Origin of the sequence: Burkholderia guangdongensis, from assembly GCF_013403875.1 — a bacterium.
In the GTDB taxonomy this organism is placed as follows: Bacteria; Pseudomonadota; Gammaproteobacteria; order Burkholderiales; family Burkholderiaceae; genus Burkholderia; species Burkholderia guangdongensis.
Window position 1 is genome coordinate 341708 of sequence record NZ_JACBNX010000001.1, and the last position, 57671, is coordinate 399378.

The window sequence follows — 57671 nt, forward strand, 5'->3', positions numbered from 1 at the left end:
CACCGCCGGGCCGCCGAGGCCGTCGCGGCCGGTCGCGAGCACGATGTGGCGCGCGTGGACGACGTGCTCGCCGTCGGGATTCGCGACCGACAGCGCGACGAGCCCGTCGTCGCGCGGCGCGATCGACGTGATCCGGTGCGCGTTGCGCACGTCGAGGCCGAGCACGTCGCGGTACCAGCGCAGATAGTCCATCCACTGCAGGCGCGGAATTTTGTCGAGCGCGTCCCACGCGGCGGCGCCGAACTGCGCTTCGTACCACGCGCGGAACGTCAGCGCGGGCAGGCCGAGCGCGGGGCCGGTCAGCTGCTTCGGCGAGCGCAGCGTCTCCATCCGCGCGGTGGTCGCCCACGGGCCTTCGAAGCCGCGCGGCGACTGGTCGTAGATCACCGCGTCGACGCCGAGATGCGTGAGCGACGCGGCGGCCGCGAGCCCCGCCATGCCGCCGCCGATGATCGCGACGGTGATGACAGGCCGCCCGTCGTGCGTGCGCGGCGGCACCCACGACTTGGCCGGCAGTTCGAGCCACGCGAGATCCTGGCGCAGGCGCGCTTCGAGCGCGGCGAGACCCGCGGGCGGGACGGGGGGCAGGGTGGTCACGTCTGGGTTTCCTTCGGAACGGGCAGATCGCCGTACAGCGACTGCAGGACTTGGGCGTGCTCGCCGGGCGCGTGCCGGACGAAGTCGGGCAGCAGCGCACGCGCGGCGTCGGCGAGTGCGTCGACGAATGCGAGCGCGGCTGGCGACAGCACCTTCGCGTCACGCGTGACGACGCCGAAGAAGAACGGGATCGACGCGTCGATCGGGCGCACGACGACGTCGGCGATCGGCATCCCGTATGCGGTCACCGGCTCGAGCACCGACAGCCCGAGCCCGGCGCGCACGGCGGTCAGCGCGTTCAGCGACGAGTTGGTTTCGATCAGCGCGTCCGGCGCGACGCCCGCGTGCGCGAACGCGTGGTCGAGCCGGCGGCGCAGCCGGTACGGGTTCTGCATCGTGACGATCCGGCGGCCCGCGCACGCGGCGAGCGGCAGGCGCGCGTGCGCGGCGAGCGGATCGTCGGCGCGCAGCGCGGCGACGCACGCGGCCTCGCCGATCCAGTGCACGACGACGCCGCGGTGCTCGAGCGGCAGGCTCGTCACGCCGATGTCGGCGGCGCCGGTCAGCACCGCGTGCACGACCTGCTCCGGCGACGCGCTGCGCACCTGGATCTGCCGTGTATCGTGCGCGGGGCCGGGCCGCGCGAGCGCGGCGGGCACGAGGCCGGCCGCGAGCGCGGACGTCGCCGCGATGTGCAGCGGCCGCGCGTCGCCGCGCGCGATCTCGACCGCGCGGGTGCGGATCTGCTGCAGCCCGACCAGCACGTGCTCGACGTCCTCGTACAGCAGGAAGCCCTGCTCGGTCGGCGTCACGCGCGGCCCGTTGCGCGTGAACAGCGCATAGCCGATCTCGGCCTCGAGCTCCTGGATCAGCCGCGTGATCGCGGGCTGCGAGCGCCCGAGCAGGCGGCCGGCCGCGGTGACGCTGCCGGTCGACATCACGGCGGCAAAGGCTTCCAGTTGGCGGAGTTCCATCGGATCGGACGTACGGGACGGATCGTTGTATGTGATTTCCGTATTCTTAAGCCGCCAGAATGCATAATGCAAATACTAAATACGCATATCGTCATATGACGCCGTGCAAAGCGGGCGGGGCAAGCACGCGATCTGTTCCTGCGAGGAACAGAAGTTATGTGAAAACCGGCGGCGATCGGCACGGCGCGCTCCGCTAAGCTAGGGCCGGCTCAGGCTGCGGCCGGCGTAGGTGAGGCCGGCGTAGGTGAGGCCGGCTCAGGCGCCGGCGTCGCCCGAGCCCACGCGGTTCCCGGCACGTGGCCGGCGCGCCGCGCCGCATGAAAGGCAAGCGGGGGAGCGTGCCGGAATCATCGTAGGGAGGAGGTGCAGATGTCGGTCGCGATGTCGTCTTTCAATGGCGAAGCGCCGCAGTTCAACATGCCGTTCAAGCCGCTCGGCGAAGTCGTCGACGCGGTCGGCACGCCGCGCTTCATCGATCGGCTCACGGTCTTTCTGAACAAGCTGGTTCCGCACGACGTCACGCATCTCGAGCGCACGCGCGTCGACCGCGGCACGCCCGACGGATGCCGGCACGAATGGCTCGGCAGCTTCGGGATGGACGGCGAGCCGCAACAGCTCGCCGAAGTGATGGATCTGTACTACGCGCGCTATCGCGCGACCGATCCGCTGTTCACCAGCGTGCACGGCGAACTCGGCACGCGGCTGTTGCTGCGCGACATGAGCCTGCTGCCGTCCGGCGAATTCCGGCGGCGCATTTTCGACGAGCGGCAGGTGACGAACGAATGCGTGATCGTGAAGGGCGCGCCGCACGTGCAGTACGGCGTCGCGCTGGTGCGCAAGAAGTGGTCGCCGCCGTTCTCGCTGACCGAGATGAGCCAGCTGAAGCGGCTCGGCGAATTCCTGTTTCCGCTCGTCGTGCTGCATGCGTCGACGACGGCCGCGCGCAAGATCGCGCATCTGCCGGTCGAGGCGAATCCGCTCGCGCTGTTCGACGCGCGGCTCGAGAGCGACGGGATCGGGCTGTCGAAGCGCGAATACGAACTTTGCCGGCACCTGATCGGCGGCAGGAGCGTCGCCGAGACGGCCGGCATGCTCGGCGTGCAGTTGACGTCGGCGCAGACGTACGTGAAGCGCGCGTTCGTGAAGCTTGGCGTTAGGACGAAGCGCGAGTTGATCGCGTGGGGATACGCGGGGGAGGACGCACGCGCGTCGTGCTGACGCGAGGCGCACGCGTGCGGCTTCAGACCATCCGCGCGTAGCCCTGGATCAGCGCGCGCATCATGCCCTCGACGGTCGCGTCGCGCAGGTCCTCCTCCTGCTCGACGTCCTCGACCAGTGCCGCGAATGCCGTGTTCAGCGTCACGCGGTCGATTTCGTGGCGCTGCTCCATGACGGTCACCATCCCGTCCTTCGACAGATGCGCGGAGAACGCGCGGTTGCCGATGTTCTGATATACGTCGATCATGACGGATCTCCCGGTAGTCCAGACCCTTATCCAGTTTAGTTGGCCGATCCGCCGGTCGCCATGGGGGGAAGCGGTGGGCTCAATCGTCCGACGATAAGCCGACGAAACGCCGGCGACAGGCGCGGCCGAGGTGACGGCCTGGACGCCGGCATGTGGAGCGCACCGCCGATGACTGCCCGACTTACACCCGCGATCGCGTCGACGTTCGCGAATCTCGCGCTCGCGCATCTGACCCGCGAGTATCCGAACCGGCTTGCGCACGCGCTCGCCGGCCCGCAGGACGTGCGCAGCCCGCGCGCGCTGCATCCGATCTTCTACGGCAGCTACGACTGGCATTCGTGCGTGCACGGCTACTGGCTCGTGCTGCATCTGCTCGAGCGCTTTCCGGATCTGCCGGAGGCCGCGCGCATCGTCGCGGTCGTCGATGCGCACTTCACCGACGCGAACGTCGCGCGCGAGTGCGCGTACGTCGATCTGCCGCACAACCGCGGGTTCGAGCGGCCGTACGGCTGGGCGTGGCTGCTCGCGCTCGCCGCACAGCTCGAACGGCTGACGCTGCCGCAGGCCGCGCGCTGGGCGGCGACGTTCGCGCCGCTCGCGGACGCGTTCGTCGCGCGCTTCGAAGCGTTTTTGCCGATGGCGACGTATCCGGTGCGCGTCGGCACGCATTTCAACACCGCGTTCGCGTTGTCGCTCGTGCTCGATTTCGCGCGCCACAAGCCCGTCGGTCAGCGGCGCGAGCGTCTTGCCGCGCTGATCGTCGAGACCGCGACGCGCTGGCATCGCGATGACGCCGGGTGCCAGGCCTGGGAGCCGTCGGGCGACGAGTTCCTGTCGCCGGCGCTGATGGAGGCGGAGCTGATGCGGCGCGTGCTCGCGCCGGACGCATTCGAGCGCTGGTTCGCGCGCTTTCTGCCGGATATCGCGCGCGGCGAGCCCGCGACGCTGTTCGAGCCGGCGACGGTCAGCGATCGCAGCGACGGCAAGATCGCGCATCTGGACGGACTGAATCTGAGTCGGGCGTGGTGCCAGCGGTCGATCGCACGGGCGCTGCCCGAGGGGGACGCGCGCCGCGCGCGGCTGCTCGATGCGGCGGACAAGCATATCGACAGCGCGCTCGCGCACGTCGCCGGGGACTATATGGGCGAGCACTGGCTCGCGACGTTCGCGACGCTGGCGCTCGAAGCGTAGGCGTGGCGCACCGCGTTGCGCTGTGCCGCGCCGCACTGCGTTGCGCCGGGTCACGCTGTGCCACGTGGCGGAGCATCGCGTTGCGTCGCGTTCACCCGGCCTTGCCGCCCGCGTCGGCTTGCTCCGCGTGCAGCAGCAGCGCGAGCCGCCCCGCCGTGTCCTTCATTTTCGGCACGGCTTCGAGCAGATCGTTGAGCGTCGCGCGCGCGGTCGGCGCGTGCACCGCGAGCGCCGCGAGCACGCGGCCGCTGCCGGCCTCCCGCACCGGCACCGCGATCGCGACCATCCCGCGCACGAACTCCTCGTTGTCGATCCCGATCCCGCGCACCGCGAGCCGGTCGAGCTCGGCCGCGAGCAGTTGCGGGTCGGTCAGCGTCCGGTACGTCATCTTCGTCAGCGCCATCCGCGCGAGCATCGCGTTGCGCTCGATCGCCGTCATCTGCGACAGGAACAGCTTGCCGCTCGCGGTGCAGTGCAGCGGCACGCGCATCCCGGGCCGCATCTCGAGCCGCAGCGGCTCGGCCGTCTCGACGCGCTCGACGTACAGCACGCGATCGCCGTCGAGCGCGGTGAGGTTGCAGGTCTCGCCGAGCGTATCGACGAGCGCGCGCAGCAGCGACCGGCACGAGCGCGTGAACGTGCTGTTCGCGAGCGTCGCGAGCGCGAGCTGCGCGGCGCGCGGGCCGAGCGCGATGCCGCGGTCGTGGCCGCGCGAGTCCGGCATGTGCACCACGTAGCCGCGCGCTTCCAGCGATTCGATCAACCGCAGCAGCGTCGCCTTCGGAATTCGCAGCCGCGCCGACAGCTGCGACAGCGTCGACGGCTGCCCGGCCGACGCGAGCTGCTCGAGCACGGAGAGCGCGCGCAGCACGCGCGCGTCGTCGGCGGGCGTGTCGTCGCGCGGCGCCGGGGCGCTGTCTCGCATCGGTGTCCTCCGTCGGGCGCGCCGGAGCGGCGTCGCCGGAAATTGAAACGAAAAGGTCTGATTTTGTACCACAATCGCGCCGCATCATGCGAATCGGCTTGAGTGCGTGCGCTCCGCTCAATAAATTTGGACGAAACATCCCGGATTTTTCTATATCAGCCTCCGCCGGGCCGCCCCAAGGAGGCTGAGCGCCCCCTCGGGGGCAGCGAACGTAGTGAGCGTGGGGGCTGTTTCATTTCAGAGCGGAGACAGGCATGACGCGCAGTTTCGACTATGTGGTCGTCGGCGCCGGTTCGGCCGGCTGCGTTCTCGCGAACCGGCTGTCCGAAGGCGGCCGCTACTCGGTGTGCCTGCTCGAAGCCGGGCCGCCCGACCGCTACATGTGGATCCACGTGCCGATCGGCTATGGGAAGACGATGTTCCATCCGGTCTACAACTGGGGATTCCAGACCGACCCCGATCCGAACATGCACAACCGGCGGCTCTACTGGCCGCGCGGCCGCACGCTCGGCGGCAGCAGTTCGATCAACGGGCTGATCTACGTGCGCGGCCAGCGGCAGGACTACGATCGCTGGGCCGCGCTCGGCAATCGCGGCTGGAGCTGGGACGACTGCCTGCCATACTTCCGCCGCCTCGAGCACAACACGCTCGGCGCGGGGCCGACGCGCGGCGTCGACGGGCCGCTGTGGGCATCGGCGATCCGCCAGCGGCACGAACTCGTCGATGCGTTCGTCGCCGCGTCGAACCGGCTCGGCGTGCGCTCCGTCGACGACTTCAACACCGGCGATCAGGAAGGCGTCGGCTACTACCAGTTGACGACGCGCCGCGGGTTGCGCTGCTCGACCGCGGTCGCGTATCTGAAGCCCGCGCGCTCGCGCGCGAACCTGCACGTCGAGACCGACGCGCTCGCGCAGCGGATCCTGTTCGACGATCCGGGCGACCGCACGCGCGCGACCGGCATCCGCTACGCGCAGCGCGGCGAACTGCGCGACGTGCGCGCGAACCGCGAAGTGATTCTTGCGGCCGGCGCGCTGCAGTCGCCGCAGTTGCTGCAACTGTCCGGCGTCGGGCCTGCCGCGCTGCTGAAGGGGCACGGGATCGAGGTCGTCGCGGATCGCGCGGGCGTCGGCGAGAACCTGCAGGACCATCTGCAGATCCGTCTGATCTATGAAGTGACGAAGCCGATCACGACGAACGACGCGCTGCGCTCGTTTGTCGGCCGCGCGAAGATGGGCCTGCAATGGGCGCTGTTCCGCGGCGGCCCGCTCGCGATCGGGATCAATCAGGGCGGCATGTTCTGCCGCGCGCTGCCCGACGAATCGCCGACGCCCGACATCCAGTTCCACTTCTCGACGCTGTCCGCCGATTCGGCCGGCGGCGCCGTGCATCCGTTTCCGGGCTGCACGTACTCGGTCTGCCAGCTGCGCCCCGAATCGCGCGGCGTGCTGAAGATCCGCTCGACCGACGCGCGCGACGCGCCGTCGATTCAGCCGAACTATCTCGCGACCGAATTCGACCGCCGCACCACGATTGCCGGCGTGCGCTTCGCGCGGCGCGTCGCGGCCACCGAGCCGATCGCGTCGCTGATGAAGCGCGAAGTGCGCCCCGGCGCCGATGCGCAGACCGACGACGAGCTGCTCGAGTTCTGCCGCGAATACGGGCAGACGATCTTTCATCCGTCGGGCACCGCGAAGATGGGCGTCGCGAGCGATCCGCTCGCGGTCGTCGACGCGCGGCTGCGCGTGTACGGCACGCGCGGGCTGCGCGTCGTCGACTGCTCGATCATGCCGACGCTCGTGTCCGGCAACACGAACGTGCCGATCGTGATGGTCGCCGAAAAGGCGGCGGACATGATCGTCGACGATGCGCGCGCAGCCGATCGCGCGGGCGGCATCGCGACGGCGGCCGCGACGGCCGTTTAGCGGCTGGTCCAAGCGAAACCGGCCGACTGGCCCTACCTGCGAGAAATCGGTCTGCCTACAATTTTTTCAACGGATCGCCAGACCAAAGCATCCGCGCAAGACGAAAGCAAACAGGCAAGGATCAGGCAGCTATGCATGGGACCCGAGTAAGCGCTGAAGCGCCAACTCGGGTCGACAGGAGACAGACATGACCCACAGGCAGTCGGCAATGCGCGTTCCTCGCGGACCAGGAACGGTCGAGGCACAACGTTTGACCCCGTCGGAGCACTGATCATGGGAACGAGTTCAATCCGGAGCGCGAGCGACTTCGCCGGCGGCCAGAAAGACGACACCCGCTACGACCCGACCTACGACCCGCTGGTGTCGCCCGGGCCCGGGCGCGGCAAGCAGTACGCGCCGACCTACTGGGTCGCGACGGCCGGCAGCCCGCCGCCCGACGACGGCCCGATCACGAAGGACATCGACGTCGACGTCGCGATCATCGGCGCCGGCTACACGGGCCTCGCGACCGCGCTGTGCCTCGCCCGCGAGCACGGGATCAAGGCGGTCGTGCTCGAGGCGAACCGCACCAGCTGGGGCTGCAGCAGCCGCAACGGCGGGCAGGGGCAGAACGCGTCCGGCCGCCTGTCGCGCTCGCAGTGGATCCAGCGCTGGGGCAAGGACGTCGCGCTGAAGATGCACGAAGAGATTCAGGAAGGCTTCAACCACTTCAAGGAATTCGTCGCCGAGATCGATTGCGATCCGCAGCCGGGCGGCCACTTCCTGATCGCGCATCGTCCGCGGATCATGGCGAAGCTCGCGGCCGAGGCGAAGGTCTGGAAGGACGTGTTCGGCTATCCGTCCGAGCTGCTCAGCGCCGAGACGTTCCGCCGCGAGTTCGTCAACGATCACGAGTCGGCCGGCGCGCTGCACGAGCCCGAAGGGATCGGCATCCACGCGCTGAAGCTCGCGTTCGGCTACCTGCGCCTCGCGCGCGAAGCGGGCGCGCGCGTGCACACGAGCAGCCCGGTGATCGGCTGGGAAACGATCAACGGCGTCCATCATCTGCGCACGCCGGGCGGGATCGTCCGCGCGCGGGCGGTCGGCATCGCGACCGGCGCGTATACCGCGCAGACGCTGCATCCGTCGCTGCGCAGCAAGGTGATGCCGATCCTGTCGAACTCGATGGTCACGCGGCCGCTGACCGATCAGGAAATCGAAGCGTGCAACTTCCGCACGACGCAGGTGCTGACCGATACGCGCACGCTGCGCTTCTACTATCGCTTCCTGCCGGACAAGCGCCTGCAGATCGGCAGCCGCAGCGCGATCACCGGCGCCGACGCGCCGAATCCGCGCCACTTCGAACTGCTGAAGGAAGGGATGGGACGCAAGTTCCCGGCGCTGCGCGGCGTGCAGATCGACTTCTCGTGGTGGGGCTGGGTCGACGTCAGCCACGACATGATGCCGCGCGTGTGCCAGCCGGATCCGAAGCAGGCGGTGTTCTACGCGCTCGGCTACGGCGGCAACGGCGTGTCGTATTCGCAGCAGGCGGGCCGCCGGATGGCCGAGCGGATCGCCGGCAAGGGCGCGCGCCAGACGCTGCCGATCTTCACGTCGCCGCTGCCCGGCCATCCGTTCGCGCCGTTCCGGCGCCTCGGGCAGCGGATGCTGTACGTCGGCTACTTCCACCGCGACGAAAAGCCTTGACCCTCCGCGCGGCCCGTGACCGGCCGCGCGTCACCCGATTACAAAACCGATAAATCGATCCATGCGGCGGGGCGCGCAGGCGCGCTCGCACGCTCAGTCATCGACGGCGTCTGTGCGCGCGCCTCGCGCACGGGGGATGCACATGCGTCGATCGACTCACAGGATATGGAGAAGACATGCAACCATCGATGGACCGAAGTGAACTGAAGTGCGGGCTCAAGCAGCGTCACATGACGATGATCGCGCTGGGCGGCGTGATTGGCGCGGGGCTCTTCGTCGGCAGCGGCGTGGTGATCCAGCAGACCGGGCCCGCCGCGATCCTGTCGTTCCTGATCACCGGCGTGCTCGTCGTGCTCGTGATGCGGATGCTCGGCGAGATGGCGTGCGCGATGCCCGCCGTCGGCTCGTTCTACGAATATGCGCGGCTCGCGTTCGGCAACTGGCGCGGGCCCGGCCGGCTCGCCGGCTTCCTGACCGGCTGGATGTACTGGTATTTCTGGGTGATCGTCGTCGCGCTCGAAGCGGTCGCGGGCGCGAAGCTCGTGCAGTTCTGGCTGCCCGACATGCCCGCGTGGATCATCAGCCTGACGCTGCTCGTCGTGCTGACCTTGACGAACCTGATCTCCGTCAGCAGCTACGGCGAGTTCGAGTTCTGGTTCTCGTCGATCAAGGTCGGCGCGATCGTCGTGTTCCTGTTCCTCGGCGGCCTGTACGTGTGCGGCTTGTGGCCGGCGGCGATGCATACGACGGCGGTGCTGCCGACGCTGCTCGGCCACGGCGGCTTCATGCCGCTCGGCATCGGGCCGGTGATGAGCGGCGCGGTGGCGGCGACCGGCTTCTACTTCGGCGCGGAGATCGTCACGATCGCGGCGGCCGAGGCGAAGGAGCCCGCGAAGGCCGTCGCGAAGGCAACCAACTCGGTGATCACGCGCGTGCTCGTGTTCTACGTCGGCTCGGTCGCGCTCGTCGTCGCGCTCGTGCCGTGGAATTCGCCGCAGATGGCGACGCCGTACGTCAGCGCGCTGCAAGTGATCGGCCTGCCTGCCGCCGCGAACGTGATGAACGCGATCGTGCTGACCGCCGTGCTGTCCGCGCTGAACTCGGGCCTCTATGCGGCATCGCGGATGCTGTTCGCGCTGACCCGCCACGGCGACGCGCCCGCGTCGCTCGCGAAGGTCAACAAGCGCGGCGTGCCGGTGCGCGCGATCCTGCTCGGCACGCTGTTCGGCTACGTGTCGGTCGTGATGTCGTACGTGTCGCCCGACACCGTGTTCGCGTTCCTCGTCGATTCGTACGGCACCGTCGCGATCTTCGTGTACGTGCTGATCGCGTGCTCGCAACTGCGCCTGCGCAGCCGCCTCGATGCCACGGCGACGAGCCAGCTGCGCGTGAAGATGTGGGGCTTCCCGTATCTGACCTGGCTGTCGATCATCGGGATGATCGGGATCCTCGTCGCGATGGCGTTCATCCCGGAGCAGCGCAAGCCGCTCTGGCTCGGCGTCGCGAGCCTCGCCGTGCTGCTCGTCGCCTACGAGCTGTTCATCCGCCGCCGTCAGCGCGGCGCGTATCTGGACGAGCACGAACTGGTCGCGTATCCGCCGCAGTGATGCGGTAGCGCGGCAATGCGGTAAGCAAAACGAAAGTTTTGGCGGCGCACAACAGCACCGGGTCCGGCGAACGGACCCGGTTCCCGTTGAGGGTTGACCCTCGAACTATCACGCCTGCCGATAGTTTCGATCCGAGGATACGACTTTTTATTGGCTTGCGCGGCACGTAGCATAGGTGAACCGGGTAGCTGGATCCTGCGTCGCGGACGCCCGGCCGCCGACATCGCTGACATTTGCGAACGAATTCGCGAACGAGGGAGACCATGGAGCACCAGGCCCGTACCCAGAACGAGAAGCTCGAGGTCAAGACGACGACGTGCTACATGTGCGCGTGCCGTTGCGGGATCCGTGTGCATCTTCGCGACGGCGAGGTGCGCTACATCGACGGCAATCCCGACCATCCGCTGAACCAGGGCGTGATCTGCGCGAAGGGTTCGTCGGGGATCATGAAGCAGTATTCGCCCGCGCGGCTCACGCAGCCGCTGCTGCGCAAGCAGGGCGCGGAGCGCGGCGACGCGCAGTTCGAGCCGGTGTCGTGGGACGTCGCGTTCTCGATGCTCGAAAAACGCCTCGGCCATCTGCGCGCGACCGATCCGAAGAAGTTCGCGCTGTTCACCGGCCGCGACCAGATGCAGGCGCTGACCGGCCTGTTCGCGAAGCAGTTCGGCACGCCGAACTATGCGGCGCACGGCGGCTTCTGCTCGTCGAACATGGCGGCCGGGATGATCTACACGATCGGCGGCTCGTTCTGGGAGTTCGGCGGCCCCGATCTCGACAACGCGAAGCTGTTCTTCATGATCGGCACCGCCGAGGATCACCACTCGAATCCGCTGAAGATCGCGCTGTCGAAGTTCAAGCGCGCGGGCGGGCGCTTCATCGCGATCAATCCGGTGCGCACCGGCTACGCGGCGATCGCCGACGAGTGGATTCCGATCCGCCCCGGTACCGACGGCGCGCTGTTCATGGCGCTGATCCGCGAGCTGATCGAGCAGGGCGCGTACGACCACGAGTTCGTCGCGCGCTACACGAACGCCGGCGAGCTCGTCGATCTGCGCGACGCGAGCGACACGTTCGGGCTGTTCGTCAGCGACCCGGACGCGCCCGAAGTGAACGCGCTGTATCCGCAGAATCATCTGTGGTGGGATGCGCGCACGAACCGCGCGGTGCTGCATCATGCCGACGGCGCCGAGCCCGTGCTCGACGGCCGCTACACGCTCGACGACGGCACGCCGGTCGCGCCGTCGTTCACGCTGCTGCGCGAGCAGGTCGCCGACTGCACGCCCGAATGGGCGGCCGACATCACCGGCATTGCCGCCGACACGATCCGCCGGATCGCGCTCGAGATGGCGACGGTTGCGCGCGAACAGCGGATCGTGCTGCCGGTGTCGTGGACCGATTCGTGGGGCGCCACGCACGACACGGTCGAAGGCACGCCGATCGCGTTTCATGCGATGCGCGGCCTCGCCGCGCATTCGAACGGCTTCCAGACGATCCGCGCATTGGCGGTGCTGATGTCGCTGCTCGGCACGATCGACCGGCCGGGCGGCTTCCGCCACAAGGCGCCGTATCCGCGCGCGGCCCCGCCGTCCGCGAAACCGCCGAACGACCCGGCGATGGTGAAGCCGAACACGCCGCTTTCGACCGGCCCGCTCGGCTGGCCCGCCGCGCCCGGCGACCTGTTCGTGCACGAGGACGGCACGCCCGCGCGGATCGACAAGGCATTCTCGTGGGAGTATCCGCTCGCGGTGCACGGGCTCATGCATTCGGTGATCACGAACGCATGGCGCGGCGATCCGTATCCGATCGACACGCTGCTGATCTTCATGGCGAACATGGCGTGGAATTCGTCGATGAACACGACGGAAGTCCGCAAGATGCTCGTCGACAAGCGAGACGACGGCGAATACAAGATTCCGTTCCTCGTCGTCTGCGACGCGTTCGAATCGGAGATGACCGCGTTCGCGGACCTGATCCTGCCGGACACGACGTATCTCGAGCGCCACGACGTGATGTCGGTGCTCGACCGGCCGATCTCCGAGTTCGACGGCCCTGTCGATTCGGTGCGCGTGCCGGTGGTGCCGCCGACCGGACAGTGCAAGCCGTTCCAGGAAGTGCTGATCGAGCTCGCGAGCCGCCTGAAATTCCCCGCGTTCACCACGCCGGACGGCAAGCGCAAGTTCCGCGACTACCCGGACTTCGTGATCAACTTCCAGACCGCGCCCGATTCCGGCACGGGCTTCCTGATCGGCTGGCGCGGCAAGGACGGCACGAAGGCCGTGATCGGCGAGCCGAATCCGAACCAGTGGGAGCAGTACGCGAAGAACAACTGCGTGTATCACCACGTGCTGCCGGAATCGCTGCAGTACATGCGCAACTGCAACGGCGACTACATGCAGTGGGCGGTCGACAACGGGATGCGCAAGTTCGGCGTGCCGATCGTGATCCAGCTCTACTCGGACGTGATGCAGAAGTTCCGGCTCGCCGCGCAAGGGAAGACGAGCGGCCGCCAGCCGCCCGACCATCTGCGCGCGCGGGTCGAGCGCTATTTCGATCCGCTGCCGTTCTGGTATGCGCCGCTCGAGGCCGACGTGACCGATCTCGACCGCTATCCGCTCGCGGCGATCACGCAGCGGCCGATGGCGATGTATCACTCGTGGGATTCGCAGAACGCGTGGCTGCGGCAGATCCACGGCGAGAACCATCTGTTCGTGAACCCGGTGACGGCCGAAGCGCAGGGCATCGAGGACGGCGGCTGGATCTACGTCGAGTCGCCGTGGGGCAAGGTGCGCTGCCGCCTGCGCTACAGCGAGGCGGTCGAGCCCGGCACGGTATGGACGTGGAACGCGATCGGCAAGGCGGCCGGCGCGTGGAATCTCGGGCCGAAAGCCGGCGAATCGCAGCGCGGCTTCCTGCTGAACCACGTGATCACCGACGAGCTGCCGAGCGATTCGCGCGAAGGCGAACGGTTGTCGAATTCCGATCCGATCACTGGCCAGGCGGGCTGGTACGACGTGCGCGTGCGGATCTATCCGGCCGAAGCCGACGCGACGACGACGCTGCCGCAGTTCGCGCCGATGCAGCCGCTGCCCGGCTCGACGAGCGTGGTGCAGCGCGTGCAGGCGTATTTCGCGGGCAAGGGCGAGTTCGCCGCGCGGCTGCGCCGCGCTTCCAAATCCGACCAGTAACCGGGAGCTGACCATGACCCAGATGGCCCTTGTGATCGACCTGAACGTCTGCGTCGGTTGCCATGCGTGCGTGACGAGCTGCAAGGAATGGAACACGTCCGGCGAGGCGGGCAGCCTGTCGGACGTCCGCCCGTACGACGACGATCCGTCCGGCACGTTCTTCAACCGCGTACAGACGTACGAGGCGGGCGTGTTCCCGATGACCGACACGATCCACTTCCCGAAGTCGTGCCTGCATTGCGAGGATCCGCCGTGCGTGCCCGTGTGCCCGACCGGCGCGAGCTACAAGCGCAAGTCGGACGGGCTCGTGCTCGTCGACTACGACAAGTGCATCGGCTGCAAGTACTGTTCGTGGGCGTGCCCGTACGGCGCGCGCGAGATCGACGAAGAACGCAAGGAGATGACGAAGTGCACGCTCTGCGCGGACCGCATCTATAACGAAGCGCTGCCCGAGCGCGACCGCAAGCCCGCGTGCGTGCTCGCGTGCCCGACGTCCGCGCGGATCTTCGGCGACATCCACGATCCGGAGTCCGACGCCTCGCGCGCGATCCGCGAGCGCGGCGGCTATCAGTTGATGCCGGAGTGGGGCACGAAGCCGTCGAACCACTACCTGCCGCGCGTGAAGACCGAATCGGCGTGCGGCTGCGGCAAGACGGGCGGTTGCGGCAGCAAGCCGGCAGACGATTCGCTCGACGCGCAGCTCGAGCGCGGCGAGATCGGGCTGGCCGCGCTTGCGGCGCGGCGTTGAGTTTCTTTTCATTCAGGGATACGACGGAGTTCATATGCGGCCCGCCTTCTCGGTTGTTCTTCTCACTACGCTCTGCGGTGCGGCGCAAGGGCAGTTGCTGATGCTCGTGCTGATCGAGGCGCTCGCGCGCGCGACCGGCATCACGGTGCCGCCGATGTTCTACGTCGTCGGCGCGGGCATCTCGGTCGTGCTCGGCGCGCTCGGCCTGCTCGCATCGTTCTTCCATCTCGGCCACCCGGAGCGCGCGTGGCGCGCGATCGCGATGTGGCGCACGTCGTGGCTGTCGCGCGAATGCATCGCGCTGCCGCTGTTCCTCGCGCTCGCGTTCGCGTATGGCGTCGCGCACTGGGTCGGGTTCGGCGGCACGCTCGCGATCGGTGTGCTCGGCGCGCTCGCGAGCATCGCGCTGTTCGTCTGTACCGCGATGATCTACGCGTGCCTGCGCTTCCTGCAGGAATGGGCGAGCCCGCTGACGATCGTCAACTTCGTGCTGCTCGGCTGCGCGTCGGGCTGCACCCTCGCGACCGCCTGCGCGGCGTGGCTCGCGCCGGACATCGTCATTCTGCTCGCGCCGTGCGCGTGCGTGCTGACGCTCGCCGGCTGCGCGACGCGGATCGCGTCGCTCGTGCGCAACGCGCGGCTGAAGCCGAAGTCGACCGTGCAGAGCGCGACGGGCATCCGCAACGCGAAGGTCGAGCAGAAGTCGCGTGGCTTCACCGCGAGCGCATTCAACACGCGCGAGTTCTTCCACGGGCAGACCGACGGCACGCTGCGGATGGTGAAGTTCGGTTTCCTGATCACTGCGTTCGCGGTGCCGTTCGTGCTGACCGGCGCGGGCGCGATCGCGCAGACGTCGACGGCGGCCGTCGCGCTCGGCGCGGCGTTCGTGATCCAGTATGCGGGGCTCGTCGCCGAGCGCTGGTTCTTCTTCGCGGATGCGCGCCATCCGCAGAACATCTACTACCAGCGGGCGTCGTGATCCGCGTGCCGGAACGTGTCGGCGAGCGCCCGAGCGGCCTCCCGCACGCGCGGCACGAACTCGAGGATGCGCGACAGCGGCGCGCGCGACACCGGCGCGTGCACGGCGACGGCCGCGATGCATCCGCCGTTCGCGTCGACGACCGGCGCCGCGATGCACACGATGCCGGCGACGAATTCCTCGTTGTCGATCGCGACGCCGTTGTGCGCGATGCGGTCGAGTTCCGCTTCGAGCAGGTGCGGATCGGTGATCGTGTTCGGCGTATGGCGGACGAGCTTCATCGCGCGGATCAGCGCGCCGCGCTCGTCGGGCGGCAGCATCGCGAGCAGCAGCTTGCCGCTCGCGCTGCAGTACGCGGGCACGCGCGCGCCCGGTTTCAGGTCGAGCCGCAGCGGCCACGCCGCTTCGACGCGATCGAGGTACAGCACGTCGGTGTCGTGCAGCATCGTCAGGTTGCAGGTTTCGCCGAGATCGTCGACGAGGCCCGCGAGAATCGCGTGACGCAGCCGCCGCGCGCCCGCGTGCATCATCACGCCGAGGCCGAGCTGCGCGAGGCGCGGGCCGATCGCATACGCGTTGCGCTGGCCCGGCTCGCGGATTACGAAGCCGCCCGCTTCGAGTGACGCGAGCATCCGGTGCAGCGACGTCTTCGGCATGTCGACGTCGCGCGTCAGGTCGGCGAGCGATACCGCGTCGCCGGCGTTGACGATGTGTTCGAGCAGCGCGAACGCGCGCAGCGTGGGCGTATCGGCGGGGAGCATGGAAGCCGGTCCGGAAACGGAATGCGGACGATTGTACCGAATGCGTGCCGGCGGTCCGAGCGGCTGATGGCGCGTGTTGGAGACGGAACCGGAGACGGAACGAGGAGCAGCGTGCGATGGATATCGTGATGAGCAAGCCGGACTGCATGGTGTCGGTCCGCGAGCGGTTCGGCATCGATTCGAGCCTGATGGTGCCCGCGTTCAGCGAGCGCGACGACCACGTGCCCGACGTCGACGACGCGTACCGCTTCAATCCCGAGGTGACGCTCGCGATCCTGGCCGGCTTCACGCGCGACCGCCGCGTGCTGGTGCAGGGGATGCACGGCACCGGCAAGTCGACGCACATCGAGCAGGTTGCCGCGCGGCTGAACTGGCCGTGCGTGCGCGTGAATCTCGACGGCCACATCAGCCGGCTCGACCTCGTCGGCAAGGACGCGATCGTCGTGCGCGACGATCTGCAGGTGACCGAATTCCAGGAAGGGATCGTGCCGTGGGCGCTGCAGCGGCCGGTCGCGCTGATCTTCGACGAATACGACGCGGGCCGCCCGGACGTGATGTTCGTGATCCAGCGGATACTCGAGCGCGACGGCAAGTTCACGCTGCTCGACCAGAACCGCGTGATTCATCCGCATCCGTACTTCCGGCTGTTCGCGACCGCGAACACGATCGGGCTCGGCAATCTGAACGGGCTGTATCACGGCACGCAGATGCTCAATCACGCGCAGATGGACCGCTGGAACGTCGTCGCGACGCTGAACTATCTGCCGCGCGACGAGGAGATCGGCATCGTGCGCGCGCGCGTGCCGGAGCTCGACGACGACGCGGGCCGCACGCTGCTCGAATCGATGGTCAGCATGGCCGAGCTCACGCGCAACGGCTTCGCGACCGGCGATCTGTCGACGCTGATGTCGCCGCGCACGGTGATCAACTGGGCGGAGAACTGCCAGATTTTCCGCGATCCGGCGCTCGCGTTCCGGCTCACGTTTCTGAACAAGTGCGACGAGGCCGAGCGGCCGATCGTCGCCGAGTATTACCAGCGCTGCTTCGGCACGGAACTCGAAACGGCGCCGCCGCGTGACGGCGGAGCGGGCGACGCGCGCGGAGCCGGCCGGTGAGCACTGACCGCGACGCGGCCCGGCTCGCGTCGCAGCGCGAAACGCTGTGCGCGGCCGCGGTGCGCGCGCTGACCGGCGACGCAGCGCTGCATTACCGCGCGGGCCGCGTGTGCCGCGAGCTGCGGCCGCTGCCGATTCATGCGCCGCATCTGCGTGCCGACGCGGCCACCGACGATTTCATGTCGCTGCGCGGCGCGGCCGATGGTGTCGCGCTGCGCGTCGTCCATTCCGACGCCGCGTTGCATCGTGCGCTGTCCGGTGACGATCCGGTCGAGCGCGTGCTGTTCGAGATGCTCGAGCAACTGCGCTGCGAATCGCTCGCGCCGGCCGGGATGCCGGGCCTCGCGCAGAACCTGCGGCATCGCTTCGAGGCGTGGTCGCGCGCGTTTTGCCGCTCGGGGCTCGTCGACAGTCAGATCGGCATCCTGATTTATACGGTCGCGCAGATCGCCTGGTCGCGCTTGACCGGCTGGCCGGTGCTCGAGGAAACCGAGGACCTGATCGAAGCGTCGCGCGCGGCGATCGTGCCGGCGATCGGCGTCGAGCTGGCCGGGATGCGGCGCTGCCGTGCCGATCAGCGCGCGTTCGCGGAGCATGCGCTCGCGCTCGCGCGACGGATCGCGGCGATGATCCGGGACGAGCGCGCGGCGTTCAACGAAGTCGATACGCAGAACGCGCGCGAGCAGGACGCGGCGCTGACGTCGTTTTCGCTGTGGGTCGATTTCGACGACGAAGACGGCTGGGAGATGCCCGCGCTCGCGCAGAGCGGGGACAGCGCGGTGCTGCAAGCGTCGGCTGACGGTTATCGCGCGTATACGACGCGCTATGACCGGGAGATTCGCCCGGGCACGATGGTTCGCGCGGCGCTGCTGCGCACGTACCGCGAGCGGCTCGACGCGCGGATCGCCGCGCGCGGAATCAACGTCGCGCGGCTCGCGCGCGTGCTGCGCGATGCGCTCGTGATTCCGCAGAACGATGGCTGGTCGTTCGGCGAGGAGCACGGCCGCATCGACGGGCGGCGGCTCGCGCAGCTCGTTACCTCGCCGGCCGAGCGGCGGCTGTTCCGGCTAGAACGGATCCGGCCGCGCGCGGACTGCGTGCTGACGTTTCTGATCGATTGCTCGGGGTCGATGAAGGCGTATATCGACGCGGCGGCGGTGATGATCGACACGCTCGTGCGCGCGGGGGATGAGGCGGGGCTGGAGACCGAGGTGCTTGGCTATACGACGGGTGCATGGAACGGCGGGCGCGCGCAGCTCGATTGGCTTGCGCGGGGCCGGCCGAAGCATCCGGGAAGGCTCAACGAGCTGTGTCATATGGTGTTCAAGGATGCGACGACGCGCTGGCGTGGTGCTCGCGCGGATATCGCGGCGCTGTTCAAGGCGGATCTGTTTCGCGAGGGTGTCGATGGGGAGGCGCTCGAGTGGGCCTGTGCGCGCATCGCCGCGCGCGATGCGGCGCGCAGGATCGTCGTCGTGATCTCGGACGGCAGCCCGATGGATGGTGCTACGAGCCTCGCGAACGATCCGTATTACCTCGATAATCATCTGAAGCAGGTCGTCGCGCGGCACGAAACGATGCGCGACGTCGAGATTCTCGGGCTCGGCGTCGGGCTCGATCTCGGGCCGTATTATCGGCATCGGCTCGCGATCGATCTGTCCGCGCCGCCGGATATGAAGCGGCTGATCGAGATCGCGCGGTGGGTTGGGGCGCGGCGGTAGACTATGCATCCGATACCGCTTCCGGATCGTTAAGTGGTTTGCACCCGCAACTGCCCGTCGGAGCACCAGGCTTCGCGGCCATTGCGTGCTCCGACCTTGCCGGCGGCCTGGCAGCAAACGGTGGCGCCACGAAAAGCTCGGCTGATGAGCGCTTCTTATGTTTGTCCGATACCCACACGCTCCAGTAACCGCCCACCTTGAATTGCAGATTCTTAAGACGCCGGGCGTAGCGACGCCGCACGACAAGATCGCGACCATTTACATGGACGCCTGTTACATGCCCAAAGCAGTAGACGGACGACGCCATCGGAAACAGCATTGCGGAGCACAAGACATCAGTGATCTGGAGGCCTGCGTGATTGTTGCTTACGCCGAACGTCGGAAGTTCGAGAATGCGTCCGAACGGATCACCCTTCGCCCGGTACTTTTGCGTGAAGATCGAATGGGCAACTTGGTCATTGAGTTGCGTCGTTCTGAAGTCAGCGACCATGAATCCGTTGGAATTCTTGCTCTCCAGGAACGCCTGGAACGATCGACATGCGTGCTGGACAGACTGTGTATAGGTTGCGCGCGCCTTGAACGGCACGGCTACTCCCTTTACCCAAATGTCTGCCAAAATTCGGCATTCATACTTCTCAAGCACCTCGAGCATCTCGTCGATGAATCGCAACTGGGTGCGGGCGTTGTGGGCGTGTTTTCGAATAAATGACCTGAAGTAAACGACCCGGGGAAGTATTTGCGCTTCAATGCGAGAAACTCGCGTGTGATGTCGGCGAGTGCGTCCTGTTGGACGATCAATCCCGCAATCACGAGCAACGGCTGAATGTTTGTTTTCTTGGCTGGCAAAGCAGCGCTACAGCCCGCCTCGTCGATGTAGCAGATGTATGGCACGAGGTTTCCATCCGTCCAAATGAAAACAGCCGCTAAAGCGGCTGTTTGGCGGCCTGAGGCCGTATTTGTCGCCAGGTTTCCCCGTTCGACGAGCGATTCAGGCATTGCCTAATCGTTCGCGTAGCGTAACCGGGCACTTTCCTGTTGTCAATTTCGCTGATGCAAATTTTGGCGTGCCGTTTTGCCGCATCAAATGGCAACGTAGGAAGCCGAAGGAGATATGGATGGCGCGAACACCCGCGCCACCGGGAGTTGAAGACGGTGGCGCACGAAGGTCCGAGGTCCGCACACCGAGGTCAAACTCCCGCGCATGAAGGCCGAAGACTCGCACGCCGAGATCAAACCCTCGCACACGAAGACCAGAGACTCGCGCGCCGAGATCAAACCCTCATACAGACGGAGGTCGAAGGCCGGTGCGCCGAGGTTGACCCTCGCGCACGAATGTCAGAGACCCGTGCGCCGCGGTCCGAGGCCCGTGTGCCGAGGTCAAACCGTCGTGTACCCGGAGGTCGGAGGCCCGTGCTCGGAAGTAAACTCTCGCGATTGAAGGTCAGAGGCCCGAGTCTCGAGGCCTGATCTGCATGCACCGACCGCAGCGGTTCGAGCACCGCGGGCAAAGCTCCGCGCGTCGCCGTCTGAACTCCATGCGCCGGCGTCTGAACGTTGCCCGCGGGGAAATTCAGCGCGCGTGCACCAAATGCAGCACCGCCGCCGACATCAGATAAACCCCGATCCCCATCAGCACCCCGAAAGCTAACCTTCTTGTCGCGATCGCCGACAGCGGCGGCGGAAAATGCCGCGCGGCGACCGTCATCAGCACCACGACCGGCGCGCCGCACGCGGCGAGCGTCCAGGTCTCGGCGCCGAGCTGGCCTTCATAGGCGCTGCAAACCACGCGCGTCGCCGACGTCACCGTGAAGATCAGGATCAGCGCGCAGCGGATCTGCGTGACCGTCAGCGGCTGCCGGTAGAACTGGAAGATCAGCGGCGGCCCGGACACGCCGAACATGCCGCTCAGCAATCCGCCGCACACGCCGCTCACGAAGAAGCTGCGGTCGCCCGAGCGCTGCGGGAGCGGCGCGGGACGCAGCGCGGCGGACAGCCCGCCGTACATCACGACCGCGCCGAGCAGCAGTTGCAGCAGGCCCGACGCGGATCGGTTCAGGTATTCGAGCAGCAGCACGCCGACGACGACCGACGGCAGCACGCCGACCGTCGCCGCGCCGACCGCGCGCCAGTCGATGTGATGCAGCTTGCCCGGCAGCGCGGCCGCGCTGTTCGCGAGCGTCACGAGGCTCAGCAGCGTCGCGACCGTCGCGACCGGCGCGAGCCCGAACCCGCTCGACGCGCCCATCACGATCATCCCGAGGCCGAAGCCGGTGATCGTCTGAAAATAGCTGGCCGCGCCCATCACCGCGACGAGCACCGCGAGTTTTTCGCCCGTCATGCCGGCGTCGCGGAGGACGCGCCCGCGCGACGCGCGGCGGCCTGCGCCTGCACGGTCGTCACCGCGATCACGTGATAGATGTCGTCGGCGCTGCAGCCGCGCGACAGATCGTTCGCCGGCTTCGCGAGCCCCTGCAGCAGCGGCCCGATCGCCTTCGCGCGGCCGATCCGCTCGGCGAGCTTGTAGCCGATGTTGCCGGCGTCCAGATTCGGAAACACGAGCACGTTCGCATGGCCGTGCACGTGGGAATGCGGGATCTTGCGATCGGCGATCTCGGCCACGATCGCCGCGTCGAGCTGCACGTCGCCGTCGATCAGCAGGGCCGGGCGCTGCGCCTGCACGATCTGCGTCGCGTGCACGACCTTGTCGACGGCCGCGTGATGCGCGCTGCCGCTCGTCGAGAACGACAGCATCGCCACCCGCGGCGTCTCGTCGATCAGCAGGCTTTGGGCGCTGTCCGCCGCGGCCATCGCGATCTCGGCAAGCTGCTGCTCGTCCGGATCGACGACGAGCGCGCAGTCGGAGAAGATCAGCCCGCCTTTCATCGTATGGAACGGCTCGCAGAGCATCATCAGGAAGAAGCTCGACACGAGCTTGAACGACGGATCGATACCGATGATCTGGATCGCGGTGCGGACCACGTCGGCGGTCGCGTGTACCGCACCCGCGACGGAGCCGTCTGCGTCGCCGAGCCGCACCATCAGGTTTGCGTAGGTGAGCGGATCCCGCACGGCTTCGCGCGCGGCGTCGGCCGTCATCCCTTTCTTCGCGCGCAGCGCATGGAGCGCGCTCGCGTACGCGTCGCGCGACGCGGACGTCGCCGGGTCGATCAGCTCCATCCCGGCGAGATCGACGCCGTCGCGCGCCGCGGCCGCGTGGATCGACGCGGCATCGCCGACGAGCACGATGCGCGCGATGCCTTCGCGCGCGGCGCGCCGCGCCGCCTCCAGCACGCGCGCGTCGTCGGCCTCGCAGAGCGCGATGCGCATCGGCGACTGGCGCGCCGATTCGATGATGCGGTTCAGGGCTTTCATGACTTTTCTCGTTCTCGGCCGCCAAGGAAAAAAAGCCGGACGCGGCGGGGAATTCGCGTCCGGCCGGCCACCGGCGCGCACGGGGGGAGCGCGTCGGCGGAGCGGGTCGTCAAGGCTACAGCATCAGACGTAGTCCTTGTACTTGGCGAGCGTGCGCACCGGCTTGCTCAGTGCGTCGCGGCGGAACGGATCGCCGAGCTCGCGCGTGCACATGATCTCGATGATCGTCGTCTTGCCCTGATTCATCTGCAGATCGATCGCCTTCTTCAGCGCCGGGCCGACGTCCTCGAGCTTGTCGACGACGATCCCTTCAGCGCCCATCGCCTTCGCGATCGCCGCGAAGCTCTGGTTGTCGAGCTCGCCCGCGACGAAGCGGCGGTTGTAGAAGTCGACCTGGTTCTTCTTCTCCGCACCCCACTGACGGTTGTGGAACACGACCGCGGTGACCGGGATGTTGTGGCGCACGCAGGTCATCGTCTCCATCAGGCTCATCCCCCACGCGCCGTCGCCCGCGTACGACACCGCCGGACGGTGCGGCGCCGCGACCTTCGCGCCGATGATCGTCGGGAACGCGTAGCCGCAGTTGCCCCAGCTCATCGCGGCGAAGAAGCTGCGCGGCTTGTTGAAGCGCAGGTAGCTGTTCGCGACCGAGTTGATGTTGCCGATGTCGGTCGACACCATCACGTCGTCCGGCATCGCCTTCTCGAGCTCGCGCAGCACCTGGCGCGGATGCAGATAGCTGCCGCCGCTGAACGGGCGCTCGTGCGACTGCTCTTCGATCATGTCGAGGCTGTACGGGTCGCGCTCGTGCGTCCACTCGTCGAGCTCCTTCTCCCACGCGGCCTTCTCGGATGCGATCTGGTCCGCGCGTTCGGTGCGCGTCGCATCGCACGCGAGCGTGCGGTCCGCGAGGCGCTGCGTGAGCGCGACCGCGGCGGCCTTCGCGTCGCCGCAGATGCCGACCGAGATTTTCTTCACGAGGCCGAGCATCTTGTGGTCGGCGTCGATCTGGATGATCTTCGCGTCCTTCGGCCAGTAGTCCATCCCGTGCTGCGGCAGCGTGCCGAACGGCCCGAGGCGCGAGCCGAGCGCGATCACGACGTCCGCGCGCGACAGCAGCTTCATCGCGGCCTTCGAGCCCTGATAGCCGAGCGGGCCGCACCACAGCGGATGGTTCGCCGGGAACGAGTCGTTGTGCAGGTAGCTGTTCACGACCGGCGCGCCGAGACGCTCGGCGAGCGCCTTGCATTCGTCGATCGCGTCGGCCATCACGACGCCGCCGCCCGAGATGATCACCGGGAACTTCGCCTGCGCGATCAGCTCGGCCGCATCGTTCAGGCTCTGCTCGCCGCCGGCGCCGCGGTCGAGCTTGCGCGGTTGCGGAATCTCGACCTTGACCTTGCCGTAGAAGTAGTCGCGCGGGATGTTGAGCTGCGTCGGGCCCATCTCGGCCTGCGCGCGGTCGAAGCAGCGCGCGGTGAATTCGGCCATCCGCGCCGGGTGCGTGACGTGGCCCTGGTATTTCGTGAATTCCTGGAACATCGGCAGCTGGTTCGCTTCCTGGAAGCCGCCGAGGCCGATGCCCATCGTGCCCGCTTCCGGCGTCACGATCACGACCGGGCTGTGCGCCCAGTACGCGGCCGCGATCGCGGTCACGCAGTTGCTGATGCCGGGGCCGTTCTGGCCGATCACGACGCCGTGGCGGCCCGACACGCGCGCATAGCCGTCGGCCATGTGGCCGGCGCCCTGCTCGTGCACGACCGGGATCAGACGAATGCCGGCGGGCGCGAAGATGTCCATCGCGTCCATGAACGCGGAGCCCATGATGCCGAACATCTCGGTCACGCCGTTGGCCGCTAGGGTCTCGACGAACGCCTCGGACGGCGTCATGTCCTGCGGGCCGCTCGTCGTCGTCTTGGTGGTGGATTGATCGCTCATGGGGTGTCTCCGGGTGTTGATTAACGGAACATCTTGTTCCGAAATATGATTCATCGGCGAATCAGGATCAAGGTGTTCCGCGTTTATCTGGCTAAAGTGGAATGAAATGGAGTGAATCGTTTCAAATCTGCGAGGTGTATCAGGCCGGCAGCTTCGGGCGCTCCTTGCGGAACGCGCGCTTCACGGCGATCAGGCCGTCGCGGAACTCGAACAGGTCGCAGCCTTCGGCCTCGATGCGCCAGCCTTCCGCGTGCGTGCCGGTGAACACCCATTCGGACACGCCGCGATCCCCCACGACGTAATGCCGGCCCTGGCCCCAGTGCGCGTTCGGGAACGTCTTGAACACCGCCTCGAACGCGGCGCGCACCGCATCGCGGCCGACGAAGCGCGTGCCGTGCACGTCGGGGCCACCGGCCGCGTCGAACACGCAGTCTTCGGTCATGAACGTCATCAGCGCGTCGGCGTCGTGACGGTTGAAGGCGTCGGAAAAGGCGGCGAGCGTGTCGGCCGTGACGGTCTTGTCGGTGAGCGTGTCTACCATGCGTATCTCCTGTCGGATGGGCGGAGGTGCCGCGTCGCGCCGATCGTGCGCGCGGACCCTATAACGACACGTTAGTGATCGCCCGACGGAGGTGGTAGCGCCAGTTCGGAGGTTTCGCTTGGGCCAGCGGGGAGGCTTGTGGCGCGGGGCTCGCCGCCGGGGGCGGCGAGCCTAAGCAGCCGGTCGCTGCGCCCGCACGAGTTCCGCGAGCGCCCGCACGCCCGGCTCGATCTTGTCGAGCTTGATCGCCGAAAAGCCCATCCGGAAGCAGCGCCGCGCATCGGCGTCGCCGATGAAGAACACGTCGCCGCGCTCGATCAGGATGCCGGCGTCCTGCGCCTGTTCCGCGAGCCGCGTCGCGTCGAGCCACGGCGGGCCCTCGACCCAGCACGACGCGCCGCCCGACACCGGCACGTAGCGCGCGTCGGGCAGGTGCGCGTCGAGCGCGGCCATCAGCGCCTGCGAGCGCTCCTTGTACGCATGCGCGAGCCGGCGCAGCAGCGCGTCGTGATGGCCGAGCGCGAGGAACGTCGCGAACGAGCGCTGGATGTACGACACCGGATGGCGCACCATCAGCCGCCGCAGCGCGCGCAGCTCGCGGATCAGCTCGCTCGGCCCGACCACGTAGCCGAGCCGCAGCCCCGGCGCGAACGTCTTCGACAGGCTGCCGACGTAGATTACGCGGTCCGCGGTGTCGAGGCTCTTCAGCGCCGGATGCGGCGTGCCCGAGAACGTGTTCTCGCTTTCGTAATCGTCCTCGATGATCACGAAATCGTGCTGCTGCGCCAACTCGAGCAGCGTGCGGCGGCGCTCGATGGGCATCGTCGCGGTCGTCGGGCATTGGTGGCTCGGCGTCACGTACACGTAGTCGCAGCGCGCGAGCCGCGCGCGCTCGCGCTCCGGATCGATGCCTTGCCCGTCGACCGGCAGCGGCTGCAGTTGCGCGCTGCGGTTCTCGAAGATGTTGCGCGCGTCCGGATAGCCGGGATTCTCGAAGCCGACCGTCGTGTCCTTGCTGCACAGCAGGTCGGCGATCAGGTACAGCGCCTGCTGGCAGCCGATCGTGACGACGATCTCGTCCGGCATCGCGAACACGCCGCGCCGGGGCAGCACGCGCGTGCGGATCTGCTGGATCAGCGATTCGTCGTCGCGCTCGATCAGGTCCGGCGCCCAGTTGCGGATCTCCATGACCGACAGCGCCTTCATGCAGCACTCGCGCCAGTCGTTGATCGGGAACAGCGTCTGGTCGAACTGGCCGTAGATGAACGGAAATTCGTAGTTCTGCCAATTCGCGGGCTTCACGATATTGCGCTGGGTCGACGGCGGGCGCGTGATCCGCTTTTGCCACGCGGGGCGCGCGGGCGCGTCGGTGTCGTCGTCCGCGGAAGACGGCTGCGCGGCCGCGAAGCCGCGCAGCCCTTCGAGCATCTGCGGATTCACGAAGTGGCCGCTGCGCTCGCGCGAGAGCAGATAGCCTTCCTCGACGAGCAGTTGATACGCGAGCACGACCGTGTTGCGCGCGACGCCGAGCTGGTCGGCAAGCTCGCGGCTGGACGGCAGCGCGGCGTCGGGCGGAAGCTGCCCGTCGAGAATCGCCGCGACGAGCATCTGCCGGATCTGGTCCTGCAGGCTCACCTTCGAATCCGGCGACCGCCTGAACTGCTGGGCCCATAAGGCGGTCGAGGGTCGGCTCGGCATGTTTCCTCCTTTGATCGGTCCGGGGTGCGCGACGCGGGCGCGCGCGTGCCCGTGGGTGGGCGATGGTAACGCGAGAAAACCCGCGTCGGGGACCGTCGATGTGGACTCAACGAATGGTGCCGTCTGGCACTACTGGCGGATACCGTGTTGACACGATACTCGCATTCCGTGCGCCCGGACGATCGGGAAAAATCCCGGTCGGGTGAGGTGGGATGGATGTCGCCGGCGCTTAGCGCGACGCGGCCTCATCCGGCGCGCGGCCGGGGCGGCGGATCGCGATCGAGCGGCCGGCGTTCGGCTCGTGCGGCGCGCGCGCGTGCGCCGCGTGGATCGCGTCGAGATGGCGCCGCATCGCCTCGGGAAACGGCGCCGAGCGTTGCGCGTTCAGGTCGACGTGCGTCAGCAACTGCTCGGCGGTCGCGAGCGGCGTGCCGTTGTCGGCGTGATACATCGAATGAAACACGTGAATGCGCCGGTCGTCGACGTCGAGCAGGCGCAACGTGAGCCGCAACGGCTGGCCGAGCATCGTTTCATGCAGATGCCGCATGTGCGTCTCCGACGTGAACATCGAGAAGCCGCGGTCGCGATAGTCGTCGTCGACGCCGAAATAGCGGAAGAACGCGTCGCTGTCGTCGCCGAACACGATCAGGTAGCACGACTCGCTCATGTGCCCGTTGTAGTCGACCCATTCGGGGCGCACGACGCAGCGATGCAGCTCGAGCGGCGTCGCGATCGGCGCATCCGGATCGTACGGAAGCGACTTCTGTCCTTCGTATGGCGAGCGTAGCCAGGGTGCGGCGGCGTTGACGGGGCGGTTCGTCATGCTGGGCTCTCCATGATTCGTCGTGTTCGAACACCAGGCGCGCGCACGTGCGCGCGAACTCCGCACGATGGTAGTGCGGGTTGAACGCTTTTTCAACGGTCCATCCAAGTAAACACCGATCCGGATTCGGCTTCTCACGCGCCTTGCGTTCAAATCGATTGAACATTCATTCAACAAAATTTATACTCGCCGGCGCCGTCGTGCCGATGCACGGCATCCGCATGCGGCGTCGATCGAACAACGAATGAACGAATGCAATGAGGAGACAGCGGAGATGAAGAAGCGTTATCTGCTTGCCGGCGTGATGTCGGTGATGGCCCAGGGCTATGCGCATGCACAGAGCAGCGTGTCGCTGTACGGGATTATCGACGCGGGCATCACCTACGTCAGCAACACGGGCGGCGCGCACGCGTTCGTGTTCGACGACGGCGTGTCGTACGGCAACCGGGTCGGCTTCATGGGCACCGAGGATCTCGGCGGCGGCAACAAGGCGGTGTTCAAGCTCGAGAACGGCTTCCGGCTCGGCACCGGCAAGCTGAACCAGGGCGGCGCGATGTTCGGCCGCCAGGCGTACGTCGGGCTCGGCAACGACTGGGGCACGCTGACCTTCGGCAATCAGTACGACTTCGCGTACGACTTCACCGCCGCGTTCAACGTCAGCGCGTTCGGCAGCGGCTACGGCGTGCATCTCGGCGACGTCGATCGCCAGAGCGGCGATCGCCTGCCGAACTCGGTCAAGTTCGTCAGCAACGCGTTTCACGGGCTCGTCGTCGGCGCGATGTATTCGTTCAGCAACACCGCCGGCGATTTCCGCGACGGCAGCGCGTGGAGCGTCGGCGCGAACTACACGGCCGGCGATTTCTCGGCGGGCGGCAACTATACGCGCCTCAATTCGCCGCGCGGCCTCGCCGGGCTCGATCCGTACGCGCAGCTCGGCGTGAAGACGATGCTCGGGCAGACGGTCGCGACCGTCGATCCGTCGACGGGGGCGGTCAACGACCTGAATGCGTCGTCGGCGTTCGCGGTGGATTCGCAGTCGATCTTCGGGATCGGCGCGTCGTACGTGTTCGGCAATCTGACGCTGAGCGGCGACTTCAGCAACACGACGTTCAAGGGCTATGGGCAGTCGTCGACGCTGCGCGTGTACGAGGCGGGCGGCGTGTATCAGGTGACGACGCCGGCGTCGCTCGTCGCCGGCTATCAGTACACGACGTTCGAGGGCCATCACTGGCACGAGGTCGCGCTCGGTGCGCATTACCTGCTGTCGAAGAACACCGACGCGTATGCGGCTCTCGACTGGATGCGCGCGTCGCAAGGCGTCGACGCGGTGATCGGCTACAGCTTCACGCCGTCGTCGACGCAGACGCAGACGCTCGCCCGCGTCGGCCTGCGGCACAGCTTCTGATCGAGGCGGGCGGCCGGCGCGCGGTGCAACGATGCGCGCCGGCCGACCCGCGATGCGGCATGCATGCGGTGCGCACACGGCGTGTGCGCCGCGTGCGGGGCGAGATCAGGCGCACACGGTGAGCGCACCGCGGGCACGGCGAGATCAAGCGTCGAGCCGGATCAGCGCATCGACCGCGACCGAGCCGCGCTCCAGCGCGAGCAGCGGATTGACGTCGAGCTCGACGAGCGTGTCCGCGTGCGCTTCGGCGAACCGGGCGATCGACATCACGTTCGCGACGATCGCGTCGAGATCGGCCGCCGGCCGGCCGCGATAGCCGGTCAGCAGCGGGCCGAGCTTCAGGCCGAGCAACGCATCGCGCACGTCGGCCTCGCGCACCGGCAGCAGCAGCGTCGCGGTGTCGCGAATCAGCTCGACCAGCACGCCGCCCGCGCCGAGCACGAGCGCGAGACCGAAGTTCGGCTCGCGCTTCACGCCGACGATCAGCTCGAGCAGCGGCGCATCGGCCATCCGCTCGACGAGGATCCGGTCGACCGTCACATGCGGCGCGTAGCGCGCGACCTGCGCGGCCATCCGCTCGACCGCCTGCGCGACCGCTTCGGCCGACGTCAGCTTCAGCGCGACCGCGCCGGCTTCGGTCTTGTGCGGCAACTGATCGCTGACGACCTTCACGCACACCGGAAAGCCGAGCCGCTCGGCGGCGGCCGGTGCTTCGGATCGCGAAACGCATTCGGCACGCGGCACCGCGAGCCCATACTCGGCGAGCATCCGCTTGCTCGCCCATTCGTCGTGCAGGGTCGGCGTGCCGTGCCGGCCGTCGCCCGCGCGCAGCACCGGCAGCGTGCTCATGCAGTCCGCGTCGAGCAGCCGCCGGCGCGTGTCGCCGTACGTCATCGCCGCGCCGAGCGCGTCGATCCCTTCGGCAAGCCCCTGCAGCGGCGCGATGCCGGCCGCGGCCATGCGTGCCGCGTGGTCGGGCGGCGTCAGATCGGGAAACACCGAGATCACCGCGCCGACGACGCCGTGCTGACGCGCGGATGCGGCAAACGCTTGCGCGGCGATATCGCACGCCGGCCGCTCGCCGGTCGCTTCCTGCGGATAGTCGAGAATCATCGCGGCCGCGCCGGGGCGCGCCGCGAGCAGCGCATCGCAGCACGCGCGCATCGCGTCCGCGTTGCCCCACGGCGTCGTCGTGAAGTCGAGCGGGTTCGCGATCGTCGCGTACGGTGGCAGCACGGCGCGCAGCGCGTCGCGGCCCGCGTCGCCGACCGGCGGGAAGTCGATCGCGCGCGCTTCGCCGAGATCGGCGACGAGCCCCGCGTCGCCGCCGGACGTCGCGAGCGCGGCCAGCGTCCGCCGCGCGGGCACGCCGCCGATCGCGAGCAGCTTCAGCGTTTCGACGAGGCCGACCGGATCTTTCGCGCGAATCACGCCGAGACGCCGGAACAGCGCGTCGTAAAGCGTGTCCGAGCCGGCGAGCGAGCTGGTGTGGCTGAGCGCGAGCTGTGCGCCGAGCGTCGACGTGCCGCTCTTCAGCGCGACGATCGGCACGCCGCGCGCGAGCGCGCGCGTCGCCGCCTCGCTGAATGCGCGAACGTCCTTCAGCCCTTCGAGATGCACGCCGATCGCGCGGATGCGCGAATCGTCGACGAACGCATCGATCAACCGCGCGATGTCGACCGACGCCTGATTGCCGACGCTCGCGAGATACGCGAACGGCACGCCGCGCGTGCTCATCGACAGGTTGTACGCGAGATTGCCGCTCTGCGTGATCACGGCCACGCCGGATCCGACGCGCGGCGCGCCGTGCGCGACTGGCCACAGCGCGCAGCCTATCAGGCCGTTGATCAGCCCGTAGCAGTTCGGCCCGAGCACGGCCATGTCGCCGGCCGCGTTGAGCAGCGCATCCTGCAGCGCGGCGCCGTCCTCGCCGGTTTCGGAGAAGCCCGATGCGTACACGATCGCGCCGCCGGCGCCGCGCGCCGCGAGCGCGCGCACGACGTCGATCGCCTGGCGCGCGGGCACCGCGACGAATACCGCGTCGGGCGCGGCGGGCAGATCGGCGACGCTCGCGTGGCAGCGCACGCCGTCGATCTCCGCATGAACGGGATTGACGAGCCAGATGTCGCCGGCGAAGCCGAAGTCGCGGCAGCGCTGCACGGCGCCGGCGATCGCGCGGCCGCCGACGAACGCGATGCTGGCCGGATCGAGCAGGCGTCGCAGATTGGCCGACGCGGCGGCGCCGCCCCGGGCGGCGGGGGTGGAAGTCATTAGAAGTGTCCTTTCGAGAGCCGCGCCGGGGTCAGGCCGGCGCGACGGTTCGCGTCAACTATAGCGACGGAGGATTTCCTTGGACAGGATGTGCCGCTGAATCTCGGACGTGCCTTCCCAGATGCGCTCGATGCGCGCATCGCGCCAGAAGCGCTCGATCGGCAGCTCGTCCATCAGGCCCATCCCGCCGTAGATCTGCACCGCGTGATCGGTCACGCGTCCGAGCGTTTCGGTCGCGAGCAGCTTCGCGAGCGCCGCGTCGCCGTCGGTCATCGTGCCGTTGTCGAGCTTCTGTGCCGTGTAGAGCGTGACGAGCTCCGCCGCGCGGATCTCGGTCTGCATGTCCGCGAGCTTGAACGACGTGCCCTGGAATTCGCCGATCCGCTTGCCGAACTGCTGGCGCGTGGCCGCCCATTCGGCGGCCATCTCGAACGCGCGCTGCGCGCGGCCGATGTTGTTCGCCGCGACCATCACGCGCCCGGCGGCCAGCCATTCGTTCGCGAGCTCGAAGCCGCGATGCTCTTCGCCGAGAATCTGCGCGGCGCTGACGCGGCAGTCGGACAGGAAGATCTCGGACTGGTGGTAGCCGCGCAGGCTCGTGCAGTGCGGGCCGCGCCTGACGGTCATGCCGGGCGTGTCCTTGTCGATCAGGAAGCAGGTGACGCGCTTGCGCTTGCGGCCGTTGATTTCCTCTTCGCCCGTGACCGCGAACAGAATCACGTAATCGGCGGTGTCGGCATGGCTGATGAAGTGCTTGCTGCCGTTGATCACGTAATCGTCGCCGTCGCGCACCGCGCGCGTGCGGATGCCCATCGCGTCGGAGCCGGCGCCGGGTTCCGTCAGCGCGAAGCAGTCGACGCGCTCGCCGCGCACCGTCGGCCGCAGATAACGCTCGATCTGATCGCGCTTGCACGCCATCAGGATCTTGCTCGGGCGCGCGACGAACACGTGTAGCGCCCAGCTCGTGCGGCCGAGCTCGCGCTCGACGAGCGCCTGCGTCACGTGGTCGAGGCCGGCGCCGCCCGCGCTTTCCGGCATGTTGAACGCGTAGAAACCGAGCTCGATCGCCTTGCGCCGGATCGATGCAGCCAATTCGGGCGGCACTTCATCGGCGCGGTCGACGGCGAATTCGTGCGGCTGCAGCTCCTTCTCGACGAAATGGCGCAGCGACGACACCAGCATCTCCTGCTCGTGAGTCAGCGAAAAATCCATCAGTCATCTCCCGACAAAATGTGGCGCGCGTCCTTCGACGGCCGCGCGCAAGGCTTCCTGTCCATCGGCGCTGTGCCCGCACGCGACGCCGGCCGCGAGCTCGTCGCGCAATTGCCCGGCGAGCGTGTTGGTCAGCGATTGCGCGAGCAGCTGTTTCGTATGGGCGAACGCTTCGCTCGGCCCTTGCGCGAGCCGCTCGGCGAACGCCGCGACGTGTTCGGCGAAGCGCTCGCCGTCGACGACGTCGGTGACGAGCCCGGCCGCGAACGCGTCGCGCGCGGTCCAGCGCTCGTTCAGGAAAATGAAGCGGCGCACGACGTCCGGCCGTGCGATGCGCGGCAGGAACCAGCTGCCGCCCATGTCCGGGCTGTAGCCCATGCCGATGTAGCCGCAGCGCAGCGTCGCCGCTTCGCTCGCGATCCGGAAGTCGCACGCGAAGCCGACGTCGGCGCCCGCGCCGACCGCGGCGCCGTTCAGCGCGGCGATCGTCGGGCGCGGAAACGCCGCGAGCGCCTGTACGAACGCATGCGCGCGCTCGGACCAGCCATAGGTGTCGAGCTCGCCGTTGCGCTCCGCCTCGGCCCATTCGTCGACGTCGGCGCCCGCGCAGAACGCGCTGCCGGTGCCGGTCAGCACGAGACAGCGCACGGCGGGGTCGTTCGCGAGCGCGTCGAGCGTCTCGCGCAGGAAGTCGAGATGCGGGCGCGCGAGCGAATTGCGCTTCGCGGGCCGGTTCAGCCGCACGGTCACAGTGCCGCCGTTTCGTTCGATGTGGATGTCGTCGACGCTCATGGCCATCGCTGTCTCCTTCAGGTTGTGCCGTTCGTGCGCATGCGCACGCCAGGTCTGCCGCCGCTTCGGTCACCGCTTCGGTCACCGCTTCTGCCAGCACTTGCCGGCAGCATTTCGGCATAGTATAAATTTTACTAAATGAACGTTCAACCAAATTCGTGCGAGCGTTGCGGGACGCGGCATTCGCGCCTGTCAGGTGCCGCAGGCTACCGCCGGATTCATCGTTTCACCGGAGAAAAAACATCATGAAAGTCCTGATCGTTCACGCGCATCCGGAGCCGAAGTCGTTCACGTCGTCGATGCTGCATCGCGCGGTGCGGACGTTCGAGATGCAGGGTCACGACGTGACGGTTTCCGATCTGTATGCGATGCAATGGAATCCGGTCGCGAGCGCGGCCGATTTCGACATGCGTCGTAATCCAGACTATCTCGTCTATGCGCTCGAGCAGCGCGAGAATGTCGCGGCGAACGCGATCGCGCCCGACATCGCCGCGGAGCTCGACAAGCTGATCGCGTGCGATCTGCTGATCCTGAGTTTTCCGCTGTACTGGTGCTCGGTGCCGGCGATCATGAAAGGGTGGCTCGATCGCGTGCTGGTGTCGGGCAAGGTTTACGGCGGCGTGCGTTTCTACGATCGTGGCGGGATGCGCGGCAAGCGCGCGCTGCTCGCGTACAGTTGCGGCGGGCGCGACTACATGTTCGGCGCCGACGGCGTGCACGGGGAGATGGATCTGATGATGCGCCACATGCTGCGCGGCACGCTCGGCTATGCGGGATTCGACGTGCTGCCGTCGTTCGTCGCGCATCACGTGCCGTATATCGGCGATCAGGCGCGCGCGGCAATGCTCGATCGCTACGGCGAGTATCTGACGCAGCTCGATCGCGTCGCGCCGCTGCCGTTCCCGACGCTCGACGATTTCGACGGCGAGATGCGGCCGCGCGAGCGCGTGGCAATTTGAATGAACAATGGAACGAAACACATGAAAACAGTGGGCATGTACCTCGTCGAACTGCTGGCCGCGTATGGCGTCGACACCGTGTTCGGCATTCCCGGCGTCCATACGATCGAGCTGTACCGGGGCGTGGCAGCGAGCGGGCTGCGCCATGTGAGCGCGCGCCACGAACAGGGGCTCGGCTTCATGGCCGACGGCTACGCGCGCGCGACCGGCCGGCCCGGCGTGTGCTTCGTGATCACCGGGCCGGGCATCACGAACATCGCGACGTCGATGGCGCAGGCGTATGCGGATTCGATTCCGATGCTGGTGATCTCGAGCACGAACGCGACCGGCGATCTCGGCTCGGGCAACGGGCATCTGCACGAGTTGCCGGATCAGCACGCGTTCGCGGGCAACGTCGCCGCGTTCAGCCAGACGGTGCTGCAGCCCGATGCGCTGCCGCAGGCGATGGCGCGTGCGTTCTCGGTGTTTTCCGGCGCGCGGCCGAGGCCGGTGCACATCGAGATTCCGCTCGACGTGCTGGCCGCGTCCGCGCAGTCGCTGCCGCCGGTGGGTTCGGCGCCGCCGCGCATCGCGGTCGGTCCGGCGCCGCACGATGGTATCGAGGCGCTGCGCGCACGCGCGGCCGCCGCGCGCCGGCCGTTGATTCTGGCGGGCGGCGGCGCGCTCGGCGCGGCCGGCAAAGTGCGCTGGCTGGCGGAAACGCTCGGCGCGCCGGTCGTGATGACGATCAACGGCCGCGGCATCCTGCCGGCCGGGCATCCGCTCGGTATTTCGTGGTCCGCATCGGGCGATGCGGTGCGCGCGCTGATGCGCGACAGCGATCTGATCGTCGCGCTCGGCACCGAACTCGGGCCGACCGATTACGACCTGTACGCGAACCGCAGCTTCAGCATGCCGGCGCCGCTCGTCAGGATCGACGTCGATCCGCAGCAGCTTTGCCGCAACGCGATGCCGACGCTGCCGTTGCTCGGCGACGTCGGCGAATCGCTGCGTGCGTTGCGGCGGATCTGGGCGGATGCGGGTGGCGATGCGGGCGGTGATGCGGGCCGCGAGCGTGCCGCGATCTGCGCCGAGGCCGCGCGCGGCGAGCTCGACGACGAGATGCGGCGCGATCTCGCGTTGCTCGACGGCGTGCGCGATGCGTTGCCGGACGCGACGATCGTCGGCGATTCGACGCGCATCGTCTACGCGGGCAACGTCGGGTTCGCGGCCGCGCGCCCGCGCAGCTGGTTCAACGCATCGGTCGGATTCGGCTCGCTCGGGTACGGGCTGCCCGCGGCGGTCGGCGCGAGCCTCGGCGACGCGTCGCGCCCGGTCGTGTGCGTCGCCGGCGACGGTGGCCTGCAATACACGCTCGCGGAGCTGGGCACCGCGGTTCAGCACCGCGCGCGCGTGATCGTCGTGCTGCTGAACAATGGCGGCTACGGCGAAATCAAGCGGGCGATGACGGCGCGCGGCGTCGAGCCGGTCGGCGTGGATCTGCACACGCCGGATTTCGTCGCGATCGCGCGTGCGTACGGCTGGGGCGCGCAGCGTATCGAAGAGGGTGAGCCGATCGGCGATGCGCTGCGGCAGGCGGCACGTCACGACGCGCCGTATCTGATCGAAATCCGCGCGGCCTGAAAACGACGAGCCCCGCCCCGCGTGAAGCGATCGGGCGGGGCGCGCGGAGGTTCGCCGACGCGCGCCAGCGCGCACTCACATGCGCTTGGATGCGCTTATGCGCGCTTGCGCGGCGTCTTCGCGGGCGGCAGAAACGTATCGACGACGCTCAGGCAACCGCGCAGCGCTTCGTCGGCCGTAAACGAAGTCGGGTCGCGCGCGAGCTCGAGCCAGAAGCCGTCCATCACCGCGGTCAGCGTCAGCGCGGCCAGATCGCTGTCGACGGCGCCGCCGCGCACGTCGGCGATCTGGTCGAACAGCTTCTTCAGCGCCTGCCGATAGCCCGCATACAACTCCTTGTGCGCCTTGCGGATCACCGGGTCGCTATGCGCGACGCTCCAGAAGCCGAGCCATACCTTCACGTTCTTCGGCGCGAACACCGGCGACGCGAAGCTGACGCGGATGATCGCGTCGAGCTTTTCTTCCGGGCCGGCCGCGTCGGCCGTCGCCGCGCGCGACACGTCGAGCAGATCCGCCGCAAGGCGTTTGTAGGTCTGCGCCATCAGCTCGTCTTTCGACTGGAAGTGATGGTTGATCAGCCCGCGCGACACCTTCGCTTCCGTGCAGATGCGGTCGATCGTGGTTTCCGAGTAGCTGTAGCGCGCGATGCAGCGCATCGTCGCGTCGATGATCGATTGCTGGCGCACCGCGGGCGCCGCCCGGATGCCGGCGCCGCGCGCCGATGCCGGCGCCGTGCCTGAGGTTTTTTTCACGGGATGACCTTTCAGAATCGTCATGCGGCCGATTATATGTGAGCGCCGGACGTTCGTTCAATTGCCATCGCGAATGTCCCTGAAAGCCTCGCCGCACAACGCGCTTAATTTTGAAATTTGTTGAGCAAGCGTTCAACAGGACCTATACTCGGATCCCGATATCAGGTTGATCGACCATTCAACAGCACACGTGGACGACACACGTGGAATCCAGGAGACGGCATGTTGGCACGGGTGGATGGCGTGAAGGCGACCGTGGACGAACGGGTGCAGGTAACCGATCTGCACAAGCACTTCGGCGAGCTGGAAGTGTTGAAGGGCGTGTCGCTGACGGCGCGCGAAGGCGAGGTGATCTCGCTGATCGGCGCGAGCGGGTCGGGCAAGAGCACGCTGCTTCGCTGCATCAATCTGCTGGAGACGCCGACGCGCGGCCGGATCGTCGTCGATGGTGAGGAGATCGCGCTGAAGGTCGATCGCAAGGGCCGCACGGTCGCGCGCGACCCTCGCCAGGTCGAGCGCATCCGCACGCGGCTCGGCATGGTCTTCCAGAGCTTCAATCTGTGGGCGCACCGCACGGTGCTCGAAAACGTGATCGAGATGCCGGTGCACGTGCTGCGCGAACCGCGCGCGGAGGCGATCGCGCACGCGGAGCATCTGCTCGAGCGCGTCGGGCTCGCCGACAAGCGCAACGTTTATCCCGCCTTCCTGTCCGGTGGCCAGCAGCAGCGCGTCGCGATCGCGCGCGCGCTCGCGATGCGGCCGAAAGTCATGTTGTTCGACGAGCCGACGTCCGCGCTCGATCCGGAGCGGGTCGGCGAGGTGCTGAAGGTGATCCGCAATCTGGCGGCCGAAAGCCGCACGATGATTCTCGTCACGCACGAGATGGCGTTCGCGCGCGACGTGTCGAGCAAGGTGCTGTTCCTGCACGAAGGGCGCGTCGAGGAAAGCGGCACGCCGGACGAAGTGTTCGACGCGCCGCGCAGCGAGCGCTGCCGCCAGTTCGTCAATGCGCACAAGCAGCGTCACTGATTTGTCGTCGAGTGTTGTTCAGCATCACTGAAGTCCGGACCGGCCCGCACGGCCGGCCCGCATGATCCCAAAGAGAGGAGATAACCCGTGAAGAGCATCGTTCGCAGTCTGCTTTGCCTGATCAGCGTCGTCCTGTCGACGCTGGTGCCGATCGCCCCCGCGCATGCCGCGCAGGACGTGCTGCGCTTCGGCGTCGCCGCCGAACCTTATCCGCCGTTCACGACGAAGAGCCCGTCGGGCCAGTGGGGCGGCTTCGAGGCCGACCTGATCCGCGCGCTGTGCGATCAGATGAAGGCGAAGTGCGAGATCAAGGAAGTCGCGTGGGACGGCATCATTCCGGCACTGCTCAGCAGCAAGATCGACGTGATCTTCAACTCGATGACGATCACGCCGGAGCGCGAGAAGGTGATCGCGTTCTCGCGTCCGTACTACGACACGCCGGCCACGTTCGTCGCGCCGAAGAGCGAGAAGCTCACGTTCTCGCCGGACGGGCTGAAGGGCAAGGTGATCGGCGTGCAGGGCTCGACGACGAACGCCGAGTTCCTGAAGCTCGCGTACGGCAACAGCGCGAAGATCCAGCTCTACAACACGCAGGACGACTGCAACGCCGACCTCGTCGCGGGCCGCATCGACGCGATGTATCTCGACCAGCTCGCGGTGCTCGCGTTCCTGAAGACGAGCGATGGTTCGTCGTTCGAAATGAAGGGCGAAGGCACCGCGAAGCGCGACCCGGTGACGTTCGGCACCGGCATCGGCGCGGGCATCCGGAAAAACGACACGGCGCTGAAGCAGCAGATCGACCAGGCGCTCGTGCAGCTGCACGCATCGGGCAAGTACGCGCAAATCTCGAAGAAGTATTTCCCGATCGATCTCTGGCCGCACTGACGCGCGAGCCATCCACGGACGAGGAGGCGGCATGGACGGTTGGGCATGGGTCAGCTATCTCGGCATGGACCCCGACGGCTGGGGCGTCGCGCTGCTGCGCGGCGCGGGGATGACGCTCGAGATCTCGCTCGGCGCGTTCGTCGCCGGCATCGTGCTCGGGCTCCTCGGCGCGGCGGCGAAGCTGTCCGGCGTGCGGGTGCTGCAGCGCATCGCGCAAGGCTACACGACGCTCTGCCGCGCGGTGCCCGAGTTGCTGCTGATCCTGCTGCTGTACTACGCGGGCACCGACGCGATCAATCTGCTGATGGTCGCGATCGGCATCGGGCCGGTCTCGGTCAACGGCTTCGCGGCGGCGGTGATCGTGCTCGGCATCGTGCAGGGCGCGTATGCGGTCGAGATCATCCGCGGCGCGATTCTCGCGATTCCGTATGGGCAGATCGAGGCGGCGCGCGCGTTCGGCGCGTCGCCGGGCCTCGTGTTCCGGCGCGTGACGCTGCCCGCGATGGCGCCGTACGCGCTCGCCGGCTTCACGAACCTGTGGCTGATCCTCGTGAAGGACAGCGCGCTCGTCAGCGTTGTCGGCTACAACGAGCTGCTCTACACCGCGAAGCAGGCGGCCGGCTCGACGCGCCAGTACCTGCATTACTACCTGACGGTCGCGGCGGTCTACTTCGCGATCACCACGCTGTCCGGCATGCTGTTCCGAGAAATCGAGCGGCGCTTCGGACGCTGGATGCCGGCGTCCTGAGCGCCGCCGCCCATTGCCCCGAGATTGCGAACGGAACTCCCGCCATGGATCTGAGCGTATTGTCTTCGTATGCGTCGGTGCTGCTGATCGGCGTGCTGACCACCGTCAAGCTGCTGGTCGTGTCCGGCGTGGTCGGCTTCGCGCTCGCGATCGCCGTCGCGTTCGCGCGCGTGTCCCGCCATCCGCTCGTCGCGCGAACGGCGAAGGGCTTCACCGACCTGATTCGCGGCACGCCGCTGCTCGTGCAGATCTACCTGATCTACTACGGCGTCGGCTCGCTGTTCGCCGGCTGGCCGATGCTGCGTGAAAGCGTGCTGTGGCCGTTCCTGCGCGACGGCTTCTGGTACGTCGCGCTCGCGCTGGTGATCAGCGTCGGCGCGTACGTCGGCGAGGTGCTGCGCGCGGGGCTGCGCGGCGTGCCGAAGGGCGAGATCGAGGCGGCGCGCGCGATGGGGATGCGGCCGCTGCTGGTCGTGCGCCGCGTGTGGCTGCCGCGCGCGATCCAGATCCTGCTGCCGACGCTCGCCGGCGAAACCGTGATGCTGCTGAAATCGACCGCGCTCGCGTCGACGGTCGCGGTGATGGACGCGCTCGGCGCCGCGAACTACATTCGCGCGCAGACGCTGCATACTTACGAACCGCTGGTCGCGATCGCGATCGTCTACGTCGTGCTCGCGTTCGTGATCGAGCGCGGGTTCGGCTATCTCGAGCGGCGCGTGCCGGTGCGCATGCCGCAGTGAGCATGATGGACCGGCGGCCCGCGCGGCGGCCGGGAGAAGGAGAGAGCATGAAATTTTCGAAGCTGGTCGAGCGCCTGCACGGCAAGCGCACGTCGGCCTGGGACATCCATTACGCCGCACAGCGCGCGGCGGCGGCGGGCGAGCCGGTGATCATTCTGAGCGTCGGCGATCCGGATTTCGCGACGCCCGGCGTGATCGTCGAGCGCGCGGTCGACGCGTTGCGTGGCGGCGATACGCATTACAGCGAAGTACGTGGTCGCGCGGAACTGCGCGCGGCGATCGCGCGCGAGCATGCGCGCGCGACCGGCCAGGCGGTCGGCGCCGAGCACGTGGTCGTCACGGCGGGCGCGCAGAACGCGCTGTTCGCGATGTCGCTGTGCCTGTGCGAGGCGGGCGACGAGGTGATCGTGCCGGAGCCGATGTATCTGACCTACGAGGCGAGCGTGCGCGCATCCGGCGCGACGCTGGTGCCGGTGCCCGTCGACGCGTCGCGCGGCTTTCATCTCGATTGCGATGCGCTCGAAGCGGCGGTCACGCCGCGGACGAAGGCGATTTTCTTCGCGACGCCGTGCAATCCGACCGGCGTCGTGATGCCGCGCGACGACCTGATGCGAATCGCGCGACTCGCGTGCGAGCACGATCTGTGGGTCGTGTCCGACGAAGTGTACGCGGAGCTGACGTTCGAGCGCGAGATGGTCAGCATCGCGTCGCTGCCGGGGATGGCCGAGCGCACGGTGACGATCGGCAGCCTGTCGAAATCGCACGCGATGCCGGGCTGGCGGGTCGGCTGGGCGATCGGCCCGGTCGAGCTCGCCGAGCACGCGGAACGCCTCGCGCTGTGCATGCTGTACGGGCAGCCGGGCTTCATCCAGCAGGCGGCGCTCGTCGCGCTGGACAACCGCGCGGCGATCGTCGCCGACATGCGCGAGCTGTATCGCCGCCGGCGCGATCTCGTCTACGGCCGGCTCGCGAACACGCCGGGGTTGCGCTGCCTGCTGCCGGAAGCGGGCATGTTCATGATGATCGACGTGCGCGGCACCGGGCTCGACGCGCACGAATTCACGTGGCAGCTGTTCCGGGCGCAGAAGGTGTCGCTGCTCGATGCGAGCGCGTTTGGCGAGACCGCGTCCGGCTTCGTGCGGTTCGGCTTCGTCGTCGACGAAACGAAGCTGGCCGATGCGTGCGACCGGATCAAGACCTTCGTCGCGAGCTTAGGGGGTCTTCAGGCCGCGTGAGCGGCGCGGTTGCGCGGCATCACGCGGTGCCGCGGCCGGCGGTGATTCGTCGCCCCGGCCGAGCCGCGCCGCGAGCCGCTCCTCGACGAACGCGATGAACGCGCGGCACGTCGCCTGGCTCTGCCGGTGCTGTGGATAGACCGCGTTCAGCGGCAGCGGTGGCGGCGCGTAAGCGTCGAGGATCGGCGCGAGCGCGCCGCTGCGCAGCGCCGCCTCGACGATGAACTCCGGCAGCAACGCGATGCCGAGACCCGCGACGGCGGCATCGCGCACCGCGTCGCCGTTGTTCGCGACGAGCGGCCCGCTCACGTCGAACGTGCGGTGTGCGCCGTCGATCTGGAATTCCCAGCCCGCGCGGCCTTCCTGGCCGTAGAGCAGGCACGCGTGCCGATGCAGATCGGCGGGCGTCGCCGGCGCGCCATGCGCGCTCAGGTACGCGGGGCTCGCACACGCGATCATCCGCAGCCCGCCGATCCGGCGCGCGATCAGCGTCGAATCGGGCAGCGGGCCGATCCGCAGCGCGACGTCGTAGCCTTCGCCGATCAGGTCGACGTGGCGGTCGCTGAGTTCGAGATTCAGCCGCACGGCCGGATGCTCGGCGAGGAACGCGGCGATCAGCGGCGACACGTGGCTCACGCCGAACGACATCGGCGCCGACACCTTCAGCGTGCCGCGCAGCGCGGTGCGGCTCTCCGACATCGCCTGCTCGGCGTCCTCGATTTCCGCGAGGATGCGCAGCGCGCGCACATGGAATTCGTGGCCGAGCTCGGTTATCGCGAGCTTGCGGGTGTTGCGCACGAGCAGCCGCACGCCGAGCGACGCCTCGAGCGCCATGATGCGGCGGCTGACGAACTGTTTCGACAGCAGCAGCTTGTCCGCGGCGGCGGTCAGGCTGCCGGTCTCGACGGTGGCGACGAAGATCCGGATGTCGTCGAATTGCATCGGCAGGTTCGGCCCGTGATGCCGGGCCCGAGTGGCGAAAGCCGTATTATCGGCAATTCGGGCCGCCGGCGGCGAACCGGCGGCCGTGCGCGCGGGGCGAGGGCGTCAGGCTCGCTCCAGCACCGCCATCTCGCGGACGATCACGAGCAGCACCGACAGGCTCGCGCCGCCGGTCGCGCGCAGATCGGCGAGTATCCGCGCGTAGCGGTCGAGCGGGGCCGTGCAGCGGCCGGCCCATGCATCGACGATCGCCTCCGGCGTGGTCGAGTCGGGGGCCTGGGTGAGCGCGCTCGTCGTCAGCGCGCGCTTTACGCGCGCGAGTTCGGTGAGCGCCGCGGCGCGCGCGACCATGTCCCAGTGCGTCGGCGTCGGCAGCGCCGCCGCGCGCTCGCCGATCCAGCCGTAATTGAGCCGCGTGCCGAGCGCGAAGTAGACGCCCGCGACGACTTCCAGGCTGCGGTTGCAGGTGGCCGCCACTTCGGCGATGTCGAGCAGCGCGGCCGACAGGTCGCCGCTCGCGACCCGCACCGCGAGCCCGCTGTCGACGCCCGCTTCGACGAGCGCGCGCTGCCGCTCGGCGAGCGCGTCGAGATCCGCGGTGGGCAGCAATGCCGGCAGTTGCGGCGCGACGCGTTGCGCCGCGTCGCGGCAGCGTGCGATCAGGTCGCCGGCGCTGCCGGCCGCACCGGCTTGCAGATGCCGCAGGAACCACAGCGCCGCGCTTTCGAGCAGCCGCGCGACGTCGACGAACATCCGCGCCTGCACGTCGTCGGCGACGCGGTTGTCGAGCGCATCGAGGTCGCGCCACAGGTCGTTCAGGTCGAACACGTCGCGCGCCATGATGCACGCGCGCACGATGTCGCCGGGCTGCGCGTCGGTCTCCTCCATCAGCCGGTGCACGAACGCGCAGCCGACCCGGTTCACGAGCGCATTCGTCAGATGCGTCGCGAGGATTTCGCGGCGCAGCGGATGGCGGCGCATCGGCTCGCTGAAGCGCTTCTGCAGCGGTTTCGGGAAATAGTCGATCAGCATGTCGGCGACGAGCGGATCCTCGGGCACGTCGGATTCGAGCAACGCGTCGTACAGCCACATCTTGCCGTACGCGAGCAGCACCGCGCGCTCCGGCGCCGTGAAGCCGAGCTTCGCGGCGTGGCGCTCGGCGATCTCGTCGTCGGTCGGCAGGAACTCGATCGCGCGGTTCAGGCGCCCCGCGCGTTCGAGCGCGCGCATCATCCGCGCTTCGGCGTCGAGCATCTCCACGCCGAAGCGGCCCGCGATCGACAGCGCCTGCGTCTGATAGTAGTTGTCGCGCAGCACGAGCAGCCCGACCTCGTCGGTCATTTCCGCGAGCAGCGCGTTGCGCTGCTTGTCCGTCATCTCGCCGTCCGCGACGACGAGCCCGAGCAGGATCTTGATGTTGACTTCGTGATCCGAACAATCGACGCCGGCGGAGTTGTCGATCGCGTCGGTGTTGATGCGCCCGCCGCGCCGCGCGAACTCGATGCGCCCGAACTGCGTGAAGCCCAGATTGCCGCCTTCGCCGATCACCTTGCAGCGCAGATCCGAGCCGTTCACGCGGACCGCGTCGTTGGTGCGGTCGCCGACCTGCGCGTTCGTTTCGTGCGTCGCCTTCACATAGGTGCCGATGCCGCCGTTGTACAGCAGGTCGACCGGCGCCTGCAGGATCGCGCGGATCAGCTCGTTCGGCGCGAGCGACGCCGCGTCGATGCCGAGCGCGGCCTGGATTGCGGGCGACAGCGCGATCGTCTTCGCGGTGCGCGGATAAACGCCGCCGCCGGCCGAGATCAGCGCCTGATCGTAATCGGCCCAGCTCGAGCGCTCGAGCGCGAACAGCCGCGTGCGCTCGGCGAAGCTCGTGGCCGGATCGGGGTTCGGGTCGAGAAAGACGTGCCGGTGATCGAACGCCGCGACGAGCCGGATATGCGGCGACAGCAGCATCCCGTTGCCGAACACGTCGCCGGACATGTCGCCGACGCCGACCACCGTGAAGTCCGTCGCCTGCGTGTCGACGCCCATCTCGCGGAAATGCCGCTTCACCGATTCCCACGCGCCGCGCGCGGTGATCGCCATCTTCTTGTGGTCGTAGCCGACCGAGCCGCCCGACGCGAACGCGTCGTCGAGCCAGAAGCCATACTCGTGCGAGATCGCGTTCGCATAGTCGGAGAACGTCGCGGTGCCCTTGTCGGCGGCGACGACCAGATACGGATCGTCCGCATCGTGCCGCACGACGTCGGGCGGCGGCACGATCGCGCCGCTCGCGAGGTTGTCGGTCAGGTCGAGCAGCCCGCGCAGGAACGTCTGGTAGCACGCGATGCCTTCACGCATCCATGCTTCGCGATCGGTTGGCGACGGCGGATTCTTCACGACGAAGCCGCCTTTCGAGCCGACCGGCACGATCACGACGTTCTTCACCATCTGCGCCTTCATCAGGCCGAGCACTTCGGTGCGGAAATCCTCGCGGCGGTCGGACCAGCGCAGGCCGCCGCGCGCGACGCGGCCGCCGCGCAGGTGCACGCCTTCGACGCGCGGCGAATACACCCAGATCTCGAACATCGGCTTCGGCTCGGGCAGGCCGGGCACTTTCGCAGGATTGAACTTGAACGACAGGTACGGCTTCGGCATGCCGTCCGGATCGTGCCGGTAGTAGTTCGTGCGCTCGGTCGCATTGATCACGCCGAGGAACTGGCGCAGGATCCGGTCCTCGTCGAGATTCGGCACCTGGTCGAGCGCGCTTTCGATTGCGTTGAGCTGGCGTTGCGCGTGTGCGTCGCGCGCATCGCCCACTTGCGGATCGAAGCGCATCACGAACAATTCGACCAGCTGCCGCGCGATCGCCGGGTTGCCGGTCAGCGCGCGTTCGATGTACGCGTCGCTGAACGTCGAGCCGACCTGCCGCAGATATTTCGCGTACGCGCGCAGGATCGCGACCTCGCGCGCGCTCAGATGCGCGCGCAGCACGAGCCGGTTGTATCCGTCGTTCTCGATGCGCGCGCTCCAGGCCCGGTCGAACGCGTCTTCGAACAGATCCTTCACGCGCTCGATGTCGAATTCGGCGTCGTCCGCGAGCTCGAGGCCGAAGTCGTGCACCCATGCGGGCGCCGCGTCGGGTGCCTGAATCTTGTATGAGCGCTCCTCGTCGACGCGCACGCCGAGATGCTCGAGCATCGGCAGGCTGCGCGACAGCGCGATCGGCTCGCCCGCGCGATAGACCTTGAAGCGGAACGCGCGCGGCCCCGCCTCGATCGGCCGGTACAGGTTCATCGCCAGATTCGGCGTGCCCTGCACGCGCTCGATCAGCTCGACGTCGCGCACCGCGGTGCGCGCCGGATAGTCGTCGCGATAGCCGGCGGGGAACGAATCCGCGTAGCGCTGCAGCAGGCGATTGCCTTGCTCCTCGCCGAACGCGTCGAGCAGCGCGTCGGACAGGTCGTCCTGCCAGCGGCGCGTGACCTGGATCAGCCGCGTTTCAAGCTCGCGCGTGTCGACGTCGGGCATCGTGCCCGGATCCGCATGGACCACGAAATGAATCCGCGCGATCGCCGATTCGGACAGCTGCGGCGTGAACTCGACGTTGACACCGTTGAACGCGTCGACGAGCAGGTGCGCGATGCGCCGGCGCAGGTCGGTGTTGTACTTGTCGCGCGGCACGAACACGAGGCACGACACGAAGCGGTCGAAGCGGTCGCGCCGCACGAACAGGCGCGTGCGCTGATGCTCCTGCAGGCGCAGCACGCCGAGCGCGATGTCGTACAGCTCGTCCTCGGTCGCCTGGAACAGCTCGTCGCGCGGATAGGTTTCGAGCACCGTCACGAGCGTTTTGCCGAGATGCCCCTTCGGCAGGAAGCCCGCGCGCCGGACGATGTTCGCGCATTTGCGGCGCACGATCGGGATTTCCGACGCGGACACCATGTACGCGGTCGACGTATAGAGCCCGATGAAGCGCCGCTCGCCGTTCACCTTGCCGTCGGGGCCGACGAGCTTCACGCCGACGTAGTCGAGATAGCCGGGGCGGTGCACGGTCGCGCGCGAGTTCGCCTTGGTCAGGAAGATCGGCAATGCGCCGTGGATGATCGCGGCGGCGGCGGGCGGCAGCGGCGTCAGGTCCGGCGTGCCGGGCGCGCGCAGCGTTTCGCGCAGCAGGCCGAGCCCCGAGCCCTCGATGCCGCGCAGCGCGAAGCCGCCATCGTGCTCGACGAGCGCGTAGTCGCGGTGGCCGAGGAACGTGAAGTGGTCGGCGGCCATCCATTCGAGGAATGCACGGGCCTCGACGCCTTCGGCGCTCGTCTCGCGCGCCTTCATGTCGCCGATCGTCGCGCGCGCGATCTCGACGATCTTCGGCCAGTCCTCGACCGACGAGCGCACGTCGCCGAGCACGCGCGCGATGTCGCCGCGCAGCGCGTCGAGCTTCGCTGCGTCGCCGCATCGATCGACTTCGAAATGGATGAACGACGTGAGTTGCGACTGCCCGTCGTCGTCGACGCCGCCGACGCCCACGCGCGCGATGCCGCCTTCCTTCGCGCGCCAGATGCGGAACACCGGGTGCAGCGCCGAGTGCAGCGCGAGCCCGAGCCGGTTGACGGCCATCGACACCGAATCGACGAGGAACGGCATGTCGTCGTTGACGATCTCGATGACCGTGTGATCCGAATGCCAGCCGTGCTGCTCGAGGATCGGGTTGTACACGCGCAGCCGCTCGCTGCCCGGCACGAACCGCTGCGCGGTCTGCCAGTGCGCCATCGCGGCGCCGTACAGATCGGCGATCCCGCGGCTTTGCAGATCGTCGGCATCGGCGAAATCGTAGTAATGCCGGAGAAAGGGTTCGACGATTTCGAACGCGGCTTCGGGCAGACGCCCGCGCGCGAACTCGACGACATCGGAGAGCAGGTGAGCGACGACTTCTTCGTTCTTCGCTTGCATGACGTCCTCCTGAACGGGGCGACCCTTGGTCGCCGGGTCAGTCGCACATTATGCGCCGGATGCGTGAAACGCCATTGTGCGGGTGCACATCGGCGCTGCGCGGGTTGATCGAGCGGTGGTATCGTTCGACCGAAACAGCACGGCCGTTCCGACGATCGAAACGGCCCGAATATCGATCTGAAGAAGGATTCGCCACATGAACCCTGTTGCCGGGCAACCCGGTTCCCGCATTCCCATCCAACGCGCCGACTTCGGTCGCGTGTCGGTTCTTTTCGGCGAGAAGAGCGGGAAATATCCCGACGGAAATCAGGTGCTCATCCGCGGCTCGGACACGCGCGCGTCGTTCGACACGCCGGTCGTTTCGAACCATATCGGCCCCGAATTCGACGATACGGAGCTGGTGGTGATGGGCCACATCCACGAAGACCACATGGCCGGCCTGCATCGCGTTCCGCACGCATCGGTGTACGTGCACGAAGGCGATTTGCCGGCGGCACGCAGTTGGGACGGGATGAGCGCCGCTTACGGCGGCGCCCAGTCGGGCTCCGCGAAGATGCTGGCGAAACTCCAGCGCGAATTCTTCTACGCGCCGCGCCCGGACGCACTCGGCTACGTCGACGGCGCAACGTGGGATCTCGGCGACACGCGGATTCGCGCGTTCCACATGCCCGGCCACACGGCGGGCCACTGCGTGCTGGTGGTCGAGCCGGAGGGCCTGGCCTTCATCGGCGACATCGATCTGACCGGTTTCGGACCCTACTATGGCGACGCCAGTTCGAACCTGCACGACTTTCGGCGCAGCCTGGCGCGACTGCCGGATATTCCGGCGAAGGTGTGGGTCACGTCTCACCACCGGGGCATCTACACCGATCGGGCGCACTTCCTGCGCGATCTCGCCGCGTATACCGCCAAGCTCGACGAACGCGAGCAGCGCCTGCTGGGATGGCTCGCGGAATCGCCGAAGACCCTCGGGCAACTGGTCGAACGCCGACTGCTGTATCCGCCGGGCTACGAGGCGTTGTGGGTGGTAGATGCCGAGACCCGCACGATCTCGCAGCATCTGGCCGAACTCGTCGCCGACGGGCGGGTGCAGGTCGACGAGCAGGGTGTCTACCGGCTCGGATGAGCGAAGCCGTTCTCATCGGGGTGTTTGTCCACTTATTTGAGACAGTCATTATCTCCTTGTGTATTTTTCATTCATCCAGGTTGACGTAAGCTGTCTACATCGATGAACGAGATGCGCGTCCCGCGCATCCGTCAGCCAAGGAGAACATGATGATCGAAGTCCGAGCAGCAAATGACCGCGGCCACGCCGAGCACGGCTGGCTCAGTTCCCGTCATACGTTTTCGTTCGCGAACTACTACGATCCGCGTCAAGTCGGCTTTTCGGACCTGCTGGTGATCAACGACGACCGCGTCGCGCCCGGCCGCGGCTTCGGCACGCATCCGCACCGCGACATGGAGATCCTGTCGTACGTGCTCGAAGGCGCGCTCGAGCACAAGGATTCGATGGGCACCGGCTCGGTGATCGTGCCCGGCGACGTGCAACTGATGAGCGCCGGCACCGGCGTCGCGCACAGCGAGTTCAACCATTCGCGCGCGGAGCCCGTGCATTTTCTGCAGATCTGGATCGGGCCGGCGGAGAAGGGCGCGCAGCCGCGCTATCAGCAGCAAAACATCCCGAGCGCGGACAAGCGCGGCACGTTCCGCTTGGTCGTGTCGCCGGACGGCGCTGACGGCTCGCTCGCGATCCGGCAGGACACGCGGATTTACGCGGGCCTGCTCGACGGCGACGCCAGCGCCAGCGTCGAGCTGCCGGCGAACCGCTTTGCGTATGTGCACGTCGCACGCGGCAGCGTGACCGTGAACGGCGTGACGCTGGGCGAGGGCGACGGTGCGCGGATCCGTGACGAGCGGGCGCTGACGTTCTCGAACGGCCACGATGCGGAGGTGCTGGTGTTCGACCTGCGGCCGATCGAGGTCACGGCGGAATGGGCGTGATGGCCTGAGCCGAGCGTGGCGGCACATGCGCCGCATCCGGGCATCGAGGTTTGCCCGGATGCGGCGTTGTGCTATATGAAGGGGCTGGAGACACTGGCGCGCTGTCCGGCGATCCGCGATGATGCGGCGCCGCGCGCGCCTTTCTGGAGGAGCCTCATGGAATCGACGGAAGCCATCCTGCTGCGCGACGATCGCGACGGCGTCGTCACGCTGCGCCTGAACCGGCCCCAGCAGTTCAACGCGCTATCGGACGCACTGCTCGACCACCTGGAGCACGCGTTCGCGTCGCTCGCGGCCGATGCGCGCGTGCGATGCGTCGTGCTCGCCGGCGAGGGCAAGGCATTCTGCGCGGGGCACGATCTGCGCGAGATGCGCGGCAAGCCCGACCTCGACTACTACCGTGCGCTGTTCACGCAATGCGCGCGCGTGATGCAGGCGATCCGCGCGCTGCCGGTGCCGGTGATCGCGCGCGTGCACGGGATCGCGACGGCCGCGGGCTGCCAGCTCGTCGCCGCGTGCGATCTCGCGATCGCGGCCGACACTGCGCGCTTCGCGGTGTCGGGGATCAACGTCGGGCTGTTCTGCGCGACGCCGGCGGTGCCGCTGAGCCGCAATGTTTCCGCGAAGCGCGCGTTCGACATGCTCGTGACCGGGCGCTTCGTCGATGCGGCGACCGCCGTCGACTGGGGGCTCGTGAACGAAGCGGTGCCGGAGGACGCGCTCGACGTGGCGATCGCGCGCAAGGTCGCGGAGATCGTCGCGAAGAGCCCGGTCGCGGTGCGCTACGGCAAGGCGATGTTCCACCGGCAGCGCGAGATGACGCTCGAGGACGCGTATGCGTACGCGAGCGACGTGATGGCGCGGAACATGATGGAGGACGACGTCCGCGAAGGGATCGACGCGTTCCTCGAGAAGCGGCCGGCGCGCTGGCGGACGTGATGCCGTGATGCCGTGATGCGCCGCCGGTGCCGGTACTGCCGCCGCGCCGCGTCGCGTCAGCGTCCGTAGCTGCCGGTGCGCAGCGGCGCGGGCCGCGCGTTCGCCGCTTCCGGCGGCACGATCTCGACCGGCACGCGGCGCGCGAGCGCGCACATCAGCTCGTAGCCGATCGTGCCGGCGGCCTCGGCGACGTCGTCGACGCGCACCTGATCCCCCCACAGCTCGACGCTCGAGCCGATGCCCGCGTTCGGGCACGGCGTCAGGTCGACGGTCAGCATGTCCATCGACACGCGGCCGACCACGCGCGTGCGCACGCCGTCGACGGCGATCGGCGTGCCGGTCGGCGCATGGCGCGGATAGCCGTCCGCGTAGCCACACGCGACGACGCCGATCCGCATCTTCCGGTCGACCGTGAACTTGCGGCCGTAGCCGACCGTTTCCTCCGGCGTCAGCGTCTGCACGCCGATGATCCGGCTCGTCAGCGTCATCGCCGCGCGCAGCCGCACGTCGGCGATGTGCCGCGACGCGCCCGTCGGCGATGCGCCGTACAGGATCGTGCCGGGACGCACCCAGTCGCGGTGCGCGTTCGGATGCCACAGCACGCCGGCCGAGTTCGACAGCGTGCGCTCGCCCGGAATGCCGTCGGTCGCCGCGTCGAAGCGGTCGAGCTGCCAGTCGATCTCGCCTTCGTCGGCGTTCGCGAAGTGCGTCATCAGCGTGATCTTGCCGATCGACGGCGCGCTCGCCGCGCGTTCCCACGCGGCGCGGAACGCGTCGGGCCGGAACCCGAGCCGGTTCATGCCGGAATTCATCTTGAGCTGGATGTCGATCGGCCGGCGCGGCTTCGCGGCGATCAGCAGGTCGAGCTGCGCGTCGCAGTGCACGGCGACCGTCAGCCGATGGCGCTCGACGAGCGCGACGTCGGCCGGCTCGAACACACCTTCGAGCAACAGTACCGGCTTGTCCCAGCCGAGCTCGCGCACGCGTACCGCTTCGTCGAGGTCGAGCAGCGCGATGCCGTCGGCGCTTGCGAGGCCGGGAAAGATCCGCTCGATCCCGTGCCCGTAGGCGTTGGCTTTCACGACCGCCCACACGCGCGAGCGCGCGGCTTTTTCGCGGACGATTTCGAGGTTGTGATGGACGGCGTCGGGGCGGATGTGAGCGACGATGGGACGGGGCATGGCGTTCGTGTCGTGAGTCGTTCTCGAAAGAGGAAGAGCACGGCGCGCGGCGGCGCCGAGCCAGTGTCGAACGCTATGTTATTGGCGATGAGCCAGTTTTAATTAATGTATTTATCTCGGATTTGGTGAAAATTCCCGTGGGGCGCGATGCTGCCCACGATGGCTTCGCGCGGCTTGCCGCCGAGCATCCCGTCTAAAAACCGGAGGCATCGATCGCGCCCGCCGATGCTATCCTCTCGTCGATCTTGCCATTGAATAATGTAATCGATAGAGAGGAGACTTGGATGACCACGTCGCAACTGTGCCTGCTGATCGTCGCGCTGCTGCCGTTCCCGATGACGTTTCTCGCGAAGGCGAAGAAGGGCTATGACAACCACACGCCGCGCGAGTATCTCGCGAAGCTCGAAGGCTGGCGCGCACGGGCGCAGGCCGTGCACCAGAACGCATGGGAAGCGCTCGCGCTGTTCACCGCCGGGCTCGTCGCCGCGTGGCACGCGGGCGCGAACGTGCATCGCGTCGACCAGCTCGCGATCGTGTTCGTCGTGAGCCGCATTGTCTATGCGCTGATGTATCTGCTGAACTGGGCGACGCTGCGTTCGCTCGTCTGGGCCGTGGGGATGGCCTGCGTCGTCGCGTTGTTCTTCACCGGCGCGTAAGCATGTCGTCGGCGGCGAGGTGGAAAACCCGGCATGCCGGAATAATCGCCGCCGACTTTCCCAATATCGCCGTGTTGGAATGGACCGATAAAAATAAAAGCGCACTAAAATAAAATTAAAAATATTGCGTAATCCGGAAGATTGATTGAAAGTTGGCAAAACATGCAATTCGCCGCGTGATCGAATTTCCGTCGAAGACCACAACAGAAGGCGCGCTGCGGGCACCGGAAGATGCGCGAGGGGCGCAATTAACGGCACTATCGAATAAAACTTTATACCTCGCCAGATAAAAAATAAATAAAACGATTGGCTTTACATCGATTCGGGAATCGTCATCTCTCCGTCATAACCGGTCGCCGATAATCCGGCGCTGAAAATTCATCCAATCGAATACGCGAGCGGTTGACACCGGGTCGCTACGGGGAGCAGTGCACATGACGATTCGTCATCGAATCACGTTGCTGGTCGTGCTGACGTTCGTCGCGTTGTCGGCGATCGGCATCTATGCGGTGTATCAGACCCACAAGAGCGCATTCGACGTCCGGCAGGTCACGCAGGGCATCGTGCCGAGCGCGCTCGCGTCGGCGGATCTCGCGTCGGTCGTGAAGGACGTGCAGATCGCGACGATGACGCTGATCTACGCGCCTGACGCGAACACGGCCGCGCAGGCGCGCGCGCAATTGCAGAGCAGCAAGGCCGCGTTGCGCGCGGCGCTCGACGTGCAGGCGCGTTCCGCCGCGAGCCACGCGCAGTCGGGCCTCGTCGCGCAGGCGAAGGACAGCGTCCAGAACTATTTCACCGCGATCGACGATACCGTGAAAATGAAGGCCGACGGCAAGGACGCGATGGCGCAGGCGTTCCTGTTCGCGGACGTCGCGCAGTACGGCAGCGAGCTCGAAGGCATCGTCGACACGCTGCGCATCGAGAAGAACCGCCAGAAGGACGACGCGATCCGCGCGCTGAACGGGATGCTGTCGACGACGGCGACCGCGATCGCGACGCTCGCGGGCACCGTCGTCGTGCTGCTGACCGCGATCGGCTACGTGCTGTACCGGCAGATCACGCGTCCGCTGAGCCGCATGCAGACGATGATGAGCGAGATCGCGTCGAGCCAGGATTTCACGCGGCGCGTGCCGGTCGGCCGCCTGGACGAGATCGGCCGCTCGATCTTCGCGTTCAACGAGATGATCGCGAAGATCCAGGAAAACGCCGCGCTGCTCAAGCAGAAGACGGCCGACATCCAGGCGATGCTGCAGAACATGCAGCAGGGGATCTTGACTGTCGTCGACGGTGGCGTCGTGCACGCGGAATATTCGGCGTACCTGGAGACGATCTTCGAGACGGACCGGATCGCCGGGCGCAGCCTGGGCGCGCTCGTGTTCGATGACTCGAATCTCGGCGCCGATACGCGCTCGCAGATCGAGACGGCCGTGCACGCATGCGTCGGCGAAGACAGCATGAACTTCGAATTCAACGCGCATCTGCTCGTCAACGAGATCGCGAAGCGCATGCCCGACGGGCGCGAGAAATGGCTCGACCTGAGCTGGTCGGCGATCACCGACGAAACCGGCACGGTCGTGCGGCTGATGCTCTGCGTGCGCGACGTGACCGAGCTGCGCGAGCTGGCCGCGCAGGCGGGCGAGCAGCAGCGCCGGTTGCAGATGATCGGCGAGATCCTGTCCGTCAGCGAGGACAAATTCGATCGGTTCGTCGACAGTGCGAAGGGCTTCCTCAACGAGAACGAGCGGATCATCCGCCAGCATGAGCGCGCGGACAGCAGCGCGGTCGCCGCGCTGTTCCGCAACATGCATACGATCAAGGGCAACGCGCGCACGTACAGCCTGCAGCATCTGACGGACATCGTGCACGAGGCGGAGCAGACGTACGAGCTGCTGCGTCACGCGGATGCGACGCCGGACTGGGATCGCGACGCGCTGATCGCGGATCTGGTGCGCGTGCGCGACGCGATCGACAGCTACGCGACGCTCAATGCGACCGCGCTCGGTCGCGGCGGCGCGGCGGCGCCCCGTGCGGACGCGCAGTATCTGACGATCGACCGCGCGCATATCGACGAGAGCCTGCGCGTGCTCGACGGCATCGATCCGGCCAACGTCGCCGATCTGCGCGCGGCCCGCGACGCGGTGCGCCGCACGCTCGGCCTGCTCGGCACCGAGCGCCTCGGCACGGCGCTCGCGGGCGTGATCGACTCGCTGCCGTCGCTCGCGGCGGAGCTCGGCAAGGAAGCGCCAGCCGTGCGGATCGATGACAACGGCTATCGCGTCCGCACCGAAATCGGCGCGACGCTGAAGGACGTGTTCATGCATCTGCTGCGCAATGCCATCGATCATGGGATCGAGCCAGCCGACGAGCGCCACGCGCTCGGCAAACCGGGCGCAGGCACGATCGACATCGAAGCCGGCGTCGACCGCGGGCTGCTGCAGATCACGATCAGCGACGACGGGCGCGGCCTTGCGCTCGACCGGATTCGCGCGATCGCACGCGAGCGCGGCTGGTTCGGCGTGGATGCGGAACCTGCGCTGTCCGACGATCAGGTTGCCGAACTGATTTTCCGGCCGGGTTTCTCGACCGCGCGCGCGGTGACCGAGGTGTCGGGGCGCGGCGTCGGGATGGACGCGGTGCGCAGCTTCGTCGCGCGCGACGGCGGCAGCATCGCGCTGCGCTTCACCGACGACCGGCGTGGCGCCGCCTATCGTTCGTTCCAGACGATCGTGTCGCTGCCCGACACGTACGCGGTGGACAGCGTCGGATTCGATGCCGGCCGGCGTCGCGAAACGTCGATCGAGGCAGTGGAATGACCATGCAGATGTCGTCGTATGCCGCCGTCGTGCTCGTGGGCGGCGCACTGGGCTTGGGCTGGCTCGTCGCAGCGCTCGTGTATCGCGCGCGCCGCGCGCGTCTCATCGAGCGAATGACGCGCGACGCCAACGCGCTGCGCGAATCGCTCGCGACGCTCGAGGCGCGCGCGGACAATACACAGGCGGCGCACTTCACGGACGCCGCGATCTGGGCGCAGAAGGAAGCGCGGCTCGCCGACGCGCTCGAACGCCAGACGGCGTCGGCCGATGCGCAGCGCGACGCGCTCGCGGCGATCCGGGTGGAGCAGGGCACATGGCAGCAGCACGCCGCGCAGATCATGCAGGAGGCGACGCGCCTTCGCGGTCTCGCCGCGACGTTCGAGCGCTGGCACGAGCAGATGATTTCGCTGACCGCGCAGAACCAGGACATGCGTGCGAAGAATCTCGAGCTGTCCGCGCTCGTCGCGCACGTGTCGATCGTGTCGCTGAACGCGTCGATCGAGGCGGCGCGCGCCGGCGCGGCGGGGAAGGGGTTCTCGATCGTCGCGAGCGAGGTGCGCACGCTCGCCGCGCGCTCGCAGCAACTGTCGAACAGCTATCGCGATAGCCTGAACCGGAACGATCTCGTGACGGCCGCGACGTTTCAGGACATTCAGGCGGGCGGCAAGATGATTGCCGCCGCGCTCGCGACGATCGAGAAGCAGACCGGGCAACTGCATGCGCGATTGCACGGAGCGTCGGCGTGATCAGCGCGCAAGCGAAGGAGAGCTTCGAGCGGATCTTCGTTCACGCGGCACGAATGCGGCTCGCGGTCGACGGCGGCGCGTGCGACATCGTGCCGGTCGGCTTCGACGCGATGGCGCGCCCGCGCGGCGCGCGCATCGCGGTGCTGACGATCTCGTCGCTGCATTTCCGGCTGCTGATCGCGCTGCGGTTCGTCGACGACGACGCGACCCGCGGCTATTTCGTCGGCGCGAACGCGCGGCAGCCGCTGCACGAAGTGTTCATGGAAATCGCGAATCTGTGCTGCGGCGCGATGAACCAGGCGCTGGCCGAGCATTTTCCGGACCTCGGGATGTCGACGCCGTATTTGCTCGACGGCGCGAGCATCGACGCGCTGTCCGCGCTCGAACCCGGCCATCTCGCGGCGTTCGACGTGACGGTCGGCGCGTCGGTGCGCATCGGCGCGACGCTTTGCGTGTGCGCGAACGGGCCGGTCGATTTTCATGTCGATGTTCATGCGCTCGAGCGTGAAAACAGCGCGGTCGCGGAAACGGCCGGCGAGCTCGAATTCTTTTGACCGATGTCGACTGCGAGGAACGACTGGACATGACCGAAGGCAAACCCGTCAGCAAGGTGCTGGTGCTCGACGACAGCCGCGAGCACGCGGACGCGATCAAGCGCTTTTGCGACGAACACAACCTGATCGGGCTCAAGGTGCGCCGCAACCGGCTGCTGCAGGTGCTGCGCTCGAACATCGACCTCGGCGCGATCCTGCTGGCCGAGCAGTATGGCGGATCGGCCGCGGAAAGCGCGATCGTCGCGACGCAGATCGACGCGCTGCGCCCCGAACTGCCGATCATCGTGCGCCGCGACGCGGACCCGTCGGCCGACGGGTTGCCTGACGCGCTGAGCCGCGCCGCGTGCGCGACCTACGTCGCGACCGACCTGACGCCGCTGCGTCGCGTGATCGACGAATACATCTTCAGCATCGACTATCCGAACGCGCTCGTACGCGGCATTTCGGAGATCACCGAGGCGCGGCTCGACAGCCTGTTTCCCGGGATGACGATCGTTCGCGAGACGCCGTGCATCGTCCGCGACCAGATCATCTACGGCGAGGTATTCAGTCTGATCGCGCTCGAGAGCGCGTGGTGCCGCGGGTACATGCTGCTGCAGACGCGCGAGCAGCCGCTGCTCGATCTGATCGCGGGCATGCGGACGCACGACGCGCAGCCCGACTTTCGCGAGCTGAACAGCGTGCTCGGCGAGCTGACGAATCTCGTCTGGGGCGCGTTCAAGAACCGCTATCTCGGCGACGCGGCGGCGCTCGCGCGGCATCCGGTGCAGGTGCCGCTGCTCGTCAACCACAAGCAGAAGACGATCTCGTTCGGCGGCGAATATCCGCAGCTCTGCTTCAAGTACTGGGTGACCGACGACGCATCCGGCAAGTCGTGCTGCATCGATCAGCGGTTCGTGTTCAGCCTGAGCTGGTCGCCGGAGGACTTCCGCGAATCGGTGCAGGACGTCGGGCCGATGGTCGACGCGGGCGAGCTGGAATTTTTTTGAACGACGAAGGAACGGAACATCATGGCGAAAATTCTCGTAGTGGACGATTCGGGCACGGTGCGCGACGAAGTCGCGGGCTTCCTGCGCAACAACGGCCTGGCGGTCGAGACGGCGGTCGACGGCAAGGACGGCCTCGCGAAACTGAAGGCGACGCCGGGCATCCGGCTCGTGATCAGCGACGTCAACATGCCGCACATGGACGGGCTCACGATGGTCGAGAAGATTCGCGGCGAACTCGCGAACACGGCCGTCAACGTCGTGATGCTGACGACGGAAAGCAGCCCGCCGATGAAGGAGCGCGGCAAGGCGGCCGGCGTGAAGGGCTGGATCGTGAAGCCGTTCAAGGGCGATGCGGTGCTCGACGCGCTGAAGCGGCTCGCGGGGTGAGGGGTGAGGGGCGGACGCGCGTCGACGTCCGCCGTATCGATGTCCGCAGTTTCGACTTCGTTATGCGCCGGCCAGCGCGGGCTCGCGCGGCGTGCGCACCATCCACGCGAGCACGAACGCGGCCGCGAGCAACCCGCACGACACCAGCGCCGCCGCGTGCATGCCCTGGACGATCCGCGTCGCGCCGCCGCTCGCGAGCGCGCCGTACACCGCGACGCCCATCGCGCCCGCCGCCTGTCGCGCGGTATTGAGCACCGCCGACGCGGTGCCCGCGCGGCGCGGCTCGACGCCCGACAGCACCGCGTGCGTCATCGCGGGCACGGCGAGCCCCATCCCGGCCGGGATCAGCAGGAACGGCAGCCATAGATCCGCATATGCGGCATCGAGCCCTGCGCGCTGCAGCAGCATGAAGCCGGCCGCGTCGATCGCGGTGCCGACGAGCATCGGCACGCGCGGCCCGAACACGGCGGTCAGCCGGCCGCTGACGACGTTCGACACGAAGAATCCCGCGGTCAGCGGCAGGAACGCGAGGCCCGCCTGCAGCGGCGCATAGCCGAGCGCGCGCTGCAGATATAGCGTCAGCACGAACACGGTCCCGTAGTACGTGAAATTGACCGTCATCC

At 67.8% G+C, this 57671-nt stretch carries 48 protein-coding genes (2 of these 48 running past the window's edge); 27 read left to right on the forward strand and 21 right to left on the reverse strand.

Annotation, left to right across the window (positions count from 1 at the left end):
• Both HZI36_RS01480 and HZI36_RS01485 read right to left on the reverse strand, forming a co-directional pair.
• A protein-coding gene (locus HZI36_RS01480) for an NAD(P)-binding domain-containing protein (protein ID WP_179400831.1) crosses the window boundary here: on the reverse strand, positions 1-597 show its 5' end (the start). Its footprint begins 915 nt before the window's first position; the window shows 597 of its 1512 coding nt (coding positions 1-597); the start codon lies at positions 595-597; the stop codon falls past the left edge of the window.
• Positions 594-1571, reverse strand: a complete 978-nt coding sequence (locus HZI36_RS01485) for a LysR family transcriptional regulator (RefSeq protein WP_179400832.1) — start codon at positions 1569-1571, stop codon at positions 594-596. The genes HZI36_RS01480 and HZI36_RS01485 overlap by 4 nt, the downstream gene beginning before the upstream one ends.
• A 369-nt stretch (positions 1572-1940) precedes the next feature.
• Between HZI36_RS01485 and HZI36_RS01490 the strand changes: the two genes are divergently transcribed.
• Complete coding sequence (locus HZI36_RS01490; RefSeq protein ID WP_179400833.1) at positions 1941-2789, forward strand: helix-turn-helix transcriptional regulator; 849 nt, start codon at positions 1941-1943, stop codon at positions 2787-2789.
• A 22-nt stretch (positions 2790-2811) separates the two neighbouring features.
• Here the strand turns inward: HZI36_RS01490 and HZI36_RS01495 are convergent, their stop codons facing one another.
• Positions 2812-3036, reverse strand: coding sequence for a hypothetical protein (locus tag HZI36_RS01495; RefSeq protein ID WP_179400834.1), 225 nt, complete (start codon positions 3034-3036; stop codon positions 2812-2814).
• 168 nt (positions 3037-3204) lie between these two features.
• Here HZI36_RS01495 and HZI36_RS01500 point away from each other — a divergent pair, with 168 nt between their 5' ends.
• Positions 3205-4227, forward strand: coding sequence for a DUF2891 domain-containing protein (locus HZI36_RS01500; RefSeq protein WP_179400835.1), 1023 nt, complete (start codon positions 3205-3207; stop codon positions 4225-4227).
• A 91-nt stretch (positions 4228-4318) separates the two neighbouring features.
• On the opposite strand, the gene HZI36_RS01505 is transcribed toward HZI36_RS01500, so the two are convergent.
• On the reverse strand, positions 4319-5152 hold the full coding sequence (locus HZI36_RS01505; RefSeq protein WP_179400836.1) for an IclR family transcriptional regulator: 834 nt from the start codon (positions 5150-5152) through the stop codon (positions 4319-4321).
• 254 nt (positions 5153-5406) lie between these two features.
• On the opposite strand from HZI36_RS01505, the gene HZI36_RS01510 reads away from it, so the two are divergent.
• The 6 genes from HZI36_RS01510 (at position 5407) to HZI36_RS01535 (ending at position 15279) form a co-directional block, all read left to right on the forward strand.
• Positions 5407-7074 carry a GMC family oxidoreductase gene (locus HZI36_RS01510; protein ID WP_179400837.1) on the forward strand — a complete coding sequence of 556 codons (1668 nt, stop codon included), beginning with the start codon at positions 5407-5409 and terminating at the stop codon, positions 7072-7074.
• Between the two features lie 273 nt (positions 7075-7347).
• Entirely contained in the window at positions 7348-8760 is a 1413-nt protein-coding gene (locus HZI36_RS01515; RefSeq protein ID WP_179400838.1) for an NAD(P)/FAD-dependent oxidoreductase, read from the forward strand.
• 176 nt (positions 8761-8936) lie between these two features.
• Positions 8937-10367: an amino acid permease gene (locus HZI36_RS01520; protein ID WP_179400839.1), complete on the forward strand. Its 1431-nt coding sequence runs from the start codon at positions 8937-8939 to the stop codon at positions 10365-10367.
• A 263-nt stretch (positions 10368-10630) separates the two neighbouring features.
• Positions 10631-13552: a molybdopterin oxidoreductase family protein gene (locus HZI36_RS01525; RefSeq protein ID WP_179400840.1), complete on the forward strand. Its 2922-nt coding sequence runs from the start codon at positions 10631-10633 to the stop codon at positions 13550-13552.
• 13 nt (positions 13553-13565) lie between these two features.
• On the forward strand, positions 13566-14300 hold the full coding sequence (locus tag HZI36_RS01530) for a 4Fe-4S dicluster domain-containing protein (RefSeq protein WP_179400841.1): 735 nt from the start codon (positions 13566-13568) through the stop codon (positions 14298-14300).
• Between the two features lie 34 nt (positions 14301-14334).
• The gene (locus tag HZI36_RS01535; protein WP_179400842.1) at positions 14335-15279 is read left to right on the forward strand and encodes a dimethyl sulfoxide reductase anchor subunit family protein; all 945 of its coding nucleotides are present in this window, start codon (positions 14335-14337) and stop codon (positions 15277-15279) included.
• Here the strand turns inward: HZI36_RS01535 and HZI36_RS01540 are convergent.
• Positions 15261-16040 (reverse strand): IclR family transcriptional regulator, encoded by a 780-nt coding sequence (locus tag HZI36_RS01540; protein ID WP_179400843.1) that lies wholly within the window; start codon positions 16038-16040, stop codon positions 15261-15263. The two genes, HZI36_RS01535 and HZI36_RS01540, sit on opposite strands and share 19 nt — an antisense overlap.
• Before the next feature lie 116 nt (positions 16041-16156).
• Between HZI36_RS01540 and HZI36_RS01545 the strand changes: the two genes are divergently transcribed.
• Positions 16157-17155 (forward strand): AAA family ATPase, encoded by a 999-nt coding sequence (locus HZI36_RS01545; RefSeq protein WP_179400844.1) that lies wholly within the window; start codon positions 16157-16159, stop codon positions 17153-17155.
• Positions 17152-18876, forward strand: coding sequence for a cobaltochelatase CobT-related protein (locus tag HZI36_RS01550; RefSeq protein WP_179400845.1), 1725 nt, complete (start codon positions 17152-17154; stop codon positions 18874-18876). Before HZI36_RS01545 ends, HZI36_RS01550 begins: the two co-directional genes overlap by 4 nt.
• Position 18877: 1 nt before the next feature.
• Here the strand turns inward: HZI36_RS01550 and HZI36_RS01555 are convergent, their stop codons facing one another.
• From HZI36_RS01555 to HZI36_RS01585, 8 genes are all read right to left on the reverse strand, one after another.
• The gene (locus HZI36_RS01555; protein WP_246326923.1) at positions 18878-19546 is read right to left on the reverse strand and encodes a DUF3800 domain-containing protein; all 669 of its coding nucleotides are present in this window, start codon (positions 19544-19546) and stop codon (positions 18878-18880) included.
• A complete protein-coding gene (locus HZI36_RS27330; RefSeq protein WP_343049927.1) occupies positions 19474-19872 on the reverse strand; it encodes a DUF3800 domain-containing protein in 399 nt (132 codons plus the stop codon). The genes HZI36_RS01555 and HZI36_RS27330 overlap by 73 nt, the downstream gene beginning before the upstream one ends.
• 574 nt (positions 19873-20446) lie before the next feature.
• Positions 20447-21214 (reverse strand): sulfite exporter TauE/SafE family protein, encoded by a 768-nt coding sequence (locus HZI36_RS01560; RefSeq protein WP_179400846.1) that lies wholly within the window; start codon positions 21212-21214, stop codon positions 20447-20449.
• On the reverse strand, positions 21211-22248 hold the full coding sequence (gene pta, locus HZI36_RS01565) for a phosphate acetyltransferase (RefSeq protein WP_179400847.1): 1038 nt from the start codon (positions 22246-22248) through the stop codon (positions 21211-21213). The genes HZI36_RS01560 and pta overlap by 4 nt, the downstream gene beginning before the upstream one ends.
• Positions 22249-22371: 123 nt before the next feature.
• Positions 22372-24186 (reverse strand): sulfoacetaldehyde acetyltransferase, encoded by a 1815-nt coding sequence (gene xsc / locus HZI36_RS01570; RefSeq protein WP_179400848.1) that lies wholly within the window; start codon positions 24184-24186, stop codon positions 22372-22374.
• 139 nt (positions 24187-24325) lie between these two features.
• A complete protein-coding gene (locus HZI36_RS01575; RefSeq protein ID WP_179400849.1) occupies positions 24326-24727 on the reverse strand; it encodes a nuclear transport factor 2 family protein in 402 nt (133 codons plus the stop codon).
• A gap of 171 nt (positions 24728-24898) precedes the next feature.
• The gene (gene pdxR, locus HZI36_RS01580; protein WP_179400850.1) at positions 24899-26425 is read right to left on the reverse strand and encodes a MocR-like pyridoxine biosynthesis transcription factor PdxR; all 1527 of its coding nucleotides are present in this window, start codon (positions 26423-26425) and stop codon (positions 24899-24901) included.
• Positions 26426-26654: 229 nt separating this feature from the next.
• Positions 26655-27248 carry a thioesterase family protein gene (locus HZI36_RS01585; protein ID WP_179400851.1) on the reverse strand — a complete coding sequence of 198 codons (594 nt, stop codon included), beginning with the start codon at positions 27246-27248 and terminating at the stop codon, positions 26655-26657.
• A 274-nt stretch (positions 27249-27522) separates the two neighbouring features.
• On the opposite strand from HZI36_RS01585, the gene HZI36_RS01590 reads away from it, so the two are divergent.
• Positions 27523-28653: a porin gene (locus HZI36_RS01590; RefSeq protein WP_179400852.1), complete on the forward strand. Its 1131-nt coding sequence runs from the start codon at positions 27523-27525 to the stop codon at positions 28651-28653.
• 144 nt (positions 28654-28797) lie between these two features.
• On the opposite strand, the gene HZI36_RS01595 is transcribed toward HZI36_RS01590, so the two are convergent.
• From HZI36_RS01595 to HZI36_RS01605, 3 genes are read right to left on the reverse strand one after another with little or no spacing between them, the layout of a single operon-like run.
• Positions 28798-30924 (reverse strand): acetate--CoA ligase family protein, encoded by a 2127-nt coding sequence (locus HZI36_RS01595; protein WP_179400853.1) that lies wholly within the window; start codon positions 30922-30924, stop codon positions 28798-28800.
• Between the two features lie 54 nt (positions 30925-30978).
• Positions 30979-32136: an acyl-CoA dehydrogenase family protein gene (locus HZI36_RS01600; protein WP_179400854.1), complete on the reverse strand. Its 1158-nt coding sequence runs from the start codon at positions 32134-32136 to the stop codon at positions 30979-30981.
• Between the two features lie 3 nt (positions 32137-32139).
• On the reverse strand, positions 32140-32934 hold the full coding sequence (locus tag HZI36_RS01605) for an enoyl-CoA hydratase/isomerase family protein (protein ID WP_246326924.1): 795 nt from the start codon (positions 32932-32934) through the stop codon (positions 32140-32142).
• A gap of 239 nt (positions 32935-33173) precedes the next feature.
• Between HZI36_RS01605 and HZI36_RS01610 the strand changes: the two genes are divergently transcribed.
• Entirely contained in the window at positions 33174-33887 is a 714-nt protein-coding gene (locus HZI36_RS01610) for an NAD(P)H-dependent oxidoreductase (RefSeq protein WP_179400855.1), read from the forward strand.
• Between the two features lie 21 nt (positions 33888-33908).
• The gene (locus tag HZI36_RS01615) at positions 33909-35510 is read left to right on the forward strand and encodes a 5-guanidino-2-oxopentanoate decarboxylase (RefSeq protein ID WP_179400856.1); all 1602 of its coding nucleotides are present in this window, start codon (positions 33909-33911) and stop codon (positions 35508-35510) included.
• Positions 35511-35605: 95 nt separating this feature from the next.
• Here HZI36_RS01615 and HZI36_RS01620 read toward each other — a convergent pair whose 3' ends face one another.
• Complete coding sequence (locus HZI36_RS01620; protein WP_343049929.1) at positions 35606-36262, reverse strand: TetR family transcriptional regulator C-terminal domain-containing protein; 657 nt, start codon at positions 36260-36262, stop codon at positions 35606-35608.
• A 243-nt stretch (positions 36263-36505) separates the two neighbouring features.
• On the opposite strand from HZI36_RS01620, the gene HZI36_RS01625 reads away from it, so the two are divergent.
• From HZI36_RS01625 to HZI36_RS01645, 5 genes are all read left to right on the forward strand, one after another.
• Positions 36506-37291, forward strand: a complete 786-nt coding sequence (locus HZI36_RS01625) for an ABC transporter ATP-binding protein (RefSeq protein ID WP_425485188.1) — start codon at positions 36506-36508, stop codon at positions 37289-37291.
• An 87-nt stretch (positions 37292-37378) separates the two neighbouring features.
• Positions 37379-38176 carry a transporter substrate-binding domain-containing protein gene (locus HZI36_RS01630; RefSeq protein WP_179400858.1) on the forward strand — a complete coding sequence of 266 codons (798 nt, stop codon included), beginning with the start codon at positions 37379-37381 and terminating at the stop codon, positions 38174-38176.
• Between the two features lie 31 nt (positions 38177-38207).
• Positions 38208-38924 carry an ABC transporter permease gene (locus tag HZI36_RS01635; protein ID WP_179400859.1) on the forward strand — a complete coding sequence of 239 codons (717 nt, stop codon included), beginning with the start codon at positions 38208-38210 and terminating at the stop codon, positions 38922-38924.
• Between the two features lie 44 nt (positions 38925-38968).
• Complete coding sequence (locus tag HZI36_RS01640) at positions 38969-39664, forward strand: ABC transporter permease (RefSeq protein ID WP_179400860.1); 696 nt, start codon at positions 38969-38971, stop codon at positions 39662-39664.
• Between the two features lie 47 nt (positions 39665-39711).
• Positions 39712-40899, forward strand: coding sequence for a pyridoxal phosphate-dependent aminotransferase (locus HZI36_RS01645; RefSeq protein ID WP_179400861.1), 1188 nt, complete (start codon positions 39712-39714; stop codon positions 40897-40899).
• On the opposite strand, the gene HZI36_RS01650 is transcribed toward HZI36_RS01645, so the two are convergent.
• Both HZI36_RS01650 and HZI36_RS01655 read right to left on the reverse strand, forming a co-directional pair.
• Entirely contained in the window at positions 40876-41841 is a 966-nt protein-coding gene (locus tag HZI36_RS01650) for a LysR family transcriptional regulator (RefSeq protein WP_179400862.1), read from the reverse strand. The genes HZI36_RS01645 and HZI36_RS01650 overlap by 24 nt on opposite strands.
• A gap of 105 nt (positions 41842-41946) precedes the next feature.
• The gene (locus tag HZI36_RS01655) at positions 41947-46779 is read right to left on the reverse strand and encodes an NAD-glutamate dehydrogenase (RefSeq protein WP_179400863.1); all 4833 of its coding nucleotides are present in this window, start codon (positions 46777-46779) and stop codon (positions 41947-41949) included.
• A 196-nt stretch (positions 46780-46975) separates the two neighbouring features.
• On the opposite strand from HZI36_RS01655, the gene HZI36_RS01660 reads away from it, so the two are divergent.
• The 3 genes from HZI36_RS01660 (at position 46976) to HZI36_RS01670 (ending at position 49719) form a co-directional block, all read left to right on the forward strand.
• On the forward strand, positions 46976-47905 hold the full coding sequence (locus HZI36_RS01660; RefSeq protein WP_179400864.1) for an MBL fold metallo-hydrolase: 930 nt from the start codon (positions 46976-46978) through the stop codon (positions 47903-47905).
• A gap of 149 nt (positions 47906-48054) precedes the next feature.
• Positions 48055-48780, forward strand: coding sequence for a pirin family protein (locus HZI36_RS01665; RefSeq protein WP_179401046.1), 726 nt, complete (start codon positions 48055-48057; stop codon positions 48778-48780).
• 156 nt (positions 48781-48936) lie between these two features.
• Entirely contained in the window at positions 48937-49719 is a 783-nt protein-coding gene (locus HZI36_RS01670; RefSeq protein WP_179400865.1) for an enoyl-CoA hydratase, read from the forward strand.
• Positions 49720-49775: 56 nt separating this feature from the next.
• Here HZI36_RS01670 and alr read toward each other — a convergent pair whose 3' ends face one another.
• A complete protein-coding gene (gene alr / locus HZI36_RS01675) occupies positions 49776-50900 on the reverse strand; it encodes an alanine racemase (RefSeq protein WP_179400866.1) in 1125 nt (374 codons plus the stop codon).
• A 284-nt stretch (positions 50901-51184) separates the two neighbouring features.
• Between alr and HZI36_RS01680 the strand changes: the two genes are divergently transcribed.
• The 6 genes from HZI36_RS01680 to HZI36_RS01705 all read left to right on the forward strand — a co-directional run bounded on the left by HZI36_RS01680 (position 51185) and on the right by HZI36_RS01705 (position 57048).
• The gene (locus HZI36_RS01680; RefSeq protein ID WP_179400867.1) at positions 51185-51556 is read left to right on the forward strand and encodes an MAPEG family protein; all 372 of its coding nucleotides are present in this window, start codon (positions 51185-51187) and stop codon (positions 51554-51556) included.
• Between the two features lie 434 nt (positions 51557-51990).
• The gene (locus tag HZI36_RS01685; protein ID WP_179400868.1) at positions 51991-54372 is read left to right on the forward strand and encodes an ATP-binding protein; all 2382 of its coding nucleotides are present in this window, start codon (positions 51991-51993) and stop codon (positions 54370-54372) included.
• A gap of 8 nt (positions 54373-54380) precedes the next feature.
• The gene (locus HZI36_RS01690; protein WP_179401047.1) at positions 54381-55118 is read left to right on the forward strand and encodes a methyl-accepting chemotaxis protein; all 738 of its coding nucleotides are present in this window, start codon (positions 54381-54383) and stop codon (positions 55116-55118) included.
• Positions 55115-55672: a hypothetical protein gene (locus tag HZI36_RS01695; RefSeq protein WP_179400869.1), complete on the forward strand. Its 558-nt coding sequence runs from the start codon at positions 55115-55117 to the stop codon at positions 55670-55672. The genes HZI36_RS01690 and HZI36_RS01695 overlap by 4 nt, the downstream gene beginning before the upstream one ends.
• 29 nt (positions 55673-55701) lie before the next feature.
• Positions 55702-56661, forward strand: a complete 960-nt coding sequence (locus HZI36_RS01700) for a chemotaxis protein CheX (protein WP_179400870.1) — start codon at positions 55702-55704, stop codon at positions 56659-56661.
• Positions 56662-56682: 21 nt separating this feature from the next.
• Positions 56683-57048: a response regulator gene (locus HZI36_RS01705; protein WP_179400871.1), complete on the forward strand. Its 366-nt coding sequence runs from the start codon at positions 56683-56685 to the stop codon at positions 57046-57048.
• A 60-nt stretch (positions 57049-57108) separates the two neighbouring features.
• Here the strand turns inward: HZI36_RS01705 and HZI36_RS01710 are convergent, their stop codons facing one another.
• Positions 57109-57671, reverse strand: the final stretch of a protein-coding gene (locus HZI36_RS01710) for an MFS transporter (RefSeq protein WP_179400872.1). Its footprint extends 835 nt past the window's final position; only the last 563 of its 1398 coding nucleotides appear in the window; its start codon lies off the right edge, out of view — the gene reads right to left on this strand; the stop codon is at positions 57109-57111.

Bases quoted from the DNA above. Each gene is read 5' to 3' on its own strand.
- HZI36_RS01635 (WP_179400859.1), top strand. From the start codon at position 38,208: ATGGACGGTTGGGCATGGGTCAGCTATCTCGGCATGGACCCCGACGGC.
- HZI36_RS27330 (WP_343049927.1), bottom strand. From the start codon at position 19,872: ATGCCTGAATCGCTCGTCGAACGGGGAAACCTGGCGACAAATACGGCC.
- HZI36_RS01690 (WP_179401047.1), top strand. From the start codon at position 54,381: ATGTCGTCGTATGCCGCCGTCGTGCTCGTGGGCGGCGCACTGGGCTTG.
- HZI36_RS01585 (WP_179400851.1), bottom strand. From the start codon at position 27,248: ATGACGAACCGCCCCGTCAACGCCGCCGCACCCTGGCTACGCTCGCCA.
- HZI36_RS01705 (WP_179400871.1), top strand. From the start codon at position 56,683: ATGGCGAAAATTCTCGTAGTGGACGATTCGGGCACGGTGCGCGACGAA.
- HZI36_RS01520 (WP_179400839.1), top strand. From the start codon at position 8,937: ATGCAACCATCGATGGACCGAAGTGAACTGAAGTGCGGGCTCAAGCAG.
- pdxR (WP_179400850.1), bottom strand. From the start codon at position 26,425: ATGCCGAGCCGACCCTCGACCGCCTTATGGGCCCAGCAGTTCAGGCGG.
- xsc (WP_179400848.1), bottom strand. From the start codon at position 24,186: ATGAGCGATCAATCCACCACCAAGACGACGACGAGCGGCCCGCAGGAC.
- HZI36_RS01680 (WP_179400867.1), top strand. From the start codon at position 51,185: ATGACCACGTCGCAACTGTGCCTGCTGATCGTCGCGCTGCTGCCGTTC.
- HZI36_RS01615 (WP_179400856.1), top strand. From the start codon at position 33,909: ATGAAAACAGTGGGCATGTACCTCGTCGAACTGCTGGCCGCGTATGGC.
- HZI36_RS01590 (WP_179400852.1), top strand. From the start codon at position 27,523: ATGAAGAAGCGTTATCTGCTTGCCGGCGTGATGTCGGTGATGGCCCAG.
- HZI36_RS01595 (WP_179400853.1), bottom strand. From the start codon at position 30,924: ATGACTTCCACCCCCGCCGCCCGGGGCGGCGCCGCCGCGTCGGCCAAT.
- HZI36_RS01500 (WP_179400835.1), top strand. From the start codon at position 3,205: ATGACTGCCCGACTTACACCCGCGATCGCGTCGACGTTCGCGAATCTC.
- HZI36_RS01610 (WP_179400855.1), top strand. From the start codon at position 33,174: ATGAAAGTCCTGATCGTTCACGCGCATCCGGAGCCGAAGTCGTTCACG.
- HZI36_RS01540 (WP_179400843.1), bottom strand. From the start codon at position 16,040: ATGCTCCCCGCCGATACGCCCACGCTGCGCGCGTTCGCGCTGCTCGAA.
- HZI36_RS01495 (WP_179400834.1), bottom strand. From the start codon at position 3,036: ATGATCGACGTATATCAGAACATCGGCAACCGCGCGTTCTCCGCGCAT.
- HZI36_RS01485 (WP_179400832.1), bottom strand. From the start codon at position 1,571: ATGGAACTCCGCCAACTGGAAGCCTTTGCCGCCGTGATGTCGACCGGC.
- HZI36_RS01640 (WP_179400860.1), top strand. From the start codon at position 38,969: ATGGATCTGAGCGTATTGTCTTCGTATGCGTCGGTGCTGCTGATCGGC.
- HZI36_RS01700 (WP_179400870.1), top strand. From the start codon at position 55,702: ATGACCGAAGGCAAACCCGTCAGCAAGGTGCTGGTGCTCGACGACAGC.
- HZI36_RS01665 (WP_179401046.1), top strand. From the start codon at position 48,055: ATGATCGAAGTCCGAGCAGCAAATGACCGCGGCCACGCCGAGCACGGC.
- pta (WP_179400847.1), bottom strand. From the start codon at position 22,248: ATGAAAGCCCTGAACCGCATCATCGAATCGGCGCGCCAGTCGCCGATG.
- HZI36_RS01490 (WP_179400833.1), top strand. From the start codon at position 1,941: ATGTCGGTCGCGATGTCGTCTTTCAATGGCGAAGCGCCGCAGTTCAAC.
- HZI36_RS01525 (WP_179400840.1), top strand. From the start codon at position 10,631: ATGGAGCACCAGGCCCGTACCCAGAACGAGAAGCTCGAGGTCAAGACG.
- HZI36_RS01515 (WP_179400838.1), top strand. From the start codon at position 7,348: ATGGGAACGAGTTCAATCCGGAGCGCGAGCGACTTCGCCGGCGGCCAG.
- HZI36_RS01510 (WP_179400837.1), top strand. From the start codon at position 5,407: ATGACGCGCAGTTTCGACTATGTGGTCGTCGGCGCCGGTTCGGCCGGC.
- HZI36_RS01660 (WP_179400864.1), top strand. From the start codon at position 46,976: ATGAACCCTGTTGCCGGGCAACCCGGTTCCCGCATTCCCATCCAACGC.
- HZI36_RS01645 (WP_179400861.1), top strand. From the start codon at position 39,712: ATGAAATTTTCGAAGCTGGTCGAGCGCCTGCACGGCAAGCGCACGTCG.
- HZI36_RS01655 (WP_179400863.1), bottom strand. From the start codon at position 46,779: ATGCAAGCGAAGAACGAAGAAGTCGTCGCTCACCTGCTCTCCGATGTC.
- HZI36_RS01545 (WP_179400844.1), top strand. From the start codon at position 16,157: ATGGATATCGTGATGAGCAAGCCGGACTGCATGGTGTCGGTCCGCGAG.
- HZI36_RS01535 (WP_179400842.1), top strand. From the start codon at position 14,335: ATGCGGCCCGCCTTCTCGGTTGTTCTTCTCACTACGCTCTGCGGTGCG.
- HZI36_RS01685 (WP_179400868.1), top strand. From the start codon at position 51,991: ATGACGATTCGTCATCGAATCACGTTGCTGGTCGTGCTGACGTTCGTC.
- HZI36_RS01575 (WP_179400849.1), bottom strand. From the start codon at position 24,727: ATGGTAGACACGCTCACCGACAAGACCGTCACGGCCGACACGCTCGCC.
- HZI36_RS01670 (WP_179400865.1), top strand. From the start codon at position 48,937: ATGGAATCGACGGAAGCCATCCTGCTGCGCGACGATCGCGACGGCGTC.
- HZI36_RS01505 (WP_179400836.1), bottom strand. From the start codon at position 5,152: ATGCGAGACAGCGCCCCGGCGCCGCGCGACGACACGCCCGCCGACGAC.
- HZI36_RS01530 (WP_179400841.1), top strand. From the start codon at position 13,566: ATGACCCAGATGGCCCTTGTGATCGACCTGAACGTCTGCGTCGGTTGC.
- HZI36_RS01600 (WP_179400854.1), bottom strand. From the start codon at position 32,136: ATGGATTTTTCGCTGACTCACGAGCAGGAGATGCTGGTGTCGTCGCTG.
- HZI36_RS01560 (WP_179400846.1), bottom strand. From the start codon at position 21,214: ATGACGGGCGAAAAACTCGCGGTGCTCGTCGCGGTGATGGGCGCGGCC.
- HZI36_RS01605 (WP_246326924.1), bottom strand. From the start codon at position 32,934: ATGGCCATGAGCGTCGACGACATCCACATCGAACGAAACGGCGGCACT.
- HZI36_RS01650 (WP_179400862.1), bottom strand. From the start codon at position 41,841: ATGCAATTCGACGACATCCGGATCTTCGTCGCCACCGTCGAGACCGGC.
- alr (WP_179400866.1), bottom strand. From the start codon at position 50,900: ATGCCCCGTCCCATCGTCGCTCACATCCGCCCCGACGCCGTCCATCAC.